The organism is Pseudomonas sp. GLN_2 (genome assembly GCF_043106005.1).
Taxonomy (GTDB): domain Bacteria; phylum Pseudomonadota; class Gammaproteobacteria; order Pseudomonadales; family Pseudomonadaceae; genus Aquipseudomonas; species Aquipseudomonas alloputida.
This window is the reverse complement of record NZ_JBICMC010000002.1, coordinates 56,882-114,552: the sequence shown is the minus strand read 5'-3', so window position 1 is coordinate 114,552 and position 57,671 is coordinate 56,882. Positions and strand designations below refer to the sequence as shown.

At 63.8% G+C, this 57,671-nt stretch carries 47 protein-coding genes (2 of these 47 running past the window's edge); 37 read left to right on the top strand and 10 right to left on the bottom strand.

The window, feature by feature from the left end; genetic code table 11:
* The 19 genes from mnxG to ACF8Q6_RS00490 form a co-directional block, all read left to right on the top strand.
* Positions 1-5,692: the 3' portion of a manganese-oxidizing multicopper oxidase MnxG gene (gene mnxG / locus ACF8Q6_RS00580; protein ID WP_392492697.1), read on the top strand. It extends 152 nt beyond the left edge of the window; 5,692 of the gene's 5,844 nt are visible here — the last part of the coding sequence; its start codon lies off the left edge, out of view; its stop codon occupies positions 5,690-5,692.
* Positions 5,693-5,710: 18 nt separating this feature from the next.
* Complete coding sequence (locus ACF8Q6_RS00575) at positions 5,711-7,687, top strand: cytochrome D1 domain-containing protein (protein WP_392492695.1); 1,977 nt, start codon at positions 5,711-5,713, stop codon at positions 7,685-7,687.
* Positions 7,684-8,340 (top strand): SCO family protein, encoded by a 657-nt coding sequence (locus ACF8Q6_RS00570; protein WP_003247943.1) that lies wholly within the window; start codon positions 7,684-7,686, stop codon positions 8,338-8,340. Before ACF8Q6_RS00575 ends, ACF8Q6_RS00570 begins: the two co-directional genes overlap by 4 nt.
* Positions 8,337-9,002, top strand: a complete 666-nt coding sequence (locus tag ACF8Q6_RS00565; RefSeq protein ID WP_392492693.1) for an SCO family protein — start codon at positions 8,337-8,339, stop codon at positions 9,000-9,002. The genes ACF8Q6_RS00570 and ACF8Q6_RS00565 overlap by 4 nt, the downstream gene beginning before the upstream one ends.
* Positions 9,003-9,196: 194 nt before the next feature.
* A complete protein-coding gene (locus ACF8Q6_RS00560) occupies positions 9,197-10,687 on the top strand; it encodes an ABC transporter substrate-binding protein (protein WP_392489653.1) in 1,491 nt (496 codons plus the stop codon).
* A gap of 12 nt (positions 10,688-10,699) precedes the next feature.
* Positions 10,700-11,341, top strand: coding sequence for a SurA N-terminal domain-containing protein (locus tag ACF8Q6_RS00555; RefSeq protein ID WP_012052147.1), 642 nt, complete (start codon positions 10,700-10,702; stop codon positions 11,339-11,341).
* A gap of 249 nt (positions 11,342-11,590) precedes the next feature.
* Positions 11,591-12,124: a response regulator gene (locus ACF8Q6_RS00550; RefSeq protein ID WP_017148304.1), complete on the top strand. Its 534-nt coding sequence runs from the start codon at positions 11,591-11,593 to the stop codon at positions 12,122-12,124.
* Between the two features lie 60 nt (positions 12,125-12,184).
* Positions 12,185-13,981 carry a GspE/PulE family protein gene (locus tag ACF8Q6_RS00545; protein WP_392489652.1) on the top strand — a complete coding sequence of 599 codons (1,797 nt, stop codon included), beginning with the start codon at positions 12,185-12,187 and terminating at the stop codon, positions 13,979-13,981.
* Positions 13,965-14,744 carry a hypothetical protein gene (locus ACF8Q6_RS00540; protein ID WP_143493749.1) on the top strand — a complete coding sequence of 260 codons (780 nt, stop codon included), beginning with the start codon at positions 13,965-13,967 and terminating at the stop codon, positions 14,742-14,744. Before ACF8Q6_RS00545 ends, ACF8Q6_RS00540 begins: the two co-directional genes overlap by 17 nt.
* A gap of 1 nt (position 14,745) precedes the next feature.
* Entirely contained in the window at positions 14,746-15,288 is a 543-nt protein-coding gene (locus ACF8Q6_RS00535; RefSeq protein WP_014859950.1) for a pilus protein, read from the top strand.
* Positions 15,275-15,838 (top strand): type 4a pilus biogenesis protein PilO, encoded by a 564-nt coding sequence (gene pilO / locus ACF8Q6_RS00530; protein ID WP_392489651.1) that lies wholly within the window; start codon positions 15,275-15,277, stop codon positions 15,836-15,838. The genes ACF8Q6_RS00535 and pilO overlap by 14 nt, the downstream gene beginning before the upstream one ends.
* Positions 15,838-16,344, top strand: coding sequence for a hypothetical protein (locus tag ACF8Q6_RS00525; protein WP_392489650.1), 507 nt, complete (start codon positions 15,838-15,840; stop codon positions 16,342-16,344). Before pilO ends, ACF8Q6_RS00525 begins: the two co-directional genes overlap by 1 nt.
* Positions 16,341-18,206: a secretin N-terminal domain-containing protein gene (locus tag ACF8Q6_RS00520; protein ID WP_161774035.1), complete on the top strand. Its 1,866-nt coding sequence runs from the start codon at positions 16,341-16,343 to the stop codon at positions 18,204-18,206. The genes ACF8Q6_RS00525 and ACF8Q6_RS00520 overlap by 4 nt, the downstream gene beginning before the upstream one ends.
* Positions 18,203-18,682, top strand: coding sequence for a prepilin-type N-terminal cleavage/methylation domain-containing protein (locus ACF8Q6_RS00515; RefSeq protein WP_019751811.1), 480 nt, complete (start codon positions 18,203-18,205; stop codon positions 18,680-18,682). Before ACF8Q6_RS00520 ends, ACF8Q6_RS00515 begins: the two co-directional genes overlap by 4 nt.
* A 5-nt stretch (positions 18,683-18,687) precedes the next feature.
* Positions 18,688-19,062, top strand: coding sequence for a type II secretion system protein (locus tag ACF8Q6_RS00510; protein WP_014859946.1), 375 nt, complete (start codon positions 18,688-18,690; stop codon positions 19,060-19,062).
* Positions 19,037-19,564, top strand: a complete 528-nt coding sequence (locus tag ACF8Q6_RS00505) for a type II secretion system protein (RefSeq protein WP_003247967.1) — start codon at positions 19,037-19,039, stop codon at positions 19,562-19,564. Before ACF8Q6_RS00510 ends, ACF8Q6_RS00505 begins: the two co-directional genes overlap by 26 nt.
* Positions 19,561-19,962 carry a curli production assembly/transport protein CsgE gene (gene csgE, locus ACF8Q6_RS00500; protein WP_003247969.1) on the top strand — a complete coding sequence of 134 codons (402 nt, stop codon included), beginning with the start codon at positions 19,561-19,563 and terminating at the stop codon, positions 19,960-19,962. The genes ACF8Q6_RS00505 and csgE overlap by 4 nt, the downstream gene beginning before the upstream one ends.
* Positions 19,959-20,372: a curli assembly protein CsgF gene (locus tag ACF8Q6_RS00495; RefSeq protein WP_003247970.1), complete on the top strand. Its 414-nt coding sequence runs from the start codon at positions 19,959-19,961 to the stop codon at positions 20,370-20,372. Before csgE ends, ACF8Q6_RS00495 begins: the two co-directional genes overlap by 4 nt.
* Positions 20,373-20,406: 34 nt before the next feature.
* Entirely contained in the window at positions 20,407-21,258 is an 852-nt protein-coding gene (locus ACF8Q6_RS00490; RefSeq protein WP_185280267.1) for a CsgG/HfaB family protein, read from the top strand.
* 181 nt (positions 21,259-21,439) lie between these two features.
* Here the strand turns inward: ACF8Q6_RS00490 and ACF8Q6_RS00485 are convergent, their stop codons facing one another.
* Positions 21,440-22,237 (bottom strand): RHS repeat-associated core domain-containing protein, encoded by a 798-nt coding sequence (locus ACF8Q6_RS00485; protein WP_392489649.1) that lies wholly within the window; start codon positions 22,235-22,237, stop codon positions 21,440-21,442.
* A 747-nt stretch (positions 22,238-22,984) separates the two neighbouring features.
* On the opposite strand from ACF8Q6_RS00485, the gene ACF8Q6_RS00480 reads away from it, so the two are divergent.
* The 5 genes from ACF8Q6_RS00480 (at position 22,985) to ACF8Q6_RS00460 (ending at position 29,162) form a co-directional block, all read left to right on the top strand.
* On the top strand, positions 22,985-23,221 hold the full coding sequence (locus tag ACF8Q6_RS00480) for a hypothetical protein (protein WP_392489654.1): 237 nt from the start codon (positions 22,985-22,987) through the stop codon (positions 23,219-23,221).
* A 343-nt stretch (positions 23,222-23,564) separates the two neighbouring features.
* Positions 23,565-25,475, top strand: coding sequence for a sigma-54-dependent Fis family transcriptional regulator (locus ACF8Q6_RS00475; protein ID WP_392489648.1), 1,911 nt, complete (start codon positions 23,565-23,567; stop codon positions 25,473-25,475).
* A 1-nt stretch (position 25,476) separates the two neighbouring features.
* The gene (locus ACF8Q6_RS00470) at positions 25,477-27,210 is read left to right on the top strand and encodes an ABC transporter ATP-binding protein (RefSeq protein ID WP_392489647.1); all 1,734 of its coding nucleotides are present in this window, start codon (positions 25,477-25,479) and stop codon (positions 27,208-27,210) included.
* Positions 27,200-27,877: a peptidase S8 and S53 subtilisin kexin sedolisin gene (locus tag ACF8Q6_RS00465; protein WP_392489646.1), complete on the top strand. Its 678-nt coding sequence runs from the start codon at positions 27,200-27,202 to the stop codon at positions 27,875-27,877. Before ACF8Q6_RS00470 ends, ACF8Q6_RS00465 begins: the two co-directional genes overlap by 11 nt.
* Complete coding sequence (locus tag ACF8Q6_RS00460; protein WP_392489645.1) at positions 27,870-29,162, top strand: NAD(P)/FAD-dependent oxidoreductase; 1,293 nt, start codon at positions 27,870-27,872, stop codon at positions 29,160-29,162. Before ACF8Q6_RS00465 ends, ACF8Q6_RS00460 begins: the two co-directional genes overlap by 8 nt.
* A 163-nt stretch (positions 29,163-29,325) precedes the next feature.
* Here the strand turns inward: ACF8Q6_RS00460 and ACF8Q6_RS00455 are convergent, their stop codons facing one another.
* Both ACF8Q6_RS00455 and ACF8Q6_RS00450 read right to left on the bottom strand, forming a co-directional pair.
* Positions 29,326-30,639, bottom strand: coding sequence for a hypothetical protein (locus ACF8Q6_RS00455; RefSeq protein WP_392489430.1), 1,314 nt, complete (start codon positions 30,637-30,639; stop codon positions 29,326-29,328).
* A gap of 139 nt (positions 30,640-30,778) precedes the next feature.
* Entirely contained in the window at positions 30,779-32,272 is a 1,494-nt protein-coding gene (locus ACF8Q6_RS00450) for an aldehyde dehydrogenase (protein ID WP_003248002.1), read from the bottom strand.
* A gap of 403 nt (positions 32,273-32,675) precedes the next feature.
* Here ACF8Q6_RS00450 and peaA point away from each other — a divergent pair, with 403 nt between their 5' ends.
* From peaA to ACF8Q6_RS00425, 5 genes are all read left to right on the top strand, one after another.
* The gene (peaA, locus tag ACF8Q6_RS00445) at positions 32,676-34,241 is read left to right on the top strand and encodes a quinohemoprotein amine dehydrogenase subunit alpha (RefSeq protein ID WP_392494495.1); all 1,566 of its coding nucleotides are present in this window, start codon (positions 32,676-32,678) and stop codon (positions 34,239-34,241) included.
* 48 nt (positions 34,242-34,289) lie between these two features.
* The gene (gene peaB, locus ACF8Q6_RS00440) at positions 34,290-35,720 is read left to right on the top strand and encodes a quinohemoprotein amine dehydrogenase maturation protein (protein WP_121783617.1); all 1,431 of its coding nucleotides are present in this window, start codon (positions 34,290-34,292) and stop codon (positions 35,718-35,720) included.
* A 1-nt stretch (position 35,721) separates the two neighbouring features.
* Complete coding sequence (qhpC, locus tag ACF8Q6_RS00435; protein ID WP_392494494.1) at positions 35,722-36,045, top strand: quinohemoprotein amine dehydrogenase subunit gamma; 324 nt, start codon at positions 35,722-35,724, stop codon at positions 36,043-36,045.
* Positions 36,046-36,076: 31 nt separating this feature from the next.
* Positions 36,077-37,198 (top strand): quinohemoprotein amine dehydrogenase subunit beta, encoded by a 1,122-nt coding sequence (peaD, locus tag ACF8Q6_RS00430; RefSeq protein ID WP_221100453.1) that lies wholly within the window; start codon positions 36,077-36,079, stop codon positions 37,196-37,198.
* 134 nt (positions 37,199-37,332) lie between these two features.
* Positions 37,333-39,006, top strand: a complete 1,674-nt coding sequence (locus ACF8Q6_RS00425) for a fatty acid CoA ligase family protein (RefSeq protein WP_392494492.1) — start codon at positions 37,333-37,335, stop codon at positions 39,004-39,006.
* 183 nt (positions 39,007-39,189) lie between these two features.
* Here ACF8Q6_RS00425 and mobA read toward each other — a convergent pair whose 3' ends face one another.
* The 3 genes from mobA to ACF8Q6_RS00410 all read right to left on the bottom strand — a co-directional run bounded on the left by mobA (position 39,190) and on the right by ACF8Q6_RS00410 (position 44,142).
* Positions 39,190-39,765, bottom strand: coding sequence for a molybdenum cofactor guanylyltransferase MobA (mobA, locus tag ACF8Q6_RS00420; protein ID WP_392494490.1), 576 nt, complete (start codon positions 39,763-39,765; stop codon positions 39,190-39,192).
* A 61-nt stretch (positions 39,766-39,826) separates the two neighbouring features.
* A complete protein-coding gene (locus ACF8Q6_RS00415; RefSeq protein ID WP_392494488.1) occupies positions 39,827-42,955 on the bottom strand; it encodes a multidrug efflux RND transporter permease subunit in 3,129 nt (1,042 codons plus the stop codon).
* 11 nt (positions 42,956-42,966) lie between these two features.
* Positions 42,967-44,142, bottom strand: coding sequence for an efflux RND transporter periplasmic adaptor subunit (locus ACF8Q6_RS00410; RefSeq protein ID WP_392494486.1), 1,176 nt, complete (start codon positions 44,140-44,142; stop codon positions 42,967-42,969).
* Between the two features lie 245 nt (positions 44,143-44,387).
* On the opposite strand from ACF8Q6_RS00410, the gene ACF8Q6_RS00405 reads away from it, so the two are divergent.
* The 4 genes from ACF8Q6_RS00405 (at position 44,388) to ilvA (ending at position 48,809) form a co-directional block, all read left to right on the top strand.
* Positions 44,388-45,089 (top strand): response regulator transcription factor, encoded by a 702-nt coding sequence (locus tag ACF8Q6_RS00405; RefSeq protein WP_019437505.1) that lies wholly within the window; start codon positions 44,388-44,390, stop codon positions 45,087-45,089.
* Positions 45,090-45,095: 6 nt separating this feature from the next.
* Positions 45,096-46,394 (top strand): ATP-binding protein, encoded by a 1,299-nt coding sequence (locus ACF8Q6_RS00400; protein ID WP_392494484.1) that lies wholly within the window; start codon positions 45,096-45,098, stop codon positions 46,392-46,394.
* 243 nt (positions 46,395-46,637) lie between these two features.
* Positions 46,638-47,069 carry a PACE efflux transporter gene (locus ACF8Q6_RS00395; RefSeq protein WP_003253887.1) on the top strand — a complete coding sequence of 144 codons (432 nt, stop codon included), beginning with the start codon at positions 46,638-46,640 and terminating at the stop codon, positions 47,067-47,069.
* A gap of 180 nt (positions 47,070-47,249) precedes the next feature.
* Positions 47,250-48,809, top strand: a complete 1,560-nt coding sequence (gene ilvA / locus ACF8Q6_RS00390) for a threonine ammonia-lyase, biosynthetic (RefSeq protein ID WP_003253886.1) — start codon at positions 47,250-47,252, stop codon at positions 48,807-48,809.
* A gap of 126 nt (positions 48,810-48,935) precedes the next feature.
* Here the strand turns inward: ilvA and ACF8Q6_RS00385 are convergent, their stop codons facing one another.
* From ACF8Q6_RS00385 to ACF8Q6_RS00375, 3 genes are all read right to left on the bottom strand, one after another.
* On the bottom strand, positions 48,936-50,117 hold the full coding sequence (locus tag ACF8Q6_RS00385; protein WP_392494482.1) for a hypothetical protein: 1,182 nt from the start codon (positions 50,115-50,117) through the stop codon (positions 48,936-48,938).
* A 51-nt stretch (positions 50,118-50,168) separates the two neighbouring features.
* Entirely contained in the window at positions 50,169-50,648 is a 480-nt protein-coding gene (locus ACF8Q6_RS00380) for a VOC family protein (RefSeq protein WP_003253883.1), read from the bottom strand.
* A gap of 110 nt (positions 50,649-50,758) precedes the next feature.
* A complete protein-coding gene (locus tag ACF8Q6_RS00375; RefSeq protein ID WP_392494479.1) occupies positions 50,759-52,378 on the bottom strand; it encodes an NADP-dependent glyceraldehyde-3-phosphate dehydrogenase in 1,620 nt (539 codons plus the stop codon).
* A gap of 452 nt (positions 52,379-52,830) precedes the next feature.
* Here ACF8Q6_RS00375 and ACF8Q6_RS00370 point away from each other — a divergent pair, with 452 nt between their 5' ends.
* The 3 genes from ACF8Q6_RS00370 to ACF8Q6_RS00360 all read left to right on the top strand — a co-directional run bounded on the left by ACF8Q6_RS00370 (position 52,831) and on the right by ACF8Q6_RS00360 (position 56,229).
* Complete coding sequence (locus ACF8Q6_RS00370; RefSeq protein WP_392494477.1) at positions 52,831-53,985, top strand: hypothetical protein; 1,155 nt, start codon at positions 52,831-52,833, stop codon at positions 53,983-53,985.
* A 229-nt stretch (positions 53,986-54,214) separates the two neighbouring features.
* Positions 54,215-55,333, top strand: a complete 1,119-nt coding sequence (locus tag ACF8Q6_RS00365) for a glycosyltransferase 61 family protein (protein WP_392494475.1) — start codon at positions 54,215-54,217, stop codon at positions 55,331-55,333.
* 47 nt (positions 55,334-55,380) lie between these two features.
* Positions 55,381-56,229 carry an AraC family transcriptional regulator gene (locus ACF8Q6_RS00360; RefSeq protein ID WP_392494473.1) on the top strand — a complete coding sequence of 283 codons (849 nt, stop codon included), beginning with the start codon at positions 55,381-55,383 and terminating at the stop codon, positions 56,227-56,229.
* Here the strand turns inward: ACF8Q6_RS00360 and ACF8Q6_RS00355 are convergent.
* On the bottom strand, positions 56,194-56,775 hold the full coding sequence (locus ACF8Q6_RS00355) for a LysE family translocator (RefSeq protein ID WP_392494471.1): 582 nt from the start codon (positions 56,773-56,775) through the stop codon (positions 56,194-56,196). The genes ACF8Q6_RS00360 and ACF8Q6_RS00355 overlap by 36 nt on opposite strands.
* A 291-nt stretch (positions 56,776-57,066) precedes the next feature.
* Between ACF8Q6_RS00355 and ACF8Q6_RS00350 the strand changes: the two genes are divergently transcribed.
* On the top strand, positions 57,067-57,671 hold the 5' end (the start) of the coding sequence (locus ACF8Q6_RS00350; RefSeq protein ID WP_392494469.1) for a TerC family protein. 967 nt of this gene lie beyond the right edge of the window; the window shows 605 of its 1,572 coding nt (coding positions 1-605); the start codon lies at positions 57,067-57,069; its stop codon lies beyond the right edge, outside the window.

Sequence of the window (57,671 nt, the reverse complement as noted above, 5' to 3'; positions counted from 1 at the left end):
CGCGCAAAACGCCAACGGCATGATGTTTGCCCTCCGTGAGGACGTGGTGGACGACAAGCAGGTCCCCCTCAGCAAGGGCGGGGCCGCGGTACCGGGCAAGGTCACGCTGCGCCCCGACAAGCGCCCGCGGCCTATCGTGCTGCGCGTGGCGGCCGGTGACTGCCTGACGGTCAACCTGACCAACCTGCTGGATTACAAGGCGAACCCCAACAAGCACGGTATCGAGGCTGAAGAGCCCGAGGGTGAGGAAGAGGGGCCGGAGGTTGAAAACGAAGGCGGCGAAGGCTTTGTTGCCGACGAACAGGTGGCCGAGCGTATGGTCGGCTTCCAGGTCAACGGGATGCAGGCGGTGAACAGCATTGCCGATATTTCCGCCTATACCGGGCGTAACGGCAACTTCTTCGTCAGCCCCGGCAGCACCCGCAGCTACACCCTGTATGCCGAGCGGGAAGGGGCCTTCGCCGCCACCAGCAAAGCCGCTACGTTCGGCGGCGAGGGCACGGCGGGCAACGTCTCCAACGGCCTGTTCGGCCAGGTGGTGGTCGTGCCCAAACTGGGCCGTACCTACCGCAACACCCTCACTGAAGAAGAAATGCGCCTGGCCACCACGGGGCGAACCGCCACCGGCCAGCCGGTGATCGACTACGAAGCCCGTTATCCGCAGGTCGAACCGTGGATCGCCGAAGGCAAGGCCGGCAAACCGATCATTGCCATGGTCAACGGCAACGAGATCATCAGCAGCGAAACCGATGCCATCGTCATGGGGCCCAACCCTGACGGTAGCTTCCCCAGTTCCACTTACCCGCTGGAAAGCGCGGGCAAACGCAACCCGGCGCTGCCCAACCGACTGGAAGCGTTCCGTGATTTCGCCTCGCAGTTCGCCGACGAGGTTGCCGGTACCCAGGCCTTCCCTGGCTACTGGGCCGACCCGGTGATGGGCCACGTGCTGGAGCCGGCGCGCGATTCGTTCATGATCAATTACGGCTCTGGTGGCATGGGTGCCGAAGTGGTGGCCAACCGCTTGGGGGTGGGCCCGATGCACGACTGCCTGTCGTGTGCCTATGAGGAGTTCTTCCTCAGCGCCCACACGGTCGGCGATATAGGCACCCTGGTGGATGTACCGGCCAACGTTGGCCTGGAACACATCCGTCCGGGCGAGGTGCCGCCGGCCAGCGCCGTCGGGGTCAAGGCCAGCATGGCCCTCTACCCCTCAGAGCCTGCCAACGTGCACCACAGCTATATCGGTGACTTCACCAAGTTCCGCAACACCCACAACGGGCACGAGCAGCACATCTTCCACTTGCACGGCCATCAGTGGCTGTTCAACCCCAATGACGACAACTCCGACTACATCGATGCCCAAGGCATCGGCGCCGGTGTCGGCTACACCTACGAAATCGCCAACGGTGGTTCGGGCAACCGCAACCGCGTTGCCGGCGATGCCATTTACCACTGTCACTTCTACCCGCACTTCGCCCAGGGCATGTGGGCCATGTGGCGGGTGCATGACGTGTTCGAGGAAGGCACGCGCCTGGAGGTGAGCGGGCAGGGCGAGAATGGCTTCCACAGTACCCCGTTCGCCTTGCGTAGCGGTAAGCCGGCCGTTGGCGCCCGGGCCCTGCCCGATGGCGAGATCGTTGCCGGTACGCCGATTCCGGCCATCGTGCCGTTGCCTGGCAAGGCCATGGCGCCCATGCCCGGCAAAGTCGTGGTCGTGCCCAAGCTCTCCGAAGCGTTGGTTGCCGCCAACGATGATGACCACGAAGACGAGGATGATGACGACCACGCCAGCGAGGCGCCCGTGCGCAAGGCCGTGGGCTCGCTGGCGCTGGTCGATCGCACCGAGGCCAACCGCAATGCCGACGGCACGCTGAAAAACCCAGGCTACCCGTTCTGGATCGGCGGCATGGAAAGCAGCGTGGGCAACCGCCCGCCAACCCCGCCCCTGGACATGCTCGACCCGGCCCTGGCCCGGCAACTGAAAGACAGTGGTAAAGCCCTGTGGGCCAACCTGGATGCGAACCAGGTCGATGGCTGGGACGGCGGCCTTGGCCGCCATGCACTGGACGGTGTGTCCGCCGGTGGCGTGGCGGAGACCACCACCACCAAACTGGACTTCACCAAGGTCGTGCACAAGGCCAAGCCCATCTACCTGCCGGAAGAGGGCACCGATGTCGAGCAGGCCGCCATGCAGTTCCACGCCATGGCTGAACACCCTAGCTATGCATTGATCCCCGGCAGCCAGCCAGTGGCCAGTGCGTTCCGCACCAACGGCGCCTTGCCGACTGCGGGTGCGCCGTTCTACGAGCCGTGCATGGATGACCGTGGAAAACGCCTGACCCAGTCTTCCGGGGTAGGGGAGTTCAACAGTGGAGAGAGCCTGACGGGCGTGAACTTCCGTGGCGCCTCGGCCTTCACTGCCGACCGCCCACGCATCTACAAAGGGGCCAACATCCAGTTCGACGCGGTGTACAACAAAGTGGGCTACCACTTCCCGCAGGCACGCATCATTGCCCTGTGGGAAGACGCTTGGCCGGTCATTACCAAGCAGCGCCCGCCAGAGCCGCTGGTGATGCGCATGAACACCTTCGACTGCGCGATGTACCAGCACACCAACCTGATCCCGAACATCTATGAGATGGACGATTACCAGGTGCGCACCCCGACCGACGTGATCGGCCAGCACATCCACCTGCCCAAGTGGGACCTGACCGCTGCCGACGGCTCGGCCAACGGCTGGAACTACGAAGACGGCATACTTTCGCCCGGTAGCGTGGTCGAGCGCGTGCATGCCATTCGTACTTACAACGGTTGCACTGATGGGGATAGCCGCGATGGCACCGCTGCCTGCCCGAAAGCCAGACAGCACCCGTACTTCGGCCGCTTTGGTCGCGCCGACTGGCTGGGCGCGCGTACAGCGATGCAGCGCTGGTTCGCTGACCCGCTGGTGAACGTGCATAACGTCGACCGTGGCCTGGGTACCATCTTCACCCATGACCACCTTGGCCCATCGACCCACCAGCAACTGGGCCTGTATGCCACCGTGCTGGCCGAACCGGCCGGCTCCACCTGGTACCACGCCGAAACCGGCGAGCAACTGTACAACCCGGCCACGCGCCAGGACGGCGGCCCGACCTCGTGGCAGGCGGTGATCAAGACCGGCGACCACGATGGCGACGGCAAGAACGACAGCTACCGCGAGTTCTTCCTGGAGTACAGTGACTTCCAGCATGCCTATGAAGCTGGGGTGTACGTAGGCGCAGGGCCGGACGGCATTCCCAATGCCCAGTCGTACCCGGCCACTGCCGACAGCTTCCGTTACGCCATCAACCCGCCCGTGCGCGGCAAGGCGTCGAACCTGCTCGAAGCCATCGTCGAGAAACGCGGCGGTCTCAACCCGGGCTGCCCAAGCCGGCCATGCCCGCAGGCGATCTCGGTGGATGACCCGGGGATGTTCGTCGTCAACTACCGCAACGAGCCGCTGGCCCTGCGCGTGTATGACCCGAACAAGGTCGGCCCGGACGGCAAGCGTGGCATGCAGGCCGACGGCCTGGCCGGCGACCTCAGCTATGCCCTGCAAACCCGTACCGACCGTGCCATCCCGGCGATGAACCTGTCGCCATCGGCGATTACCTCGGCAGTCGGCCCTACCGGCGGCACTACGCTGTTCCCGCCGCATATCAACACGGCTGGCGCCGAGCCGGGCGACCCGTTCACCCCGTTGCTGCGTACCTATTCCGGCGACAACGTGCGCCTGCGCATGCACGCCGGTGGCCATGAAGAGGAGCACAACGTCACCCTGCACGGCGTGAAATGGCTGCAGAACGGTTCTGGCTTCGGCAACAGCTCCAACTCGGGCTGGAAGTCGTCGCAAATGATCGGCATCTCCGAGCAGTTGGGCTTCATGGCGCCGGTGTCGATGATCTCCAGTTCGGCAGCCACCAACGGCGATTACCTGTACTCGCTGGACGCGGCCCTGGAGGGCTACTGGAACGGTATCTGGGGCATCATGCGCAACTACACCGCGCAGCGTGCCGACCTGTTCCCGCTGCCCAACAACCCGCAGCCGGTGGCCATGCGCAACACCGTGAACTTCAACGGCATCTGCCCGAAAACCACGGCCAACCCGAACGGCATCGGTACCCGCACCACGGTCAAGCGCAGCTACGAGATCGTCGCAGCGCTGGCCAACGACATCCTCGAAAACCGTAACGGCGTCAGCATCAACGACCCGGCGGGCGTCGGCCAGCATGTCGGTGGTGCGCTCAAGGCCAACGGCGGCACCCTGGTGTTCAACAGCCGTAGAACCGCCATCCCGCTGGTGGGTGGGGTAGACCCCGAAGATGGGGAGCCTTTCACCATCGGTGGCCACAGTGCGCCGCTGCATGACCCGACCGCGATCCTGTACGTGCGCAAGGCTGACCTCGATGCCACCACCGGCAAGCTCAAGGCGGGTGTCCCGGTAGAGCCGCTGGTATTGCGCGCCAATGCCGGCGACTGCATCAGCATCACCCTGGAGAACCGCTTGCCGCTGGTGATGCCAGACCTGCCGAGCACTGCAGTGATGCACAACGTGGTCAAGCGTGACCGCTTCGACAGCGAAGGCTCCACCGCCTTTGCCAACAACCTGATGCGGCCGTCCAGCCACGTGGGCCTGCATGCGCAACTGCTGGCCTACGACATCACCAAGTCAGACGGTGCCAACGTTGGCCTGAACCCGGTGCAGACCGTGCCACCACGTGCCGGCACCAGCGGCGCTTACCCGACCAAGGAGTACCAGTACTACGCCGGCCACCTGGAGCGTGAAGGCAAACCGGTGTCGCAGTTGGGCCGCACGGTGGACAACATAAACACCACGCCTATCGAGTTCGGCGGCCTCAACCTGACCCCGTCAGACTTCATCAAGCAGCCGCAAAAAGGCCTGGTGGGCGCCATGAGCATCCTGCCGCAAACCGCCACCTGGACCGAGGATACTGCTACCCGTACCCAGGCCACGGTGAAGGTCAGCGGCCAGCCGGACTACCGCGACTTCGTCACGGTGTGGCAGCGCGCACTGAACATGCGCTGGGCCGATGGTCGTCCGGTAGAAGGCATCAATACCGAAGGCAACGGTGCTGCCGGTGACCCGCAAGACAACGGCAACATGGCGGTCAACTACAAGACCGAACCGTTGTGGCTGCGCTTCGGCATGGCGCCCGACTCGCCATTCGGCCGCGCCAATGGCCTGGGCTTTGGTGATGTACCCAACGCCCACATGGCCTACGCCAACGCCCTGGTCGGTGGAGACCCGCAAACCCCGGTGCTGTACGCCAAGCCTGGCCAACCGGTGCGCAACCATATCGTGATGCCCAGTGGTGGCAGCCGCGGCATGGTCTACCAGCTGGACGGGCACGTATGGCCACTGCACAACTACCAGTCCGAGAAGAGCGATGCGGACGGTTACCCGATTAGCCTGCCTGGTATCGGTTCGGTGCGCTTTGGCTACAACCCGATGGCCATGTTCATCGGCGCCCAGGAAAGCGTACTGCCAGCGGCGCACTTCAGCTTCATGTTGCCAAGTGCCGGCGGTGCCAATGCGGTGGCGGGTGACTACCTGTTCCGCGACTACGCCGCCTACGGCAACCTCTCGGGGCTGTGGGGGATCTTGCGGGTGACCAATGAAGCGCCGCCGGCAACGGCCCCGGCGCAGTGACGGAAGGGGAACGCGAGCATGAACAAAAAGACTCGCCTTGCTTACCTGGGGGTAGTGCTGGGGGTAGCGCTGATCGGCCTGGGCGTGGCGTACGAAAAGCTATGGTGCGACCCGCGCGAGCTGTTGCAGGAACGGGGCGGCTCGCAGGCCTTGCACCGGCTCAGCCGGGACGGCGTGAACGTGGAGTTCGAGGCCCGGCCATTGGCCGGCGGCGAACTGAAGGAGGGCGGCTTCGCCAACATCCGCTTCAAGCTCAGCGACCAGACCAGTGGCCAACCGCTGTCGGGCATGGCCCCGGGGGCGTGGATCGACCCGGCGCAGTCGGCCCCGGCCGGGGACCGCGAGCAGAGCTGCAAGGCGCGGGTCGCGCTGTTTCTCAAGAGCAGCATCGGGGCCCGGCCGCTGCTCGACCTGAACAGCTACTTCTTGCTGATGTTGAACAATGACGCCAGCCTGACAGTGATCGACCCGACGGTGTCGGTGGGGGGCGTGACCAGCACCATGGCCCGCATCGAGCTGCCAGGGCGGCCCATGGACTGGGCGGCCACCAGCGACGACAAGCAGGTGTTCGTGTCGATACCCGAGCGGGGCGAGGTCTCGGTGATCGATACCGAAACCTTCACCCGCGTGGCCGACCTGGACGCCGGCGACCAGCCACTGCGCGTGGCCCTGCAGCCGGACCAGCATCGGCTGTGGGTTGGCAACAACAGCAGCGACCCGGGCAAAGGCGGGGTAACAGTGATCGACGTGCCGGGGCGCAGCGCCATGAAGCACTTCAACACCGGTACCGGGCACCACGAAATCGCCTTCAGCGCCGACTCCCGCTATGCCTATGTCAGCAATCGCGACAGCGGCACCCTGAGCGTCATCGACATCCCGGAAATGCGCCTGGCCAAGACCATCAAGGTAGGCCCGCACCCGCTGTCGGTCAGCTATTCGGCGCTGTCCCAGGCTGTGTACGTGGTCGATGGCGAGGAGGGCAGCGTACGGGTGTTCGATGCCCGCAGCCATCAGTTGCGCCACACGGTCCAGGCCGAACAGGGCCTGGGGCCGATGCGCTTCAGCCATGATGGCCGCTACGGCCTCGTGCTCAATACCCTGGAGAACCAGGCCCTGGTCATCGACGCCAGTACCGACAAGCTGATCCACCGCATCCCGGTGGCGGCCGAACCGTACCAGCTGACGTTCACCAAAGGCTATGCCTATGTGCGTGGCCTGGCCTCGCCGAAAGTGAGCATGATCAATCTGGCCAGCCTGGGCGAGGGGCGTGCGCCCATCGTGCAAGGCTTCGAGGCTGGCCCCGCAGCGCCGCGCCAGGCCGGCGACCTGCCACTGGCCCAGGGGCTGTCGGTATCGCGTGATGACAATTCGGTGTTCGTGGTCAACCCGGTGGACAACACCACCTACTTCTATGCCGAAGGCATGAATGCCCCGATGTCCGGCTACAACAACCGCGGCCACCAGGCCCGCGCCGCCATCGTCGTTGATCGCAGCCTGCGCGAAGTGGCCCCCGGGGTGTATGGCTCGACGGTGAAGCTGCCCGCCGCCGGCAAGTTCGACGTTGCCTTCCTGCTCAACCAGCCGCAAATCATTCATTGCTTCAGCACCGAGGTGGCTGCAGGGAGCGATGCCAGCAAACGCAAAGGTGCGCGTGCCGAGTTCATCGGCCTCGACCAGCCGCTGCCGCAGCACAGCGACTTCACCGCGCGGGTACGGATTGTCGGTGACGACGGGCAGCCACGCCTGGGCCTCAACGACTTGAGCCTGCGCTTCTTCCTGGCGCCATCGTCGATGCCGCGCAACCTGCAGCTGCAAGAGGTGGGCGAGGGCGTCTACCAGGCAGCGCTGAACTTGCCTGAGGCCGGTGCCTGGTACCTGCATGTGCAGTCGCCCTCGTTGGGGCGCAAGTTTGCCGAAGAAAACTACACCAGCCTGCGCGTTCTGCCGGCTGCTGCAACCAACGCCTCCCAGACTGACGTGAGGAATGTGCGATGAACGCCAAGCCTGCTTGCACACTGTTGGCCCTGAGCCTGGCATTCGCCAGCCACCTGGCCATGGCCCACGCCGGTCACGCGCATGACGGCCATGCCGGGCAGCCCCCGGCGGCGCATCAGGAAAAGGCCAGTGTGCGTTTTGCCGATGTGTCGCTGCTGAACCAGGAAGGCATGCCGGTACGCCTGGAGAAAGACCTGGTGGATGACCATCTGGTGGTCATGGGCTTCATTTACACCAGCTGCACCACGGTATGCCCGGTGGTGTCGTCGATCATGGGCAAGGTCCAGCAGCAGCTGGGCGGCCGGGTAGGCGAGGAGGTTCGCCTGGTGTCGATCAGTGTCGACCCTCAGCGTGACGACGCCAAGCGCCTGCAAAACTATGCCAAGGCATTCCAGAAAGGGCCGGGCTGGAGCTGGCTGACCGGTACCCCGTACGCCATCACCGAAACCCTGAAGGGGCTGGGCAGCTTCAACGCCGACCTCAGCCAGCACCCGCCGCTGATACTGGTGGGTGACGGGCGTAGCGGGCACTGGACGCGTTACTACGGCTTCACCGACCCGGGCGTATTGATCGAAGAAATCAACCGCCTCAGTGCGCGCCGGGTACATGCCAAGAGCACCGCCATTGCCGACCATCACGAGGTGCAACCATGAGCACTGCAACCTCCCACCGCGCTGGCATGCGCGCATTCGACTGGCTGGTACTGGGTGGCTGCTTGTGGATCCTCACCTCGGTGGCGTTCGCCCACGAAGGCCATGCGCCGCAACCCCCCGAGCCGCAGCCAGCACCGCAGGCGATGGCCAGTGGTGGCGGTACACGCGACGCCAAGACCTGGTTCACCGACACCGTGCTGAAGGACCAGAATGGCCGCGAGCTGCGCTTTTACAGTGACGTGCTCAAGGACAAGGTGGTGATGCTCAACGTGATCTTCACCCATTGCACCGATGCCTGCCCGTTGATCACCCGCAAGCTGCGCGAGGTGCGCGAGGCCATGGGGTCAGCGCTGGCCGGCCAGGTGACCTTCGTGTCGATCAGCAGTGACCCGCTGAACGACACCCCCGAGGTGCTGAAGGCGTTCGCCGCCAAGCAAGGGGTGGATGGGCCGAACTGGTTGTTCCTGACCGGTGACAAGGCCAATGTCGACCTGGTGCTTGGCCGTATTGGGCAGTTCCTGCCGAGTCCCGAACAGCATTCGACGCAGCTGATTGCCGGTGATGTTGCAGGTAAACGCTGGAGCAAGATTCGCCCGGATGCACCGCCAGCGGCGATTGCCCAGCGCATGCAGCTGTTGACCCAGCCGCTGGCCGGTCGGTGAGTATCATGGGCCGCCTGGGAAACTGGCCTCTGTGGCATCCGCTTTTGTGGGAGCGGCCTTGCGTCGCGAAAGGGCTGCGCAGCAGCCCCGGCAGTGGCAGCTCACGCGCAGAAAGAGGGGCGCGCTGCGCGCGCCTTTCGCGACGCAAGGCCGCGCCCACAGGGCTTGCGATATGGCTCACATGCGTGCTTGGCATGGCATCTTCGACCTCAGCCTTGGCCCTGGACTTGACCGACCACGAACAAGCCGGCAAACGCCTCTACCGCGAGGGCGTCTCCAGTAGCGACGCTCAATTGCAAGCCCGGGTCGGCGCCAGTGACATCACAGTCCCCGCCAGCGTGCTGCCCTGCGCCAGTTGCCATGGCAACGACGGCCGTGGCCGCGCCGAAGGCGGTGTTCGCCCCCCCGGCCTCGACTGGCAACGCCTGGCACTCGGCCAGGGCCCGCGCGAGGCCAACGGCCGCCGCTACCCGGCCTACACCGAGAGCAGCCTGGCGCGGGCCATCCAGCAGGGTATCGACCCGGCTGGCAATCGCCTCGACCCGGCCATGCCACGCTTCGAGTTGACCTTGGCCGACCAGCGCAACCTCACCGCCTATCTCAAACGCTTGGCCGAAGAACGTGACCCTGGTGTGGAAGAGGGCGTGCTGCGCCTTGGCACGCTGCTGCCTGCGAGCGGTCCGCTCGCCGACGCCGGGCAGGTGGTGCGTGCCGTGCTGGAAGACGGCGTGGGTCAACTCAATCAGCAAGGCGGCATTCACGGGCGGCGCCTGGAACTGGTGGTGCTTGACTCAGGTTCCGACCCAGTCAGTGCCGAACGCGCCTTGCAACAGTTGCTCGAGCAAAAGCGAGTGTTCGCCCTGATCGCGCCATTGGCGCCCATGCTCGACCAGCGCCTGACGACCTTGCTGGCGCCACAGAACGTGCCGATGATCGGCAGTACCCCGCGCAGCGGCGGCAGTGCACAGATCTTCGACCCGCTGCCCGGCTTGCCCGAGCAATTGCTGAGCCTGGCAGGCCATGCCCGTGTGGCGCTGGGCTTGGCGCCGGATGAGTTACGCGTGGTGTATGCCGGTAACGAACACGCCGCGTTGGCCGAGCAGGTGCGCGAGCGTTTACGACAGCAGGGCTGGGCGCCACCCGCTATCCAGGCGTTCGACGGCCAGGCGGTGGACGGGCAGGGCATCGTCTTCCTTGGCCGCGCCCAGGCCTTTGCCGAGTTGGCGGCGGCGTTGCAGGTGGCGGGCCGCGAGCCCTACCTGTTCGGCGCTTCCAGTCAGGTAGCCGGCGCTGTGGCGCGCTTGCCGGCGCAGTGGTCGCAGCGGCTGTTTCTGGCCTACCCCTACGTGCCAGAGGACTGGACCGAGCAAGGCCAGGCTACGCTCGCCGGGCTGCAGCAGCGCCAGGGCCTGGACCCGCGCCAGGTGTCGTTGCAGGTCAATACGCTGTGCGCGTTGCGCCTGCTGAGCGAAGCGCTGAAGCAGATTGGTCGGGATGCCAGCCGCGAGCAACTGATCGCTGCGCTCGAAGGCCTGCACGATGTGCCCACCGGCCTGACCCCGGCACTGGGCTTTGGCCCAGGTCGCCGCCAGGGCATGGCAGGTGCCCATGTGGTGGCGGTGGCCCTGCCCGGGCCACGCTTTACTGCGGTCACCCCCTACCGGCCAGTACCGGTCAGCCCTTGAGCGGAGGTTGTCATGCGGATCGTGTGGTTGTGCCTGTTGCTGGTGCTGACCAGCGTGAGCTGGGCCGATGTGCCAGCGGCGCGGGTCAATGGTGTCGAGATCGGGTTGATGCGCCTGGAACGCTACTTCAGCGAGTACCTGGACGCCCAGGGGCGAGCGGTGACCAGCATCCGCAACCCAGGCCTGTACAAACGCCTGCGTGACCAAGCGCTGGACGAGCTGATCGACAAGGAGTTGTTGTGGCAGGAAGCGCAACGCCAAGGCATTGCCGTCAGCGATGAACACGTGTCGGCACAGATTGGCGAGATAGAAGCGGCGTTTGGCAGCCCGGCGTTATTCGAAAGGCGACTGGCAGAGGCGGGCTTCGACAGGGCGCAGTACACTGAGTACACCCGGCATGAGATGGCGGCCCAGCAAGTGTACGCCCTGCTCAGCGCAGTCGACGCGCCGAGCCAGGGCGAAGTGGAGGCATTTTATGATGCCAACCAGCAGAGACTGCAAGGAGCGCAGAACCAAAGTGATAATCCATCGGTCATACGCGAACACGGCCTGGCCTTGGCCAGGGCAACGCTCATCGGGCAGCGGGAGGCGCAGGCGCGCCAATCCGTGCGCCAACGTTTGCGCGAGTCCGCTAAAGTGGAGATCGCTGACTGAGGCCGTTGATGGCGCTTGCCCCAATGCTGGGGAATTAGGGTTTGGCGATGTGCCATCATTTTCCCCGCTTGTGGGGAACAGGTTGGGTGCGCCTGCTCAGCGTAGGTGGGTTGCTGGCCGGCAGCCTATTAAAATCAGTGGCTTACAGTGGTGCAACATGACTATTCACGCCTGGCACGAAGCCTGCTCAAGTCTCTACAAGGGCGTACTTCGCAGACCGGGGAACCGGGCAGTATTGGGGAGTCGACCTTGGTGAACAGAGTATTGGTAGTCGATGACGAACAGACTCTTGCGCAGAACCTGCAAGCGTATCTGCAGGCGCAAGGCCTGGAAGTTCATGTTGCCCACGACGGTGCCAGTGGTATCGAACAGGCTGATAGCCTGGCACCGCAAGTAGTTGTGCTGGATTACCGCCTGCCCGACATGGAAGGTTTTCAGGTTCTGGAGGCTGTACGCAAGAACAGGCAATGCCACTTCGTGCTGATCACCGCCCACCCCACCGTCGAGGTGCGTGAGCGGGCCGCCGAACTCGGTGTGAGTCACGTCCTGTTCAAGCCGTTCCCACTGATGGAGCTGGCGCGTGCGATCTTTGACCTGCTGGGCATCGAGCGCCGGCGCAGGGCCACGGACAACCCGGCCGAAGGGTTCGTCGAACGACGCCAGAACAGGAACGAATCGTTCCCCCTGCAGTTGTACGATGGAAGCTGGGTGTTGGCCGACCGCCGCCGTAATGGCGCCAAGCCACCAGGGCCCGACGACGATCAACTGCTCACAGGGGAATAGCGGCGCCCGCACCCCTGGCCGAGCCAGCCTGCGACGCGCCCCTGAGCGGAGTCGCAGGCCATGCCAGAAGCATTCGATGCAACCCCGGAATCTGCAAAGCCTGCACCGACGTCTTCGCGCGCAGGCCCGCTCCCACAGGATGTATGCAGCCCACAGAGCTGTGATGTACCTGTGGAAGCGGGCACGCCCGTGAAGAACCCAGCAAAAATTTTCGCCTACCCCCGCGAACTGCTGGCCCAGGCCCGTCTGCAAGCCACCGACGAGCGCCTGCTCGACTGCCTGGAACGCCTGGCCTGCGACACCCCCGACACCTTCACCCAGCGCCTGGGCCTGACCCTGCATTACCCGGTACTCGACAGCCACAGCCTGCTGGCCAGCACCCCACGCTTCGACAAGCTGGCCTTGGCCCAGTGCCTCAAGCGCGAATGTGTGCTGATCGAGCAAGGCGGCCAACTGCTGGGCGTGTTCGCCGACCCCTTCGACCACGCCCGCCTGGCCTGGATCGACGACGTACTGCAAGGCGCGCCGCTTTACCTGGCCCACGCCGCCGACCTGGCCACCTTTCTGGCCCGTCATGAAGAAAGCTTCCACGCAGTCGATGCCCTTGACCACGACGCCGACGCCAGCAGCGAAAGCGACCCGCTGCAACGCCTGTCGCTGGCCAGTATCAGCGAAGACCAGAGCCGCGTGGTCAAGCTGGTCAACTCCACCCTGTACGACGCCCTCAAGCTGCACGCCAGCGACATCCACCTGGGCATGACCGGCCAGGGCCTGACCATCAAGTACCGCATCGACGGCGTGCTCAACGGTGCCGGCAAGGCCAGTGGCAGCGCCTTCGCCGACCAGGTGATCTCGCGCATCAAGGTCATGGCCGAGCTGGACATCGGCGAAAAACGCGTGCCCCAGGACGGCCGCTTCAAGGTGGCCGTGGGCGACCGGCAAATCGACTTCCGGGTGTCGATCATGCCTAGCATCTTCGGTGAAGATGCCGTGCTGCGGGTGCTCGACAAGCAGGACTTGTCCGACCGGGTCAGCGGCGTGCAACTGCAAGCCTTGGGCTTTGCCGACGAAACCTTGCGCGCCCTGCGCCGGTTGGCGGCAGAACCCTACGGCATGATCCTTGTCACCGGCCCTACAGGCAGCGGCAAGACCACCACCCTGTACGCCATGATCAGCGAGATCAACCATGGCGTGGACAAGATCATCACCATCGAGGACCCGGTCGAGTATCAACTGCCCGGCGTGCTGCAGATCCCGGTCAACGAGAAGAAGGGCCTGACCTTCGCCCGCGGCCTGCGCTCGATCCTGCGTCACGACCCGGACAAGATCCTGGTCGGCGAAATCCGTGACCCCGACACGGCCCAGATTGCCGTGCAATCGGCGCTCACCGGCCACCTGGTGTTCACCACCATCCACGCCAACAACGTGTTCGACGTGATTGGCCGCTTCAGCCAGATGCAGGTCGACCCCTACAGCTTCGTTTCTGCGCTCAACGCGGTGCTGGCCCAGCGCCTGATTCGCCTGGCCTGCCCGCACTGCGCCACGCCCTGCGAACACGATGACGACACCCTGTATGGCTCAGGCCTGACCCGCGAGGGGGTGGCCGGCTGGACGTTCGTCCGCGTCAAGGGCTGCGGCCACTGCCGTGGCAGTGGTTACCGCGGCCGCAGTGCCATTGCCGAACTGCTGCACCTGGATGACGACCTGCGGCAAATGATCGTGGAGCGCCGCCCGCTGGCGCAGATCAAGACGCTTGCCTGCCAGCGCGGCCTGCGCCTGCTGCGAGCCTCGGCCCTGGACCTGGTCCGCGATGGCCGTACCACCCTTGAGGAGATCAACCGTGTCACATTCATCTGACCGTTACTGCGCCGTATTGGGCGCCGAGGGTGTCGGCCTGGGTCGCTGGCACAACAATCACCACCAATGGCTGGGCAGCCGCGCGTTCAGCAGCGACGCCACCCAACCGGCCTGGGATGCCGCTGTCGACGGGCTGGCCGCACTGCTGGCCGAGCATGCGGTACGTGGCGCCCAGTTGCGGGTGTTGCTGTCGGCCCGCTACAGCCGCTTCTGCCTGGTGCCCTGGAGTGACGCCATCGGCCACCCTCGCGAGCTGGACGCCTATGCCCGCGCTTGCTTCGAAAACCTCTACGGGCAGCCGTTGGACGACTGGCGCATCGTGCTGTCACCGGAGCCTGCCGGTGCCGCCCGCATCGCCACGGCGCTGCCCGAAGCCTTGCTGCAGCGGCTGCAGGCACTGGGCCGGGAAAGCCGTCTGAGCCTGCGCTCGGTGCAGCCATACCTGATGGCTGCCTACAACCGTTGCTGGTCACAGCTGGAGCAGGGTGACTTCCTGTTCGTGCTGGCCGAGCCGCGCCGCAGTGTATTGCTGCTGGCCGCCGGCGGTGCCTGGCAGCAAGTGCTGGCGCAAGGCTGCGCTGACAGCGACCAGGCCCTGCAAGCACTGATCGAGCGTACCTGTGAGCTGTACGGCGAGCACCTGCCGCGGGTGTACCTGCATGCCCCGGGCCGCTGCGACGTGCCGCAACTGGCGGCCGTGCAACTGTGCCAGCCGGCCAGCGAAGCCGACCCGCTGTGCGCCATGTGGCGGGCGGTGGCCTGACATGCGCCGCCTCGACCTGGAATTCCAGCCACGGCGCAGCGGCCCGTTGGTTTGGTCGCTGCTCGTCCTTGCCAGCGCCATGGTCGCCGGCCTGGTGCTGCTGCAGCAACGCTTGCAGACCGAGCAAGTGGCGCTGGAAGCCAGCGTCCATAGCCTGGAACTGCAACTGGGCCGGCGCCCGGCCATTGCACAACCCAAGAACAGCGCTGCCAGCCGGGAGCAGGCTGAGCGCCTGGCACAAATGCGCAGTGTGTCGCAGCAACTGCAGCGCCCTTGGCAGCAACTGTTCGCCATGCTTGAAGCCATGCCGCAGGACGACGTCGCGCTGCTCGGTCTGACGCCGGATGCGCGCAAGGGCCAGGTGCGCATTGCCGCCGAGGCGCGCAACCTCGAAGCGATGCTGCAGTACCACCAGCGCCTGGAAGCCAGCGACGAGCTCAGCGACGTGTCGCTGCTCAACCACGAGGTACTCGCTGCGCGGCCCGAGCACCCGGTGCGCTTCACCCTCACCGCCACCTGGGAGATCGGCCATGCGCGCCCTTGAAACGTTCAGCAGCCTGATCCTCCAGGAGCGCCTGCGCGTTGTCGGCCCGGTAGGCCTGGCTGCCGTAGCCGTAGGCCTGCTCGCCATTGGCGTGGGGTGTGCCGGTGTGCTGCCGCAATGGCAAAGCGTACGCGAACTGCGCGCCAGCGAAGCGCAGGCCAGCGAACAGGTGGGGCGTGTCAAGCGGGGTGAGCTGAAGATTGCGGTCCAGCCCGAGCAGCAGGCCCTCGACAGCCTGCGCCAGCAACTTCCCGGTCAGCCCCAGGCCAGCGAGCTGATCGAGCGTCTGTACCGCCTGGCCAGCGCCGAGCGCATCAGCCTGGCCCGCGGTGAATACGCGCTGGGCATCGACCCCAAAACCCAGCTGGCCCGCTACCAGATCGTGCTGCCAGTGCGCGGCAGCTACCCGCAGATTCGCGGCTTTATCAAGGGCCTGCTCAAGCAACTGCCGACGCTGGTGCTGGAAGACCTTGAGCTGCAACGCAAACGCATCGGCGACAGCGAGCTCAATGCCCGCCTGCGCATGACCCTTTACCTGTCGAGGTCATGATGAACACACAACGTGCAGTCATCTGGGCCGGCTTCCTTGGCGTGAGCGCGGCGCTGGCCTGGGCACCGGACCATTGGTTTGGCCAGGGCGATGGCGTCGCGGCCTTCGCGGGTAAACCCGCGCCTACAACAGAAAGCGCTGCGTCCATGGTCGGCGCGGGCTTACCCGCGAAAGGGCCGGAACAGGCCTCCCGCGACCTGTTCCCAACCCAGCAATGGACCACACCCAAAACCCTGGCCACGGTCACCGAACAACCCGTCATGACGGCACCTGTCGTCGCCGCGGCCCCGACGGCCCCGGAACTGCCTTTCCAGTTCATCGGCCGCATGGGTGACCGCGACGACCTGCAGGTCTTCCTGCAGAGCGGCGAAAAACTCTACGTCGTGCGCCAAGGCGACGTGATCGAAGACACCTATCGCCTCGATCGGGTATCGGCCAGCGAGCTGAACCTGGTCTACCTGCCTTTGCACCAGTCGCAGACCTTGTCTGTCGGGAGCGCACCATGAAGTCGTCAAAGCTGTGCAAGCCTGCTCCGTTTCTGCTCGTGGCGCTGTGCGTGGCCATTGCCGGTTGCGGCTCCAGTGCGGTTCGCCAGGACAGCGACCAGTTGATGAAAGAGGGCCAGTACGAAGCCGGCATCGCCCGCCTGGAAGAGGCCCTGCGCGACGACCCGCGTGACACAGAGCTGAATATCGCCCTGGCCCACAGCCGCCAGGCGGCAGTCGAGGCCCTGATTAGCCAGGCCGACAGCGACCGCGTCCGCCACGACTTCGCCAATGCCCGGATGGGCTATGGCCGGGTGCTCACCCTGGAGCCGAACAACCGCCGCGCCCAGGATGGCATTCGCCAGCTGGAGCTGATCCGCACCCTGGACGAACGCGTAGCGCTTGGCCAGGCGGCGCTGCGCCAGGGCGACCTGTTCGGTGCCGAACGTTACATGCGCGAAGTCTTGCGTCTGGACCCGCAGAACCAGAAGGGCATAACCCTGCGCAGCGACATCGAAAACGTGCAGGCACGCACCGCGCAGCCGTACCCGCAATTGCGCAGCAAGCTTGAGCGGCCGGTCACACTGGAGTTTCGCGATGCCAACCTGAAGACCATCTTCGAAGTGCTGTCGCAGGTGGCCGGCATCAACTTCATCTTTGACAAGGACCTGCGCCCGGACATGAAAGCCACCATCTTCGTGCGTGAGGTGCGCATCGAGGACGCAATAGCGCTGCTGCTGGAACAAAACCAGCTGCGCCAGAAGATCGTCAACGACAACACCGTCATGGTCTACCCCGATTCGCCGCAGAAGACCAAGGACTACCAGGAACTGGTCATGCGTACGTTCTACCTGACCAGCATCGACGCCAACACCGCGTTGAACATGGTCAAGACCATGCTCAAGACCCGCGACGTGTTCGTTGACGAGCGCCTCAACACCCTGACCATGCGCGACACGTCGGACGCGGTGCGCATGGCCGAGAAGCTGCTGCAGTCGCAGGACCAGTCCAACCCCGAGGTGGTGCTGGAAGTGGAGGTGATGGAGGTGGCCACCTCGCGCATCCTCGACCTTGGCCTGCAATGGCCGAACACCTTCGGCGTGCTGAGCGACGATGGCAACCCGGTCAGCGTGCTCGACCAGCTCAAGGGCATCAGTTCCAGCCGCATCAGCATTGCGCCGGCACCGCAGGCCAAGATCAACGCCCAGGACAAAGACATCAACACCCTGGCCAGCCCGGTGATCCGCGTCAGCAACCGCGAGCAAGCGCGCATCCACATCGGCCAGCGGGTACCGATCATCAGCGCCACCTCGGTGCCGTCGACCCAAGGGCCGGTCATTACCGAGAGCGTCACCTACCTGGACGTCGGCCTGAAGCTTGAAGTGCAGCCCACCGTGCACCTGAACAACGAAGTGGCGATCAAGGTGGCGCTCGAGGTCAGTAACGCCACCCCGCTGGAGGCCACCCGCCAGGGCACCATCCCGGTCCAGGTCGACACCCGCAACGCGCAGACCAGCCTGCGCCTGCACGACGGCGAAACCCAGGTACTGGCCGGCCTGGTGCGCAACGACCACAACGCCAGTGGCAACAAGATTCCCGGCCTTGGCGATATCCCGGGCCTGGGCCGGCTGTTCGGCAGCAACAAGGACGACATGAGCAAGAGTGAGCTGGTGCTGGCGATCACCCCGCGCATCGTGCGCAACCTGCCGTACCAGAGCCCGTCGGACATGGAGTTTTCCACGGGCACCGAGTCGGCCATGCAGGTGCGCCAGATGGCGCCACTGCCGCCGATGGACGTACCCGGTAATGCGCCGACCACCGATGAACCGGTCGTGGACAGCCAGATGGCGGTCGCACCGGTCAACGGGAGCCCACGGCCATGAACGCGCGGCGTCGCATGCACGGCTTCAGCCTGATCGAGCTGGTGCTGACCCTGGCACTGCTCGGGTTGCTCGCCAGCATGGCCGCGCCGCTGACCGAAACGGTGGTACGCCGCGGCAAGGAGCAGCAACTGCGCGAGGCGCTGTACCAGATTCGCGACGCCATCGATGCCTACAAGCGGGCCTTCGACGCCGGCTACATCGAGAAGCGCGTGGACAGCAGTGGCTACCCGCCGAACCTGCAGGTGCTGGTAGAGGGCGTGCGCGATGTGCGCAGTGCCAAGGGCGCCAAGTTCTACTTCCTGCGGCGCATCCCGCACGACCCGCTGGTGGCGGCAAAGGATGAAGACGAAGGCGGCTGGGGCTTGCGCGCCTACGACAGCAGCCCCGACAACCCGCGCGACGGCGAAGACGTGTTCGACGTGTATTCCAGGGCCCGCGGCAAAGGCCTGAACAATATCCCTTACGGGCAATGGTGACAGCCATGAAACGCCGTAAAGGCTTCACCCTGATCGAACTGCTGGTGGTGATGGCGATCATCGCCACGCTGATGACCATCGCCATGCCGCGCTACTTCAACAGCCTGGAAAGCTCGCGCGAGGCCACCCTGCGTCAAAGCCTGGCAGTGCTGCGCGAAGCGCTGGACCACTACTACGGTGATACCGGTCACTACCCCGATTCGCTGGAACAACTGGTGGAGCAACGTTACCTGCGCAACACACCGGTCGACCCGATCACCGAGCGCAGCGATGCCTGGCAGCTGGTGCCGCCCCCCGAGGGCGTGGCGGGCGGCGTGGCCGATATCAAGAGCGGTGCCACAGGGAGGGCGCGTGATGGCAGCCTCTTCGCTGAATGGTAAGGCCAACGGCGGCTTCACCTACCTGGGTGTGCTGCTGCTGATAGCGGTCAGCAGCGTGGCCCTGGCTGCCACCGGCACGATCTGGGCGAGCGCCGCCCAGCGCGACCGCGAACGCCAGTTGCTGTGGGTAGGCAGCCAGTACGCCCAGGCCCTGCGCAGCTACTACCGCGCATCCCCCGGGCTGGCCCAGTACCCGCAAGACCTGGCCGACCTGCTGCAGGACAACCGTTTCCCGCAGGCCAAACGGCACATTCGCAGGCTTTACCCTGACCCGATCAGCAACAGCGACGAATGGGGCCTGCTGCGCTCGATCGACGGCCGTATCACTGGCGTCTACAGCCGTTCGGACGCCACCCCTTTCAAGCGCAGTGGCTTCAGCGCCGAATGGAGCGGGTTCGAGGGGATGGAGCACTACAGCGACTGGCAGTTCGTCGCCGAGCAAGCCTTTACCGAAAGTGCACGCGGTGTGCAGACGAATGCAGGCCCGGGAGACACGCCATGAAGCGCCTGACTGCGCTGTGCCTGAGCCTGCTGCTGATGGCTGGGGTGACCACCTGCGCCAAGGCGGGTGCTGAAGACGAGATGCAGGGTTTTATCGTCGACAACACCATCTCGCACATCGGCCACGACTTTTACTACTACTTCGCCGACCGCCTGCGTGCCACCAGCCGTCTGGACTTCAACCTGGTGGTACGCGAACGCCCCGATGCCCGCTGGGGCAGCCTGGTGACGGTGGAATTCGAGCGTGAAGTGGTGTACCGCCGCTTCCTGCCACCCAATACCACCGAGCTCAAGGACGAGGCCGTCGCCGCTGCCGACCTGGTCAAGCAGCAGATCATTCAACGCAAGCTGCAACGCCTGCTACAGGACACCACCGACTTGGAGAGGGACGAGCTATGAATCACCGCATACCCCGTTGCATTGCCGCCTGCCTGCTGGCCAGCGCCTGTGCTGCCCAGGCCACCGAGCTGGTGTACACCCCGGTCAACCCGGCCTTTGGCGGCAACCCGTTGAACGGCACCTGGCTGCTGAACAACGCCCAGGCGCAGAACGACTACGACGACCCGGACCTCAAGGACCGCGCCTCGGCCTTTACCGGCACCACGGCCCTTGAGCGCTTCAGCAACCAGCTGGAGTCGCGGATGTTGTCGCAGTTGCTGGACAACATCAGTAATGGCAACACCGGCAGCATGGCGACCGATGCGTTTCTCATCGACGTCATCGACGATTCCGGGGCCTTGAGCATCAAGGTCACCGATCGTGCCACAGGAGAAATTTCGATCATTGAGGTCAGCGGCCTGAACCCCTGAGAGGGAAGGGCTTTTATGTTGGGGAGAGAACACCATGAAACGTCTGCTGAGCGCGCTGCTGATCCTCACCGCCCTGGGCCTGCAAAGTGGTTGCAGCCTGCGCGAACCCATGTCGGCCGAACAGGACTCGGAAACCCCGACCCTGACCCCTCGGGCCTCGACCTATTACGACCTGATCAACATGCCACGGCCCAAAGGCCGGCTGATGGCCGTGGTGTACGGCTTCCGCGACCAGACCGGGCAATACAAGCCCACCCCGGCCAGCTCGTTCTCCACCAGCGTCACCCAAGGCGCGGCCAGCATGTTGATGGACGCCCTGAGTGCCAGCGGCTGGTTCGTGGTGCTGGAGCGTGAAGGGCTGCAGAACCTGCTGACCGAGCGCAAGATCATCCGCGCATCTCAGAAAAAGCCGGATGTGGCGGAAAACATCATGGGCGAGCTGCCACCGCTGCAGGCCGCCAACCTGATGTTGGAGGGCGGCATCATTGCCTACGACACCAACGTGCGCAGCGGCGGCGAAGGCGCCCGCTATTTGGGCATCGACATCTCCCGCGAATACCGCGTCGACCAGGTCACCGTCAACCTGCGCGCCGTGGACGTGCGCACCGGGCAGGTGCTGGCCAACGTGATGACCAGCAAGACCATCTACTCGGTAGGGCGCAGTGCCGGGGTGTTCAAGTTCATCGAGTTCAAGAAGCTGCTGGAAGCCGAGGTGGGGTATACCACCAATGAACCGGCGCAGCTGTGCGTGCTGTCGGCGATCGAAGCGGCGGTGGGGCACTTGCTGGCGCAGGGGATCGAGCGGCGGCTGTGGCAGGTGGCGGGGGATCCAGCTGATGGCAAGGCCACGGTGGACAAGTTCTTGAGCCAGAATCAGCAGCCTTGATTGACTGTTAGGGAAGCTCTGATCAATTCAGCACAGGCCGCCTGACCTGTGCTGATTTTGCTTGAAAACATTGCGAATTTCAGGTTTCGGGCAACTTGATTGGAGTTTCCCTAAAGCATTTCGAGACTTTAGCTTATTCGATGCAGGCAATAGTATAAGCTACCGGCTAGGCGATCAGCTTTCATTGAGTTAGTGAGAAGTTGAAATGGGATGAGTGCATTCTGTTTCTTATTATTTTTACCTGCTCCTGATAGTTGCGCCCGTGAAGCGCACTTGGCCCGCTGAGTAAAGTAGTAGAACCCACTGTAGGGGGCTCATATAGGTTACGGATCTCAAGCAGTCCACGGTATAGTGGTATGATTTCAGGGTCTGTCGGGGGTTTGCCAAGATATATCGCATCTCTAGCTTGGTCTCGTTGCTGTAGTGTAACTTCGTCGATGCCTGCTAATATTAAGCGGTCTCGGTGCTCCTTTATTACCAGGCGACTGAAATCTTTGCTTCTAACCGAAAAGTAAGCATCACGTGCCGACGCTTTGATCATGACATCTGTGTGTGGTCCCTTGAATATCTCGAGACTCTCCATGGTATAGAGGTTTGGCTTTTTTTTGTTTAATATTTTTATGTAATCATCATACATTAATTGAGATGACCGCAGGTTGGATGCTCTTAAATTTCCTGGCCTTGACGAAGGCGGTAATTTTTGCGCGGCCAGAATTTGTAGTGGCAGAACGCCGGAATGGCCACTTGGATCAACAAAGTTGATCGGATCTCCTTGGCAGTAGGCGTAGCTGTTGATGCCGCCTGATTGAAATGGACTTAAATTGTCCGGCGAACAGAAGCGCATCAAGCGCGGCTTGTATCCGCGCCGACCATTCCCGAGTAAATATCCATCGGATGTTTTATCGAACGGCTGATCGTTGAATGCGAGGGTTGAGTGGTTAGCCGCCATGTGCCAACCATAGGGGGTATAGCGTAGCATCGATCATTGCCCCTGGTTTATTCAATATTGTAGGTATATATAGATTAGTGAATAACGGGCCGCAATCGTTATTTTTAACAGTTGACATATGCTGTTGGGGTGTGCGGGCGCCCGGATTAATCCATGCCAGTTTTACAGTTTTACCTAATATCGCCTCCTGCGCTCAAAGAGGATCTGGTAAGTATGGCCCGCAAGGGGGGACGGTCCCCGAATGAGATGGTGCGGATTGATAGGGAATCGCTCCGGCGTTTTCGTCCAGGCCTCACCGATCACCTTGAAAGGAGTGCGCCATCGCAGCCCTATCGCGACACAAGGCTCCCACATCGGCCGCAGCAGCCGACCAGGAGTGCGATCAGGCAACAGAAGTGTTACTGCGCATGCCCTCAGCTTGAAACCCTTCCCTGACCTCGGTAGTCTTTGTCCGCTGCTGTCAATCCAGCAGTCGGGTTTGGTCACCCGCAATCATCAAGGCGCACAAGCGCCCGCTCTGCGATACAGTTGGCGCTTTTTTGTGCCCGGCTGTTTCGTTTTATGGCGGCTGTGCGTGGGGCGCCTCCGTGCGCGCCGGTTTCCTTGATTCCCGGTTGACCAACCCGCGTACAGTCGCCACCCATTCGTTTGGTCACGTTGTGTGGCGACTCCAGTGAATCAAGGAGCGACACAATGACAAAAGGCTTACCTGATCCTCCTGTACGCGCCACCACGGCGGCCTCCAGTTTCTCCACCTGCGAATGCAGCCATCCACCGTTGTTCGCCGTTCGTTCCGGCGTGGATTACGAAGATGCGCTAGTGCACCTGTCCACGCTGCTGAAAGGGGCGTTTGCGACCAACCTCAAGGCGCTGGAACTGGCCAAGGGCACCTGCCGTGATCTGTTGTTGAGCAATGACCATGGGTTGGATTCGGCCAAGGCGGTGGTGGAGGCGTTGCTGGATGGGGTTGAGAGGCAGCAACTGTCTGGGCGGAAGGCGGCGTCGAGTGCCTGACGGGGCTTGGCTATTGGTGATAGCGATCGATATCCCTGATTGACCTCGAGGGCCTCTTCGCGGGCTCGCCCGCTCCCACAGGTACAGCGCAGTCCTCAGGCTTGGTGCGAACCCTGTGGGAGCGGGCAAGCCCGCGAAGCAGGCGACGCGGTGGATCGCACCGGCGAAGCCGATGATCGTCGGCAAGCCAGCTTCCACAGGGATTGCGCCAGTTTCAAGTAACCTGGCCAGCTACACCCCAATCCATCCACTACCAGATGACGCCCAGCCATTTCTCCCGCACACTGCGGAAAATTCCCAAGCCCGTACCCCGTCACATTGCGGGGCACAGCCGGAGTAGAAAATGGCGCGACAACTTATAACAAACGCCCACGACCCGCTGCACGAATCCCGCGAGGCCCGCCTGAAGCTGGCCAGCGAAGGCGAACTACCGCTGGGCATGCTGCGCGACGAGATCGACGCCTCCTGGCGCCGCAGCCTGGGCCACGGCCTGGACTGCCTGCAGGGCGAACAGGTCGGCCTGGGCCTGGAACAGGGCCATGACCTGCGCCTGCTGCTGGAGCGCAACCGCCTGTTGATCGATGCCGTTACCCCCGAACTCGACTACCTGGTCGCGCGCCAGGGCAAGGCTGGCATCGTCATCCTCGGCGATGCCCAGGCCAACGTGCTGGCCATCGAAGGCCAGAAGCACGTGCTGCAACGCGAAGGCCTGCGCGATCTGCACCCGGGCAGTTGCTGGAGCGAATCGCTGCGCGGCACCAATGCCATCGGCACGGCCGTGGTCGAAGGCCGGCCGACGCTGATCAACTGCGGCGAACATTACCTAGACCGCCTGAGCCCGTTCTCCTGTACTTCCGTGCCACTGCGCGACCCGAGCGGCGAGGTGATCGGCGTGCTCGACATCACCCGCGAAGGGGTGATGGCGCAACCGCAGGACAGCCTGTCGACCCTGATGCTGGCGGCCGGCAACATTGAAAGCCGCCTGTTTGGCCTGTGCCACCCGGACCAGTTGGTGCTGGCCTTCCACAGCCGCCCGCAGTACCTCAACAGTGCCTGGCACGGCCTGCTGGCCCTGAGCCTGGACGGCGAAGTGCTGGCTGCCAACGACAGTGCCTGCCAGCTGTTGCAGGTGCCGCGTCACGAACTGATTGGTCGGCGCAGCACCGACCTGCTGGGCGAACGTTCCCCGGCCTTTATCGCTCGCCTGTGGCAGGGTGGGGTCAGCAGCGTGCAGACCGCCAAGGGCGAGTTCTATTTCCGTGCCCTACAGCTGCCGCGCCATGGCCGGGTAACCTCCAGCACACCATCCAGCAAGCCGGCCTTGAGCAAACAGTCACCTGCACTCGATGCTCTGGCCGGAGGTGATCAACGCCTGGCGCGCAACCTGCGCATGGCTCGCCAGGGGCTGGGCAATGGTTTGCCAGTGCTGCTGCTGGGCGAAACCGGTACCGGCAAGGAAGTGGTCGCTCGCGCCTTGCACCAGGCCAGCCCGCGTGCCGACAAACCGTTTGTGGCAGTCAACTGCGCGGCCATTCCCGAAGGGCTGATCGAGTCCGAGCTGTTCGGCTACCGTGAGGGCGCCTTCACCGGTTCGCGCCGGGGCGGCATGGTCGGGCGGCTGATGCAGGCCCATGGTGGCACGCTGTTCCTCGACGAAATCGGCGACATGCCGCTGGCCCTGCAAGCACGCCTGCTGCGGGTACTGCAGGAGCGCCGCGTAGCACCCTTGGGGGCGGGTGACGAGCAGGACATCGACGTGGCGCTGATCTGCGCCACCCACCGCGACCTCAAGCGCCTGGTGCAGGAGCAGCACTTCCGTGAAGACCTGTTCTACCGGGTCAACGGTGTGTCGCTGCGCCTGCCGGCCCTGCGCGAACGTGAGGACCTGGCGGCGATCATCCAGGGCCTGCTGGACAAGGCCGATGCGCGTGGCGTAACCCTCGACCCGGCGTTGACCGCGTTGCTCGAAGGCTTCGACTGGCCAGGCAACATCCGCCAGCTGGAAATGGTGGTGCGCACCGCCCTCGCCATGCGCGAGGATGGCGAGCAGGTGCTGACCCTCGATCACCTTACCGACTGCCTGCTGGACGAACTCGCCAGCAGCGCAGCGCCCTCCGGCAGCCTCAAGGACAGTGAACTGGAACAGATTCGCGGTGCTCTGGCGCGCCACCAGGGCAACGTCTCGGCCGCCGCCGCGGCACTGGGTATCAGCCGGGCGACGCTGTACCGCAAGCTCAAGCAGTTGCGCGGCTGACGTGGGCGGCCTGTTCGCAAGGCTGGTGGATTCCAGCGACCCTGTACTCATGCGCCAGGCGTTGGCCTGGCTGTATGGTTTCGTGCGCCCACACCGACGTGCCATCGGCCTGTTGCTCGGCTTGTCGCTGGGTGCATCGCTGCTGGCGCTGGCGCAACCCTGGCTGGTCAAGACCCTGATCGATGAGGGGCTGCTGGCCAAGGATTACCAGACGCTTTGGCACATGGCGGCAATCATGATCGGCGCGGGCCTGCTGGGCACGGTGCTGGCCGGCGTCAACCGCTACCTGCATACGCGCCTGTCGGGGCGCATCCTGTTCGCCTTGCGCGATGACCTTTACCGCCATCTGCAGCAGTTGTCACCGACCTTCTACGGGCGGCGGCGTATCGGCGACATCCTTTCGCGGCTGGATGGCGATGTGGCAGAGATCCAGCGCTTTGCCGTGGACTCGCTGTTCTCGGCGGTGTCGGCGGTGATCGGCCTGGTGGGTGCGGTGACGTTGATGCTGATGCTGTCGTGGCAGTTGTCCCTGTTGCTGGCGGTGCTGGTGCCGATCGAGGTGCTGTGGCTGCGCTGGATGCGGCGCAAGGTGGAGCGCGAAGTGCGCAACTTGCGTGAGCGCTCGGCGGATGTGTCGTCGTTCCTGGTCGAGACCCTGCCGGCGATGAAGTTCATTCAGGCGGCCGGCCAGCAAGGCCGGGAAGCAGGGCGCCTGGACCAGCTTGGGCAAGGTTACCTGCGCCAGTTGCTGAAGGTGCAGGTGACCGAATTCTTCACCCAGGCCATCCCCGGCACGCTCACCTCGTGGTGCCGTGCCTGTGCGTTCCTGGTCGGTGGCTGGTGGGTGATCCAGGGTACCTGGCAACTGGGCGCGTTGATCGCTTTTTCTACTTACATGGGCATGGCGGTTGGGCCGGTGCAGAGCCTGTTGGGCTTGTACGTGGCGGTGCAGCGCATGGCTGTCAGCCTGGGAAGGGTGATGGAATTGAAGCAGGAAGCGGTAGCGGTACATCAGACCGCCAACTCGCAGCCCATCCCCGATGGCCCGGGCGAGTTGCGCCTGGAGGCGCTGAGCTTTGCCCATGAGGGGCGCCAGGGTGCGGTTCTGAACAACGTGCGGGTGAGCATCCCGGGTGGCCTGAAAGTCGCCATCAGCGGTGCCTCCGGGGTGGGCAAGTCAACCCTGATCGACCTGCTGCAGCGCTTCTACGACCCGGACGCCGGGCGCATCCTGCTGGACGGCGTCGACCTGCGCGACCTTGACCTGGCTGCGCTGCGCAGGCGAATCGCCGTGGTCAGCCAGGACATCGTGCTGTTCCGTGGCACCCTGGCGCAGAACCTGGCTTATGGCGTGCCCGAGGCCAGCCGTGATGAACTGGAACGGGTGGTGCGCCTGGCGCGGCTGGACAGCCTGGTCGACAGCCTGCCGCTGGGCCTGGATGGCTTGCTGGGCGAGCGCGGCCAGCAGTTGTCCGGGGGGCAGAAACAACGCATCGCCATTGCTCGTGCAGTGTTGCAGGCCCCGGCAATTCTGGTGCTGGACGAGGCCACTTCGGCGGTGGATGAGGCCACCGAACGTGAAGTGATCGCGGCCATCGACCAGCTGTTCGCCGGCCGCACACGCATCCTGATCAGCCACCGGGCTTCGACCCTGGCCGATGCCGACCTGCATCTGCAACTGCATGACGGCCAGTTGCAGGTACTGGCGCAGGAGGTGATCAAACATGGGCACTGACGTGCGCGTTGGCATCATCGACAGCGGCTGCTCGCCGGAGCAGGCCAACGGCTTGCGGGACGCCCGCCGTTTCTGGCTGGAAGACGGCCAGTTGCGCGAAGGTGAAATGCTCCCCGACCAGCTTGGGCACGGCAGTGCGGTGCTCGCCAGCTTGCAACAGCAGGCTGGTCCTGTGTCGGTGCTGGTGGCTCAGGTGTTCAGTGCCCAGGCCAGCACCAGTGCGTTGCAGGTGGCAGCCGCATTGCTGTGGCTGGTGGAGTCGGGGGCCGCGCTGGTCAACCTGAGCCTGGGTTTGCAGCAGGACCGGCCCGTGCTGCACCAGGCCTGTGCCGAGGCGTTGGCCGCAGGTGTGCTGTTGTGTGCATCGAGCCCGGCGCAGGGGGGGCCGGTGTTCCCGGCCAGCTACCCGGGTGTCATTCGGGTCACTGGCGATGCCCGCTGTGCACCGGGCCAGTGGTCGTGGCTGGGTACTCGACAGGCGGATTTTGGCGCTTACGTGGGGGCGGGTGAGCGGGCGGGTGCGAGCCTGGGTTGTGCGGCGTTGAGCGGGAAGATTGCCGCCTTGCTGCGTGATGCCCAGGGAATGGACCGCCAGCAAGTGCATGACTGGTTGCGTGAACATGCGGCCTTCAAAGGGCCCGAGCGGCGAGGTGGCCGCCATGGCTGAGTTGCGCATTGTGGTGCTGGGTGCCGGCCCTGCGGGTGCCGCCACGGCCATTGGCTTGCGGCGGCTGGGTTACACCGTGACAGTGGTATCGGAGTGGCGCCGTTTCGCGGCAGTTGAAGGCGTTTCGCAGCGGGTGCTGGAGGGCTTGCGTCACGCAGGCCTTGGCGGGGCCTTGAGCCAGGCGGCCATGCCGGCCACTCGCCAGGTGCTCTGGAACGGCCAGCACCTTCACATGAACCAGGAGTTTTTGCTCGACCGGCAACGCTTTGACCAGGCGCTGCGCGAAGACCTTCAGCGCGCAGGCGTGAGTGTGGTCGAGGGGCGGGTGCGTGAGGTCGTGCAGGGGGGCGGTCATCATGTGCGCCTGGACGATGGGCAGGTGCTGACTGCTGATTTCCTGGTCGAGGCCCGAGGCCGTCAGGCACCCCTGGCCGCAGACCGCTTGCGTGGGCCGGAAACGGTCAGCCTGCTCAATGTCTGGCAGGGTAGCCCGGGTGCGCCTGCGTCGGCGGTGGAGAGCCTGGAGGATGGCTGGGCGTGGATGGCACGGCTGGAGGATGGCCGCTGTTACTGGCAAGTCACCCAGGACGCGGCCGGGCTGCCGGGAAAGGCTGGGCTGGCAGCGTACTGCGTGGCGTTGCGGGGCCGCAGCGCGCTGGTCGCTGAACTGTTCGACGATCAGGCATTGATACCGGCACAGGTGCATGCACGCAGCAGTACCGCCATTCTGGCGGGTGAATGTGTCGGGCAGGACTGGATCCGGGTGGGGGATGCCGCCATGGCCATTGACCCGCTGTCGGGCAACGGGATTTTTCAGTCGCTCTCTTCGGCATTGCAGGCGCCGGTGGTGATCAATACGTTGCTGCGCAGGCCTGAGCGGGCCGAGCTGGCGCGGCAGTTTCACCAGCAGCGGGTCGAGCAGCTGTTCTTGCGTTTTGCCCGCATTGGCCGGGATTTCTATGCCCAGGAACAAAGCCGGGTGGGGCAACCGTTCTGGGCCCGGCGCCAGGGTTGGCCGGATGCGCAACCCCTGCATCAGGCGGCTGATTGGCAAGCGGTCCGGGTTGAGCGGCGGCCGGTGCTGCGTGACGGGCTGGTGGATGAAGCCGAGGTCGTGGTGACGGCGGATCAGCCGCTGGGGGTTTGGCATTTGCAGGGGGTGGAACTGGCGCCTGTGGTGCGACAAATACGCAGTGGGCGGCCTTTTGAGGCAGTGTTGTCGGGGCTTGCGAGTGAACAGCAGAGAATAGTGCGGCGGTGGCTAGGGGAGCAGGGGTTGGTTTGAGATTGTCGGGGCCGCTTTGCGGCCCATCGCGACGCAAGGCCGCTCCCACAGGGATGGACTGCCCCCAAGAAGTTGGACACCAATCCAACCCTTGGGAGCCGGTCCACCCTGTGGGAGCGGCCTTGCGTCGCGATGGGCTGCGAAGCAGCCCCAGGATGTCGGATCAGAAAAAGGTCCCGACAATCAACTGCAGGTAAGTCCCGGTATCCCGCCCGCCCAACTGCGTACCGCCATTGGCCGCACTGCGCTCCGGTTTGTAGAACCCCACCACCGGGCTGATCAGCAGGTGGTCGTTGACCATCCATTCCACATACAGGTCCAACTCGCGCCCGCCAAGGTTGCCCTGGTCGGTGTCCAGCGTGTCGAAGTCGAAGTACAGCGCGCCGACGGTCAGGTTGTCCCGTGGCTTGCCCTTCAGCGCTACATGGTGCACTTGGCTGTTCTTGTTGAACGGACCGGCATAGTTGGCTGCCACTTCACCCTGGAACCAGGTGCCGTAACCCCGGCTGAGGCCATAGAACAGCGGGTCGAAGCCTTCGGAGAAGCGGCTGTAGCGGTAGGTGGCGGTGGGTGACCAGGGCAGTTGGGAGAAGGTCCAGTTGCCCTCCAGGTACCAGGCATTCTCGCGCCCGCCGGTCTTGTCCTGGGTCACGTACTCGGCGGCCAGCTCCAGGTCTTTGACGCCCAGGTTGCCGCGCCCGCGCAGGCTGGCGGTGTCCATGCCGTCACGGTGTTCCAGGCCCATGATCTGCGCGTAGCGCGGGTCCACGTCGAGGCCGCGGATCCAGCTCAGGCCGACGGTACCGGTATCGGCGACGTGCTCCAGGTTGGCGACCGCCAGGGAAGTGTCGGCCTGGTAATGGTTGTCGGACTTCAACCACATCAGGTTACCGCGCCAGCCCTGGTTGCCGCCCAGGCGCAGCACGGCGGTGCGGTCGAAGGCCTTGCGCGCGGCCAGGTAGTAGGCACCGCCGCGGTCGAAGTTGGCCCCCAGGTCGACCTTGCCCAGGTTGACCGGGTCACCCTGGATCAGGAAACCATCACCCAGGGTGACGACCTGGCGGCCACCGGAAATGTCCACGCCATCTTCGCCCAGCGCCGGAAACAGGTTGGCCGAGCGCCAGCCCAAATACAGGTCTTCGATGGCGGTGCGACGTTCGTCACCCAGGGTCAGGCCGGCGGCGTCGCCATCGCCCCAGGTGGCGGAACTGAGCAGGCTGAAGGCGCCGTAGAGGGTGCCGCTATCGGCCAGGGTCTGGCTGCCGCTGAGGCCGTATTTGACGTAGCCTTCCTGCCAGGCGGTGCTGCCGGGTTGGCGGTTGCCGGCCTGGTTGAAGCTTTCGTCGCTGTGGAAGACGCCGAACAGGGCTTCGAGGTTGGCGTTGAGGGTGGTGCCATCGTGGTTGTACAGCTCGTAGGCTTGGCTGGCGGGGGCGGTTAACAGCAGGGCCAATGTGCAGGCGAGTGTGTGCCTCATGGGTTTGCTCCATGGTTTTTATTGTTGTTTTTTTGTTGCCTGTGCCGGCCTCTTCGCGGGTGACCCCGCGCCTACAAGGCACGTGATACCGGGTGTAGGAGCGGGTTCACCCGCGAAGAGGCCGGCACAGGAAAAAGGATCAGAGCTTGATCAACACCGATTTCAGCTCGGTGTAGTGCTCGATGGCCGCTGAGCCCATCTCACGACCAACGCCAGACATCTTGTAGCCACCAAACGGCAGCGCCGGGTCCAGCGCGCTGTGGCAGTTGACCCACACCGAGCCGGACTTGATGCGCGGAATCATGCGGTGCACGGCGGCCAGGTCGTTGGACCAGATACTTGCACCCAGGCCGTAGGGATTGTCGTTGGCCATGCCGATCACTTCGTCGATGTCATCGAATGGCATCGCCACCAGCACCGGCCCGAAGATTTCTTCCTGCACCAGGCGGTGACGCTGGTCCACATCGACAATCACCGTCGGCTTGACGAAGTAACCAGGCCCGAAACCTTCACCCCCGCAGGCGATGGTGGCGCCCAGTTCGCGGCCGAGCTCGATGTAGCCGGTGACGCGGTCCTGCTGCTTGGCTGAAATCAGCGGGCCCATCTGCACCGCCGGGTCCAGCCCGTTGCCCAGCTTCATGGCATTGGCAATTGCGGCGATGTCGGCCACCACATTGTCGAAGTGCTTGCGGTGCACATACAGCCGCGAGCCTGCGCAGCACACCTGGCCCTGGTTGAAGAAGATGGCCGTGGCCGCACCGGCTGCGGCTTCCTGCAGGTTGGCGTCGGGCATGACGATGGTCGGCGACTTGCCGCCCAGTTCCAGGGTGACGCGGGTCATGTTGTCCATGGCCGCCTTGCCGATCAGCTTGCCGACCTCGGTGGAGCCGGTGAAGGTCAGTTTGTCTACGCCGGGATGGCGGCTGAGCGCGGCGCCGGCGTTCAGGCCGGTACCGGTAACCACGTTGAACACACCGGCCGGGTAGCCGGCCTCGTCGACCAGCTCGGCCAGCTTGAGCACGCTCAGTGGGGTTTCATCGGCAGGCTTGAGCACCACGGTGCAGCCGGTGGCCAGTGCCGGGCCGAGCTTCCAGCAGGCCAGCAGCAGTGGGAAGTTCCAGGCGACGATGGCGCCAACCACGCCCACTGCCTCACGGCGCACGAAGCCGTGGAACTGGTCGTTGGGCATCAACGGCATGGACGCTTCGACGGTGCTACCCTCGATCTTGGTGGCCCAGCCTGCCATATAGCGCAGGAAGTCGATAGCCAGTTGCACGTCCATCACCTGGGCCACGGCGGCGCTCTTGCCATTGTTCAGGCATTCCAGTTCGGCCAGCTGACGTGCATCGCGCTCCATCAGGTCGGCCAGGCGCCACAGCAGGTTCTGCCGCTCGCGTGGGCGCATGCGGCTCCAGGGCGAGTCGTCGAAGGCCTGGCGCGCAGCGCGCACGGCGCGGTCGACATCTTCGGCCTCGGCGGCCGGCACTTCACCCAGCACTTCGCCGGTGGCCGGGTTGCGAAACGACAGGGTGCGACCGCTGGCGGCGTCCTGCCAGTCGGCACCGATGCGCATCTTCAGCTTGCGTTCGAGAAAGGCGCGGGTGGCGGGCAGGATGGGCAGTTCGGAAAGCATGGGGCTGTGCCTCTTGTCATTGGATGTGACGGGCACTGGCGCAATGGCCGTGCCAACCTGGGCCGATGGCCGCAAAGCGTTGTGGGCGTTGGGTTTTGCCTGAGCGCAAGGCTGCGATTGCCAGGTTGCGCTGTTGCACATTGAGACGGTGTGAGACGGTGGTGAAACAGTGGCTGTTCGGCCTCTTTGCGGGCCCTGTCTCAACATGAAACACCCTGTCGCGAAATGGCACGCTGCAAATGGCCATCCCGGCTCCTGGCCAAGCCCCGAAAACCGCTTAAAGGGTTGAAAGGAAACGCTTTTACCCTAACTGGCACAGTTCCTGTATCACAACCGTCACATGCACACCTGCTGTACCAAAGCGTGCGAAAACGATAAGAACAACAACCGTGGAGGTCTGACCTTGAAGACGACTCGACTCCGGCGGCATGCGGGCAAACTGGCGCTGGTCGCCGCCGCGCTGCTGAGCACCCAGGCCATGGCGGCCGAGCAGGGCCCGAGCCTGTTGCAGAACAAGTGCATGGGGTGCCATATCCCCGAAGGCAACGACACCTATAGCCGCATCAGCCACCAGCGCAAGACGCCGGAAGGCTGGCTGATGAGCATCGCCCGCATGCAGGTGATGCATGGCCTTCAGATCAGCGACGACGACCGTCGCACGCTGGTCAAATACCTGGCCGACAAACAGGGCCTGGCGCCCAGCGAAACCGATGGCGTGCGTTACGCCATGGAGCGTCGCCTCAATACCGTCGAGCACTTCGACACCCAGCTCAGCGAGACCTGTGGCCGTTGCCACTCGGGTGCCCGTGTCGCCTTGCAACGGCGCCCGGCCAAGGAGTGGGAACACTTGGTCCACTTTCACCTTGGCCAATGGCCGTCCCTTGAATACCAGGCCCAGGCGCGTGACCGCGACTGGCTGCCGATCGCCCTGCAGCAAGTGGTGCCGGACCTTGCCAAGCGCTTCCCAATGGACAGCGCGGCCTGGGACGAATGGCAGAAGGCCAAACCCAAGGCGGACGTACTGCCGGGGCAGTGGGCATTCAGCGGTCATATGTTGGCCAAGGGCGATGTACGTGGGGTGATGAGCGTCACGGCCGGAGAGGGCGATACCTTCAAGGTCGAGGTCAAGGGCGCTTACGCCGACGGGACACCGTTCAACGGCAGCGGCTCGGCCATCCTGTACAACGGTTATGAATGGCGGGGCAATGTGAAGGTGGGCGATGCCAACCTGCGCCAGGTGTTCGCCGCACTGGATGGCGAAATGAAAGGCCGTATGTTCGAAGCCGATCACGATGAGCGCGGCCTGGACTTCAGCGCCGTAAAAGAAGGCAAGGCGCAGTTGCTGGCGGTACAACCGGCGTTCATCAAAGCCGGAGGCGAAAGCGAAATCACCCTGGTTGGCAGCGGCCTGACTGGCAAGCCGGACCTGGGCGCCGGGGTGGAAGTGACCCAAGTGCTGGAGCAGACCCCGACCCTGGTAAGGGTCAAGGCCCGTGCCGCGGCCGATGCCAGGCCAGGGCTGCGCGAGGTGGCGGTAGGTGCGCTCAAGGGCGTGAACCTGGCGGTTTACGACAAGGTCGACGAAGTGAAGGTCGTGCCGGCGTTCTCCATCGCACGCATTGGCGAGAACGGCGCCTCCGTGCCAAAGGTGCAGGGGCGTTTCGAGGCCGAAGCCTGGGGCAAGGATGCCAATGGCCAGCCGCTGCGTATCGGCTACCTGCCGGCCAGCTGGAAAGTCGAGCCGTTCAACGAGCGTGCTGTCGAGGATGAAGACGTCAAGTTCGCCGGGCAGATGCAGGCCGACGGTGTGTTCGTGCCAGGCGGTGCCGGGCCCAACCCTGAGCGCAAGATGATGACCAACAACGCCGGTAACCTGAAGGTCATCGCCACTCTGGCCGACGGTGGCCAGACCGGCGAAGGGCACATGATCGTCACCGTACAGCGCTGGAACAACCCGCCGCTGCCGTAACGGCAGGCTGCAACGGTTTTCCAACGGATCGATTATCGGGAGGTCGCCATGGGCGTACTACTGAACCTGGTCGAACGCAACCTGCACGAAGTACAGGTTGATGCCGACCGCATGCTGTTCCATATCCCCAGCAGTTCGCTGTTCACCGCTGACGCGGTGACCGGCGGCATCATCGACACCTTGCGCCAGCAAGGCTGCTCGGCCGAGGAGCTGATGCAGCGCCTTGGCCAGCAGTTTGCCGGCGAGGATATCCAGGACACCCTGCGCGAGCTGATCGCGCTGGAGCTGGTCAGCGACGGCTCGCCGCTGACCCCGGAAATCGCCCTCAGGCAAGTCGAGCGCACCGCACTTAACACCGTGGTGCTCAACGTCAACACCGGTTGCAACCTCAGCTGCACCTATTGCTACAAGGAAGACCTGGACAAGCCTTCCGCCGGCAAGAAGATGAGTACCGCCACCGCCGAAGCCTCGGTGGAGATGCTGCTCAAGGAATCACCCAACGAGCAGCGCTACAGCGTGGTGTTCTTCGGCGGCGAACCGCTGTCCAACCGGCCGTTGATCGAGCACATGGTGGCTTACTGCGAGCGGCGGTTCGCCGAGGCGGGCAAGCAGGTGGAGTTCATCATGACCACCAATGCTACCTTGCTGACCGAAGAAATCATCGATTGGCTCAACGCCCACCGCTTTGGCCTGTCGATCAGCATCGATGGCCCCAAGACCGTGCACGACCGCAACCGTATCACCGTGGGCGGGCAGGGCACCTATGACGTGGTGCGGCGCAAGGCCGACCTGCTGCTGTCGCGCTACACCAGCCGGCCAGTGGGGGCGCGGGTTACGCTGACCCGTGGCATTACCGACGTTGAAACCATTTGGAACCACCTGTTCAACGAAATGGGTTTCGCCGAGGTCGGCTTTGCCCCGGTTACCTCTGGCGACATGGCCGACTTCAACCTCACTGGCGACGAGCTGGTGCAAGTCTTCGCCAACATGAAGGCACTCGGCCGGCGCTACCTGGAGGCGGCACTGGAGCACCGCAACATCGGGTTCTCCAACCTGCATCAGTTGATCACCGACATCCACGAAGGCCACAAGAAGGCCCTGCCGTGTGGCGCCGGGTTGAAGATGCTGGCAGTGGACCACGAAGGTGAGTTGAACCTGTGCCACCGCTTCACCGGCTCCAGCCTGCCCACCTTCGGTAACGTGCACCAGGGCGTGAAGCAGGCGCAGCTCAACGACTTCCTGTCGCAGCGCCTGGACCGCAGCAACACCGGCTGTGAAAGCTGTCGCATCCGCAACCTGTGCTCCGGCGGCTGCTATCACGAAAGCTATGCGCGCTACGGCGACCCGCAGCACCCGACGTATCACTACTGCGAGCTGATGCGCGACTGGGTGGACTTCGGCATTGAAGTCTACAGCCGCATCATGGCCGCCAACCCGGCCTTCATCGATCGCTACATCACCCCGCGGAAGGCGCACTGACATGAAGCACTTGAAGCCCCTGAACAACAAGGCGCGCATCCTGGAGCAGGCCGCCGCCGAAGACCGTGTCGAAGAAGTGATGGCAATGAGCGCGGTGGCCGGCTGCACGGCCACTACCGACCCCGGTTGGGAGGTGGACGCCTTTGGCGGCGTGAGCTCGCTGTGCCAGCCGATGGAGGCCGACCTTTATGGTTGTTCCGACCCTTGCTGGTGGCCGGCCCAGGTGCCGGACATGATGGGCACCTACCAGGACTGGAACGCCCAGGCGACCAACTCGGCAGAGGACTGGCGCAACCTCGGCACCGTGTTCCCGAAAGACAAGTGACGGCCCAACAAGAATGACAAGGGGAAACCGCATGAAAGCTGGACGCTGCGCGCCATTGGCGCTCACCATCGCCGCCATGGCTTGCGCCGGGCTGGCACAGGCCGACGACACTGGCCCGGCACTGAAGGCTGGCCACGAATACATGATCGTGACCAACTACCCGAACAACCTGCATGTGGTCGATGTGGCCAGTGATACGGTCTACAAGAGCTGCCGGATGCCGGACAAGTTCGGCCCTGGCACCGCAATGATGGCGCCGGACAACCGCACCGCCTACGTGCTCAACAACCATTACGGCGACATCTACGGCATCGACCTGGACACTTGCAAGAACACCTTCCACGCCAACCTGTCCAGCGTAGCCGGTGAAGTCGGCCGGTCGATCTATTCGTTCGCCATCAGCCCAGACGGCAAAGAGGTGTATGCCACGGTCAACCCGACCCAGAGGCTGAACGACCATTACGTGGTCAAGCCACCCCGGCTGGAGGTGTTCAGCACCGCCGATGGCCTTCAGGCCAAGCCCGTACGCAGCTTCCCGATGCCGCGCCAGGTGTACCTGATGCGCGCCTCCGACGATGGCAGCCTGTACGTTGCCGGGCCGGACATTTACAAGATGGACGTGAAGACCGGCAAATACTCGGTAGCCCTGCCGCTGCGCAACTGGAACCGCAAAGGCTACAGCGCCCCGGATGTGCTGTACTTCTGGCCGCACCAGAGCCCGCGCCATGAGTTCACCATGCTGTACACCATTGCCAAGTTCAAGGATGACAAGCAGGACCCGGCCACCGCCGAACCGCTGTATGGCTACCTGAGCATCGACCTGAAGACCGGCAAGACCCACACCCAGGAGTTCGCCGACCTGACCGAGCTGTACTTCACCGGCCTGCGCTCGCCCAAAGACCCGAACCAGATCTACGGCGTGCTCAACCGCCTGGCCAAGTACGACATCAAACAGCGCAAACTGATCAAGGCGGCTAATCTGGAGCACACCTACTACTGCGTGACGTTCGACAAGAAGGGCGACAAGCTTTACCTGGGCGGCACCTTCAATGACCTGGCGGTGTTCAACCCGGATACGCTGGAAAAGGTAAAGAACATCAAGTTGCCGGGTGGTGACATGTCTACCACGACGCCGCAGGTGTTCGTTCGCTAAACCGGTGTGTGCTTCTTCGCGGGTAAACCTACAAAGGGCGGCGCCACATTTGAGGCCGGTGGAGGATTTTGTAGGAGCGGGTTCACCCGCGAAGAAGCCAGCACAGAAAACACAAGAACAACAAGAGAACGCCCATGCCCCAGCCAAGCTACACCCAGGGCAACCAGGACAAGCTCCTGCTGACCCAATGCATCGGCGACGCCTTCGACGCCACCGTGGCCCGCTTCCCCGAGCGTGAGGCGCTGGTGGTTCACCATCAGGCCCTGCGCTACACGTGGCGGCAACTGGCCGACGCCGTCGACCAGCACGCCCGCGCGCTGATGGCCCTGGGCGTGCAGCCCGGTGACCGTCTTGGCATCTGGGCACCCAACTGCGCCGAGTGGTGCATTACCCAGTTCGCCAGCGCCAAGGTGGGCGCGATCCTGGTCAACATCAACCCGGCGTACCGTTCCAGCGAACTGGACTACGCCCTTGGCCAGTCCGGCTGCCGCTGGGTGATCTGTGCCGATGCGTTCAAGACCTCCGATTACCACGCCATGCTGCAGGGCCTGGTCCCGGGCCTGGCCAACGGCCAACCGGGTGCGTTGATCTGCGAGCGGTTCCCAGAACTGCGTGGCGTGGTCAGCCTGGCGCTGTCGCCACCGCCGGGGTTTCTGGCCTGGCACGCATTGCAGGCCCGTGCCGAGGCCGTCAGCGGCAAGGCCCTGGCCGCGCGCCAGGCACAACTGCGTTGCGACGACCCGATCAACATCCAGTACACCTCAGGCACCACCGGTTTCCCCAAGGGAGCCACCCTTAGCCACAGCAATATCCTCAACAACGGGTACATGGTCGGTGAAAGCCTGGGCCTTACCGAGCACGATCGGCTGGTGGTGCCGGTGCCGCTGTATCACTGCTTCGGCATGGTCATGGCCAACCTTGGCTGCATGACCCACGGCAGCGCACTGATTTACCCCAGCGATGCCTTCGACCCGCTGGCCACGCTGCGCGCAGTGGCGCAGGAAAAAGCCACTGCGTTGTATGGCGTGCCGACCATGTTCATTGCTGAACTGGACCATCCGCAGCGTGGTGAATTCGACCTGTCGAGCCTGCGCACCGGGATCATGGCCGGCGCGACCTGCCCGATCGAGGTGATGCGCCGGGTGATTGGCGAGATGCACATGGCCGAAGTGCAGATTGCCTATGGCATGACCGAGACCAGCCCGGTGTCCTTGCAGACCGGTGCCGCTGACGACCTGGAGCGTCGCGTGACCAGCGTCGGTCGCACCCAGCCCCGGCTGGAGAGCAAGGTGGTGGACGCCGAAGGCAACACGGTCCCGCGTGGCGAGATCGGCGAACTGTGCACCCGCGGCTACAGCGTGATGCTGGGTTACTGGAACAACCCCAAAGCCACCGCCGAGAGCATCGACGCAGAGGGCTGGATGCACACCGGCGACCTGGCGGTGATGGACGAGCAGGGCTATGTGCGTATTGTCGGACGTAGCAAGGACATGATCATTCGCGGCGGCGAGAACATTTATCCGCGCGAGCTGGAGGAGTTCTTCTTCACCCATCCGGCGGTGGCCGATGTGCAGGTGATTGGCGTGCCGTGCAGCAAGTACGGTGAAGAGATCGTGGCCTGGGTGCGGCTGCACCCGGGGCATGCTGTCAGTGAGGAAGCGTTGCGTGAGTGGGCGAGGGCGAGGATTGCGCACTTCAAGGTGCCCAGGTACTTCCGTTTTGTCGACGCGTTTCCGATGACGGTTACGGGCAAGGTGCAGAAGTTCCGGATGCGCGAGATCAGTATCGAAGAGCTGTCTGCCAGATGACCTTATCCCTGGCCATTCACCGTCGCAGTCGCCACCGTATTCGCGGGTAAACCCGCTCCTACGCAGCTCGGTGGTGGACACACATCGGGGGTTGGACACAGGCCGTCGTGTAGGAGCCGGTTCACCCGCGAAAGGGCCGGCCCTGCTGGCCAGTGAACTACCTGTGTTAATGGTGTCATGCCCTCAGTCCTGCAGCCGTTCCGGGCTGTTGAAGTTGCTTAGCCGGCGATCACTCTCGGCGCACTCCAGCCCTTGCACCGCCTCGCGCAGCAAGGCCTTCTGCAAACTTCGCTCACCCGCTGCCCAGGCCTGTTCCAGCACCGGCAACACCCGCTTGGGCAGTACGCTGAACATCGGCTGCCAAAAACCACCCTGACGCACCATTGCCGCGCTGTTACCGGCCACTGCCAGCCGCAGCAGGCCCTCGATCAATTCGCGATCAACCAGCGGCGCATCGCAAGCCAGCACCACCACCCACCCATGACGTGCCACCCTGAGCCCGGCAATCACCCCCGCCAGCGGCCCGGGGAAGTCGGCTTCTGCATCGCCCACCAACCGGTCGGCGTATGCCCGGTAAGCCGCCTGGTTGCGATTGCAGGAAATGACCAGGTCATCGCTCAGTGACCGCACCGCTCGATGAACATGTGCAATCAACGGCTCGCCTTGCCAGTCCACCAGGCCCTTGTCACGGCCGCCCATGCGCTGGCCGCGGCCACCGGCGAGAATGAGTATGGAGCAGGGGGGGCGTGCGTCAGGCATGAAAAAGGGTTCCGGGCAGTCATTGCCGGGAACCCTCCCATTTCACGCGGGGCTTGTCCAGTCAGCTTTCGCGGGGCACGGGGTGCCCGTCGCTGTCATGCGCCTGGCGTGGCCCGGACAGGCGCATCACCACCACGAAGAACACCGGCACGAATACCACCGCCAGGGTGGCGCTGAGCATGCCGCCGATCACCCCGGTGCCAATCGCCTGCTGGCTGGCAGAGCTTGCGCCGCTGGCGATGGCCAGGGGCACCACGCCGAGGATGAACGCCAGCGACGTCATCACGATCGGCCGCAGGCGCAGGCGGGCCGCTTGCACGGCGGCGTCGACGGCGTCCACGCCCTGGTCTACCAGATGCTTGGCGAACTCGATGATCAGGATGGCGTTCTTCGCCGACAGGCCGATCAGCGTGATCAGGCCAACCTTGAAGAACACGTCGTTGGGCATGCCGCGCAAGGTCACCGCCAGCACCGCACCGAGCACGCCGAGCGGAACGACCAGCAGCACCGCAGTCGGGATCGACCAGCTTTCGTACAGCGCAGCCAGGCACAGGAACACCACCAGCAGCGACAGCGCCATCAGCAGGGGGGCCTGGCTACCGGACAGCCGCTCCTGCAATGACAGGCCGGTCCATTCCAGGCCGGTACCGGCCGGTAGCTGCGCCACCAGCCGCTCGACTTCGGCCATGGCTTCGCCCGAGCTGTAGCCGGCGGCTGGCTCGCCAGAGATCGACACCGCCGGGTAACCGTTGTAGCGGGTCAGTTGCACCGGGCCGCTGACCCACCTGGCTTGAACGAATGCAGCCAGTGGCACCATCTTGCCGCTGTCGTTGCGCACGTGAATGTTCAGCAAGTCCTCGACCTGGCTGCGCTGGTCACCTTCGGCCTGCACCACCACCCGCTGCATACGGCCCTGGTTGGGGAAATCGTTGACGTAGCTGGAGCCCACTGCCACGTCCAGCACCGTGCCGATATCGGCAAACGACACGCCCAGTGCATTAGCCTGGCGGCGGTCGATTTCCAGTTGCACCTGCGGGCTTTCCGCCAGCGAGGCTTCGCGCACGTTGGTCAGCACCTTGCTTTTGCTGGCGCTTTCGAGCAACTGGTCACGGGCTGCCATCAGCTCGGCGTGGCCCATGGCGCCGCGGTCCTGAAGGCGAAATTCGAAACCGGTCGACTCACCGAGGCCGTCGATGGGCGGCGGCAGTACCGAATAGGCAATCGCGTCCTTGAGCTGGGTGAAGGCCATGGTCGCGCGGTCGGCGATCGACTGGGCGCTGTCGTCGGCGCCGCGCTCGGACCAGTCCTTGAGGGTGGTGAAGGCCAGCGCCGCGTTCTGCCCGCTACCGGAGAAGCTGAAGCCGAGGATCAAGGTGGTGTTGCCCACGCCCGGTTCTTCGGCGTTGTGCGCCTCGATCTGCGCGGCTACCTGTTCGGTGCGCATGCGGCTGGCGCCCGGCGGCAGCTGAATGTCGGTGATGGTGTAGCCTTGGTCTTCGGTAGGCAGGAACGCCGTAGGCAGCTGGCTGAAACCGTAGCCCAGCACCGCCAGCAGCACCGCGTACACCAGCAGGTAGCGGCCGCTGCGCTTGAGCGCCTGCACCACCCAGCGCTGGTAGCCGTTGCTCATGCGTTCGAAGCGGCGATTGAACCAGCCGAAAAAGCCTTTGCGTTCATGGTGCTCGCCCTTGGCCACGGGCTTGAGCAGGGTGGCGCACAATGCCGGGGTCAGGCTGAGGGCGAGAAACGCCGAGAACAGGATCGACACCGCCATCGACAGCGAGAACTGCTGGTAGATCACCCCCACCGAGCCTTGCATGAAGGCCATGGGCAGGAATACCGCCACCAGCACCAGCGTGATGCCGACGATTGCACCGCTGATCTGGCCCATGGCCTTGCGCGTGGCTTGCTTGGGCGGCAAGCCTTCTTCGGCCATGATGCGTTCGACGTTCTCCACCACCACAATGGCATCGTCGACCAGAATGCCGATGGCCAGTACCATGCCGAACAGTGTCAGCACATTGACCGAGAAGCCCATGGCCAGCATCACGGCGAAGGTGCCCATCAATGCCACTGGCACGACCAAGGTCGGGATCAGCGTGTAGCGCAGGTTCTGCAGGAACAGGAACATGACTGCGAACACCAGCAGCATGGCCTCGAACAGGGTGTTGATGACCTGCTCGATCGACACCTTGACGAACGGCGAGGTGTCGTAGGGGATGTCGTACTTGACGCCTTCCGGGAAGTAGCGCGCCAGGTCCTGCATCTTCGCCCGTACCAGGGTAGCGGTTTCCATGGCGTTGGCGCCGGGTGACAACTGCACGCTGAAGGCCGTGGCCGGTTTGCCGTTCAGGCGCGTGCCGTACTGGTATTCCTGGGCGCCGATTTCAACCCGGGCGACATCCCCGATGGTGACCGTGGAGCCGTCCGGGTTGGCACGCAGGACAATGGCAGCAAACGCTTCGGGGCTGCTCAACTGGCCTTTGACCACCACGTTGGCAGTGATTTCCTGGGTGCTGCGGCTGGGCAGATCGCCGATGCTGCCAGGGGCGACCTGGGCGTTCTGCGCGGCGATGGCTTCGGCCACATCGTTGGGCGTGAGGTTGAAGCCGATGAGCTTGCGCGGGTCGATCCAGATGCGCATGGCCCGTTCGGAGCCATACAACTGGGCCTTGCCGACGCCCTTGAGGCGGCGGATTTCGTCCATCACGTTACGTGCAAGGATGTCCGACAGCGCGGTTTCATCGAGTTTGCCGTCTTCGGAGGTGAGGGTCGCCAACAGCAGGAAGCCGGTGGACACTTTCTCCACCTGCAGGCCCTGCTGGGTGACCGGGCGCGGCAGGCGCGACTCGACCACTTTCAGGCGGTTCTGCACGTCGACCTGGGCCAGGTCCGGGTGGGTGCCCGGGGCGAAGGTGGCGGTGATGGTGGCGCTGCCCAGGCTGCTCTGCGATTCGAAGTACAACAAGTTGTCGGCGCCATTGAGCTCTTGCTCGATCAGGCTGACCACGCTTTCGTCCATGGTCGCCGCCGAGGCGCCCGGGTACACGGCGTAGATTTCCACCTGCGGCGGTGCCACGTTGGGGTACTGGGCGACCGGCAGCTGCGGGATGGCCAGCGCGCCGGCCAGCAGGATGAACAGTGCGACCACCCAGGCGAATACCGGGCGATCGATGAAGAATTGCGGCATGAATCAGGCCCTCACTGGCCGGTATGCTGTGCGATGGGTGGGGCAGCGGGCGTGTTGTCGACCTGCACCTGGTCACCGGCCTTGACGTGCTGCAGGCCCTCGACCACCACCCGCTCACCGGCCGCCAGGCCCTCGCTGACGATCCAGCGGTCACCCTGGGCGCTGCCCAGTACAACCTGGCGGTCGCTGACCCGGGCGTGCTGGTCTACCACCAGCACCTTGGGCACACCGGCGCTGTCGCGCAGGATGGCGCGTTGCGGCACGCTCAGGCCCTTGGGTTGCACCGCTTGCTCCAGGCGTACCCGCACGTAGCTGCCTGGCAGCAGGTCGAGGTCCGGGTTGGGGAACTCGCTGCGCAGGGTGATCTGGTTGGTGCTGGGGTCGACGCTGATGTCGGAGAACAGCAGCTTGCCCGGCAGCGGGTAGGCGCTGCCGTCATCCTGAATCAGCGTGGCGCGTGCCTGGCCGTCGCCCACCTGCTGCAATTCGCCAGCGCGCAGGGCGCGGCGCAGCGCGTTGAGCTCACGGGTAGACTGGGTGACATCGGCATGGATCGGGTCCAGCTGCTGGATGGTCGCCAGCGGGGTGGTTTCGTTTTGCCCGACCAGCGCGCCTTCGGTGACCTGGGCGCGGCCGATACGACCGGAGATCGGCGCGGTCACGGTGGCATAGCCGAGGTTCAGCCGGGCGCGCTCCAGCGCGGCCCTGGCTTCGGCCACTTCGGCATCGGCCTGCAGGAAACTGGCCTTGGCGTTGTCGTATTCCTGGCGGCTGACGGCTCTGTCGTCGACCAGCTCGCGGTAGCGCTGCTCTTGCAGGCGCGCCTGGTACCGGGTGGCCTCGGCCTTGGCCAGCGTGGCGCGGGCGCTGTCGTGGTCGGCCTTGAACGGTGCCGGGTCGATCAGGAACAGGACATCACCCTGCTTGACGTCGCTGCCTTCGCGGTACACCCGCTTGAGCACCACGCCTGCGACTCGCGCACGCACTTCGGCGGTGCGTGGCGCGAGGATACGGCCGCTGAGTTCGCTGCTGATGGCCAGTGGCTGCAGTTGCAGGGTTTCCACGCGCACTTGCGCAGTGGGGGCCTGGTCGTCTGGCTCGGCGCTGTCGCTGCAGCCGGCCAGGGACAGGCTCAGCAATGCCATGAGCGCCAACGGGCGCAGGCACGGGGAGAGGGTAGTAGGCATGCGGATCTTCCGATGATGACCGTGTATATGCTAAGGCAGACGCTGCCTGGGCGGCTGTTAATACCTGTAGGGCGAGTGTGAAAAAGTGTGAAGAATGATCCTGTCGAGTGGTTGGGTTCTATATTCTGCATGGGCCTGTGCTGGCCTCTTCGCGGGTGAACCCGCTCCTGCGGGGACCTGCAGGAGCGGGTTTACCCGCAAAGTGCTCGCCACAGGCTTACTTCAACCCAGACGCCCAAGCACCTATGCCGAATATTTTCCTGGTCGAAGACGACAGCGCCCTGTCCGAGCTGATCGCCAGCTACCTGCAACGCAACGACTTCCATGTCCAGGTGATCGCCCGGGGCGATCATGTACTGGACGAGTACCGTCGGCAAAGGCCTGACCTGGTCATCCTTGACCTGATGCTGCCGGGCATCGATGGCCTGCAGCTGTGCCGGCTGCTGCGCCAGGAGTCGCAGACCCTGCCAATCCTCATGCTGACGGCCCGCGACGACAGCCATGACCAGGTGCTTGGCCTGGAAATGGGGGCCGACGACTACGTGACCAAACCCTGTGAGCCACGCGTGCTGCTGGCCCGCGTGCGCACGCTGCTGCGCCGCAGCAGTGTCAACGAACCGCGCCTGGACAACGACCTGATCCTGATTGGTGGCCTGCGCATCGACCTGGCCGAGCGCACGGTGAGTTGGCGCGGCGAGGAGGTGGAACTGTCCAGCGGCGAGTACAACCTGCTGGTGGTGCTGGCGCGCAATGCCGGTGAGGTGATGAACCGCGACCGTATCCTGCAACAGCTGCGTGGCATCGAGTTCAATGGCACCGATCGCTCCGTTGACGTGGCCATTTCCAAACTGCGGCGCAAGTTCGACGACAACGCCGGCGAAGCGCGCAAGATCAAGACCGTGTGGGGCAAGGGCTACCTGTTCAGCCGTGTCGAGTGGGAGTGCTGACGGGCCATGCTCAAGATCCTGGTGCGGTTGTACCTGGTGATCATCGTCGCCTACGCCGGCGCATTGCTGTTCATCCCTGACACCATCGTCGGCCTGTTTCGCGACCGGTTCATGGCCTACAACCTGGACCAGGCCAAGGGTGTTCAAGCGTTGATCGTGCGCCAGTTCCGCCAGGCCCCGCGCGAGCAGTGGCCAGCGGTGGAGCAGGAACTGGCCAGTGATTTCGCGCCGCTGGAACTGCAGCTGCTGCGCAGGGATCAGGCCGGTCTGAGCGATGAGGAGCAGGCGCGCCTGGCGCAGGGGCTGTACGCAGTGCGCATTGCCGAGTGGGGCTATTACGAGACGGTGCTGGCGCCGCTGGACAAGGAGTGGCTGGTACGCCTGCATTCCCCGCCAGACCCGCTGGACATCAACGTGCTGTCGTGGGGCGTGACCGTATTGATTGGTGCAGCCATGCTGGGCTGCCTGCTGCTGTGGGTATGGCCGCACTGGCGTGATCTGGAGCGCCTAAAGGAGACCGCTCGGCGCCTGGGCCAGGGGCAGATGGCTGAGCGTACGCACATTTCGCCTCACTCCAACATTGGTGAGTTGGCCGGGGTATTCGACACCATGGCCAGTGACCTGGAACGCCATGTCAACCAGCAGCGTGAACTGCTCAATGCGGTATCGCACGAGTTACGCACGCCACTGACTCGGCTGGACTTCGGCCTGGTGCTGCTGTTCGACGAAGTGCCGCCAGCCAGCCGCAAGCGCCTGCTGGAGCTGGTCGGGCATGTGCGTGAGCTGGATGAACTGGTGCTGGAGCTGCTGTCCTACAGCCGGTTGTACAATGCCGATCAGGCGCGAGAGCGGGTGGAGGTATCGCTGCTGGAGCTGGTCGACAGTGTGCTTGGCGGCTTTGCCGAGGAGCTCGATGGCCGGGGTATCCAATGGAAAGTGCGGGCCGAGGGTGAGTTGCCGCGCTTTGTACTGGACCCGCGACTGACGGCGCGCGCGGTGCAGAACCTGGTGCGCAATGCCATGCGCTATTGCGATGAAAGCCTGTTGCTGCGCTTGCGCCTGGAAGCCGATGGCGCTTGCCTGCTGACGGTTGAGGATGACGGGATTGGCGTCCCTGTGGAGGAGCGCGAGCGGGTGTTCCAGCCGTTCTACCGTCTGGACCGCAGTCGCGATCGCAACACCGGTGGTTTTGGCCTGGGGTTGGCCATCAGCCGCCGGGCGATCGAGGGGCAGGGTGGTACCTTGACCCTGGCGCAGTCGGCGCTGGGTGGGGCGCAGTTCAGGATTCGTTTGCCCGCCGGATGATGTTTCACCTGGTCTGCCAACTGGCTTGATCCCAACGCAAAGCGGTCTTGGCTTCATGCAACACCTGGGCAGGAACGGCGCAGCCACGCGTTGTTCGGCCCCAGCGGGTCCAGCCCTTCAACGCCTATCGCGAACGCTTTACCTCACAGCTGGGCGGCCACGCGCGAAGTTGTCCAGCGTTCGGGCTTTTTCTTGGGGGCTACATCTTGTAGCTTTACAGGTCGTTCATTCAGGGAGCTGAACATGCAAGGCAAGGCCCGCAAGATCGTCCAGGCCATTCTCTATGAGGCCATCGCCGTCGCCTGTGTGGCGCCCGCGCTGGAGCTGGCGTTCGGCGCCGGCATGGCGCAGTCGACCGTGCTCTCGGTGCTGATGTCGGGTATCGCGATGAGCTGGAACATGGGCTACAACTGGGTGTTCGAACGTTGGGAAGCGCGCCAGCACAAGCGTGAGCGCACCTTCTTGCGGCGCCTGCTGCACGCGCTGGGTTTCGAGGGTGGGCTGGTGGTGATTCTGCTGCCGCTGGTGGCGTACTGGCTGGACGTGAGCCTGTGGGCGGCACTGCTGACCAACCTGGCGCTGTTCGTGTTCTTCTTCGTTTACGCCTTTGTCTTCCAGTGGGGCTTCGACAAGGTGTTCGATGTGCCGCTTTCGGCGCAGCAGGCCAAGTGTTGACTTCTGGCTGCGAGGCAGGCTAAGTTCCTACCCATGAACACATTCCCGCACGTGAACGCCATTATTATTACCGCCATTATCAGTTTGGCGGGCTAGCGCGTACGTGCACCGAACCCGCCCTGGAGGCGGGTTTTTTCTCTCTGACTCCTGGGCAACGTAAGAATAGCCAAGGAGTCATCGATGACCAGCTTCAGTGTCCCTCGTACTACCGTCACCCCCCAGCAACTGCTGTCGGAGCAGGTGCGGCGCATTCTTGCCGCGCCGGTGTACGACCTGGCCATCGAAACGCCCCTGCAAGCGGCCCCGGCCTTGTCTGCCGCCCTGGGCAACCAGGTGTTGCTCAAGCGCGAAGACCTGCAGCCTACGTTTTCGTTCAAGATCCGCGGTGCCTACACCCGTCTGTCGCGTCTGACCGATGTGCAGCGTGAGCGCGGGGTGATCACCGCTTCGGCGGGCAACCATGCCCAGGGCGTGGCCTTGGCGGCATCGCATCTGGGTATCAAAGCAACGATCGTCATGCCCACCACCACGCCATCGTTGAAAGTGGAAGGCGTGCGTTCGCGCGGCGGGCATGTGGTGCTGCATGGCGAGAGCTTCCCGCATGCGCTGGCCCATGCACTGAAGCTGGCCGACAGCGAAGGCGCCACCTTCGTGCCACCGTTCGATGACCCGGATGTGATCGCCGGGCAGGGTACCGTGGCCATGGAAATCCTCCGTCAGCGCCCGGGGGCGCTGGACGCGATCTTTGTGCCCGTGGGCGGTGGCGGCTTGATCGCCGGTATCGCCGCCTACGTGAAGTACCTGCGCCCTGACGTGAAGGTGATCGGTGTCGAGCCGGTGGATTCCAACTGCCTGCAGGCTGCCATGGCCGTCGGCGAACGCGTGATCCTGCCGCAGGTCGGCACCTTTGCCGATGGCGTGGCGGTGGCGCAGATCGGCGCCCATTGCTTCGAGCTGTGCCGCCACTTCGTCGACGAGGTGGTGACGGTGAGCAGTGACGAGCTGTGCGCGGCTATCAAGGATATCTACGACGACACCCGTTCGATCACCGAGCCGTCCGGGGCCTTGGCCGTGGCCGGGATCAAGAAGTACGTGGCGCGTGAAGGTGTGCAGGGGCAGACCCTGGTGGCCATCGACTCCGGGGCCAACGTCAATTTCGACCGCTTGCGCCACGTGGCCGAGCGAGCCGAGCTGGGCGAGCAGCGCGAGGCGATCATCGCCGTGACAATTCCGGAACAGCCGGGCAGCTTCCGGGCCTTTTGCCAGGCACTGGGCAAGCGGCAGATCACCGAATTCAACTACCGCTTCTACCCTGGCAAGGAGGCGCGCCTGTTCGTGGGCGTGCAGACCCACCCGGTGCACGACCCGCGTGAGCAGTTGCTGGCCAGCTTGCGGGAGCAGGGGTACAGCGTGCTGGACCTGACCGACAACGAGCTGGCAAAGCTGCATGTGCGCCATACCGTGGGCGGGCATGCCGCGTCGGGGGCTGATGAGCGGGTACTGCGCTTCGAGTTTCCCGAACGGCCAGGGGCGTTGCTGGGGTTTCTGGAGCGGTTGGGCAAACGTTGGAACATCAGCCTGTTCCATTACCGCAACCATGGTGCGGCGGAGGCGCGGGTGTTCGCTGCTTTGGAAGTGCCAGCGGACGAATTGGCGAGCTTGCCGTTGACGCTGGACGAGATGGGGTACCGGTATTGGGACGAGACTGACAACCCGGCGTACAAGCTGTTCCTGGGCTGAGGCACCTGTGTGGCCAATGCAGGCGTGTCTAGCCGCTTGCTTGCCGCCTTTGTTCGCAGCGTGATCGCCCGGTCCAAAGGGCAGGGCGATCTCCTGCAAGAAACTGCGCGAGCCAACGCGTGGGTTTCAACGCTCGCGCATGAAAAAGCCGGCAACGAACTTGCGGAATGTTTCCAGGCTCTTGAAGTCGGCGTAGCGCTTGAAGTTCTCGGTATCCGGCTCGGGGCCGATGGGCTGTTCCAGCAGCGACACTGACAACACCCGGTCCTGGTCCGAGGTCAGCACCAGTTCATCCATTACCTGCCCACCGATCACGGGGCGACGCATCTGCACTTTCACCCCTTTACTGGCCATCCAGTCGATCAGCGACACCAATGCCTTGAGCGGCTCGCGTTCTTCATCGCGGTACACCGGGAACAGGTGCGCGCGCGACAGCACGGGCACACTGGCCACATGGATCAGCTCATAGAAATGGCTGCCGGCGCTGGTCGGCGAGTAGATCATCAGCGCCAGCAACGGCCCGCTGGTGCGGCTCCCGCCCCAGTACAAGTGATGCCCCTGGAAGTCGAAGCCGTCCTCGCTGCGGTTGTTGAACAACTTGCGCCCTTTTAGCTGGTCGATGCAGTCCAGCAGCAGGCCGTGGCGGCGATGGTTGCCGAACACAGAGGCTTCGCGCAGGCGGGACTTGAGCATCATCATGTGCTTCATGTCCAGGCGGGTTTCCAGGTAGTTGCTGGCGGGCACCCGCTCCAGCAGCGGGTAGCGGCTGGCCACGCTGCGCAACTCGGCAAACTGTGTGGTCAGGTCTTTCTTCAGGTGGGTGGCGTAAAGGTTGAGCCCGCTGGTTTCAATCCAGGTCAGCAGCAGTGACAGCAGGCGCTGCTGTTCGCGTCTGTCGTTGCCATCACCGACGGCGCCGGCCGTGCCAGCACGGAAGTCGCTGATCAGGCGCAAGGGTGTATCGGGTGGCAGCCAGGCGGCGGGTGGGGCGGGGTCGTTTTCACGTTCGGCGGCTTCCCGCTCGTCCTTGGTGAACGGGCAGCCAGGCGCGTGCTCGGCGGTGCCCGGGTTGTTCTTGAGGAAAAGTGTGCCGGTGCTGCCGTTGAGGGTGACATTGAGCACCGGCAAGGCATCGTTGCGGCAGTCGCAAGCCAGCCACTGGTTGGCGTTGCGCACGGTCATCAGTAGCTGGTTGGCCTGTAGCAGGCGCGGGCCGGCGAGGCTGCCGGTGGCAAAGCCGACCAGCAGTTCCTCTTCAGCGGGGGTCAGGCTGCGCACCTGGGTGGCGGTTTTGTCGATGATTCGCATGAAGCAGCTCCAAGCTACGAGCCTCAAGCTTCAAGCAAAGTCGCGCGGCTTTCAACTCGTCGCTTGGCTACCGCCGAACATCTTCGCGGCACGGGCGCGAATCTCGTCGGGGGTCAGGTCCTCTTTGTGGGTGGACACGAACCAGATGTTGCCAAACGGATCTTTCAGGGTGCCGCTGCGGTCACCGTAAAACTGGTCGGTCAAGGGATGTAACTGGATGCCCCCGGCGGCCAGGGCCTGGGCGTAAACCTTGTCGCAGTCTTCAACATACAAGTGCAGGCCAACACCCGCACCGCTGAGCTTCTGGCTGGCGGTGAGGCCGCCTTCCATGTCGCAGGGGTCGCCCAGCATCAGCGACGAATCGCCGATTCTCAGTTCGGCATGGCCAACGCGACCGCCCGGGGCATCGAGGCGGAACATTTCCTTCGCACCAAAGGCTTGCTTGTAGAACTCGATGGCCTTGGCGGCGTCGTTGATGGCCAGGTAGGGCGTGATGCTGTGCTGGCCTTCGGGGATGGGTTTGACTGCCATGTTCGACTCTCCTGTGCAATGGGCGCCGAAAGGCGCCCTGTTGCTTAGAGTCGTTCGCCCAGATGGAAAATCGACAGTGACGCTAGATCGATTGTCTATAAGCGCGGCGGTCAGAAGATGTAGTCGGTCGTCAGGAAGCTCGACTGGCGGTTGCGAATGATCTCGCTGATCAGCGCTTTGTTGGCCTCCTGGAAGCGGGTGGCGACCAGCGTCCGGATGGAGAACACACGCAAAGCGTCATCCACCGAGAGCGTGCCCTCGGCGCTGTTCTTGCGGCCGTTGAACGGGTAGGTGTCAGGGCCGCGTTGGCACTGAGCATTGATGTTGATGCGCCCGACCTGGTTGGCGAAGATGTCGACGAGGCTGCCGATGGTGGCCGGGTCGTTGCCGAACAGGCTCAGTTGCTGGCCGTAGTCGGAGTCCAGCACATAGTCGATCACGGTCTGCAGGTCGCGGTAGGGCACCACCGGTACCAGCGGGCCGAACTGCTCCTCGTGGTACACGCGCATTTCCCGGCTGACCGGGTACAGCAAGGCCGGGTAGAAGAATGAGCCGCGGCTGTGCCCGCCATTTTCGTTGAGCACGCGCGCGCCCTTGGCCGTCGCATCGGCAACCAGGCCATCGAGGTAGTCGACCTTGCCAGGCTCGGGCAACGGTGTCAGCGCCACGCCAGGTTCCCACGGCATGCCGGGCTTGAGCGCCGCCAATTTGCGCTGAAACTTGTCGAGGAAGGCCTCGACCACATCCTCGTGCACGAACAGGATCTTCAGTGCCGTGCAGCGCTGGCCGTTGAACGACAACGCCCCGGTGACGGCCTCTTCGACAGCGTTGTCGAGGTCGACCTGGGGTAGCACGATGCCCGGATTCTTGGCGTCCAGGCCCAGTGCGGCGCGCAGACGATGCGGGCGTGGGTGCAGTTTCTTCAGGTCGCTGGCGGCCTTGTGGGTGCCGATGAAGGCGAATACATCGACCTTGCCGCTGGCCATCAGCGCGCTCACCGTTTCCCGGCCGCGTCCATAGATGACATTGATCACACCTGCCGGGAAGCTGTCGCGGAACGCTTCGAGCAAGGGGCGAATCAGCAGTACGCCGAACTTGGCCGGCTTGAACACCACGGTGTTGCCCATGATCAGCGCCGGGATCAGCGTGGTAAAGGTCTCGTTCAGCGGATAGTTGTAGGGCCCCATGCACAGGGCCACGCCCAGCGGGACGCGACGGATCTGGCCGAGGGTGCCTTGTTCCAGCTCGAAGCGGCTGGAGCGGCGGTCCAGGTCCTTGAGGGCGTTGATGGTGTCGACGATGTAGTCGCAGGTGCGGTCGAATTCCTTTTCCGAATCCTTCAGGTTCTTGCCGATCTCCCACATCAGCAGCTTGACCACGGCCTGGCGCTGTTCACGCATGCGGGCAAGGAAGGATTCGACATGCTGGATACGCTCGGCCACGCGCATGTTCGGCCAGGCGCCACGACCTTTGTCATAGGCCTGCACGGCGGCATCGAGGGCGGTCAACGCGGTATCGGCATCCAGCAGCGGGGCGCTGCCCAGTATGACCTGATGCTCTTCGTCGCCTTGCTTGAGCCACACCGGGCTGCGCACCGTGGCCAACGGGCCGTCCCAGCGCCTGAGTTCACCGTTGACCAGGTAGTCGCGTTGTTCCAGTGGGGCTCCCAGGCGCCAGGTTTCTGGGATGTTCTCGGCGCTGGGGAAGAGTGAATCGAGCAAACGGTCCATGGGTACTGCACCTCACATCAAAGGGCGGTTTTCAAGTCAGTTGAATCGTTTCAGCTGGGAGCATGCACTGGCTGTCGGAAAAACACCAGTCTGGCTCAACATGGCCGCCCATGCCTGCCCGGCAAGCAGACAGCGGCCTGAGAGGCGTTGATGCAAAGTCGTAAAAGGTTATTCATGGATAGCGAAGTGGCCAGCGGAGCTTGATGGGCACGGTTATAGCAAATGTTATGTTGAGCGTCGGTTTGATGCGGGGAATTTGACGCCATGAAACTTGATCTAAAGTCAGCCAGAAGCCGCTTGCCAAAGCGTTTGCAGGCATCTTAAATTGTTACTGAATGTGATAAGAAAGTTGCAAGCCACACTATAAAAATCAAAGTGTTAAGTGTTTTTGCTGGATTTTTCTCTTTTTCCGATTGGCCAATAGAGCACTTCAAAAGGACGTCGAAGAAGAAATGAAAAAGACCTTGACGACTGTGGTGCGCAAGCTCCTGTCGCCCTCCATGCGCTACGAAATCAGGCTGCTGGCCAGCAAGGTGCGAGAAATGATGGCGCGTGCCTGTCTCTGGCGCTGGGAAGTCGCCAGGTTTCGCCCGCAACAGGAGAGCCCGTACGAAATCCTCTACATCGGCCGCAAGCAGCAACGGGAAATGGCCAAGCTGCTGATTGGTGGCAAGGGCCAGGGCAGCGCATCGATGGTAGACGGTGCAAGTGCCACGGCGGCTGCCAGCCACGTCGTGGTCATCAGCGAAATGCCCACGTCGGGGGCGCTGTCAGTGCCGCACTACCTGAGCGCCGTGGTGCCGCTGGGGCGCCCGCTGGAGGACATCACTGCCCGCTATGACAGCGAACTGCGCCGCAGCATTCGCAAGAACCGGCCGCTCTATCACATGCGCCAAGCCCTTTTGGACGAAGAAATCGCCATGGCCGACCGGGATCTGCTGCGCCCTTATGCTTCGGCCCGGCAGGGCATTCATGCCGCGCAGTTTCCTACCGAAGAGGTGTTCCGTATTGCCAAGAGTGTCGGCCGGCTTGACTTGATCATGCTGGGCGATGAGGTGATCGGCTGCCACCTGGGGTGTGAAGTGGTACGCGGCGGCAAGCGTTACTGGAGCACGTTGCGCTTTGGCTATTGCGAGGCGGTGTTTTCCGATGCGAAGAAACTGCGCGAGGTGAATTCGATCACCACCTTCATGGCGCTTGAATGGGCACTGGAGCAGGGCTTCGATTATTACGACATCGGCCTGTGTCTGGCGCGCCCGGACGACGGCCTGCTGAAGTGGAAGCGCCGCCGCGGTGGTGATATCGACTCGCTGGGTAACCATGCGTACCTGTTTGTCCGCCTGCCCAAGACCGGTACGGCAAAGTTCCTGTGGGACACGCCGATGTTCGCGGTCGAAGGCGACAAGCTGACGTTGCATCTGGGGCTCCCGGATGGCCCAAGCGATGAGGAAGTCGCCAGTCGCTATCACGAAATGGTGTTTGGTGGCCTGCACAAGATTTATCTCTATGGCGGCAGCGGGGCAGGCGAACCGTTTGTGCAAACGTTGCGCAACCGTTACGCCAGCTTGCAGTCACCGCCCACCATGGAAAGAGTCACGAGCAATTGAGTAACTGCCAGGGATGCTTTGATCTGGCGCCTAGGCGCTGTATGAAAAGCCTTGATACTGGTTCATGCTGCGTTGAAAACCGCCTTGGAATGCTCATGTACTCCAGTACAGTCGGGCGTGACCCCGGCCGTTCCTCGGCTGTTTTCGCCTTGCCTGACCTGCGTCTCAAGACTTTTCGTACAGTGCCTAGCGCCGGGCTCCACACTTCGCCATCAAGGGAGGACGCTTCATGGGAAGCGACATCTCGCAGTTCAGTGCATCGCCCGCAGGCAGGCAACACAGCTGGACCTTGGCCGCCTACCGCCACATGGCGCGCAAACGGCTGGGTGGAAAAGCGGCGACCGATCTCAAGAGCGTCGCCACCAAGTGCTGGGACATCGCCCCGGGCGAAGCCACGGTTTCGCCGCCAGCCATTTTCCTGCCTGGCCAGCTGGAGCGGGTAACGGGCTGGGAAGGCAAGCGGTTTTACCCCTACGTGCACCCGGCGCAGACCATGCAGGGAGGCGTCAACACATTGCAAGGGGCAACCCGCGGCTACTTGATCAAGGATGTATGGCTGGTCGAGGGGGCGTTGTACAAGGGCAAGGCCAGCCATTGGCTGTCACAGAAGCCGAGTACCTTCCCGACCATCCTCATCGACAATGAAATCGACCGCGCTGCAATCTACTGCACACAAAACGGTAACGCCTGGTTCGGCACCTGGTTGATGGAAGACTGCCCGACCTATGCGCTGGCCTGCAACGAGGGCATCCCGGTGACCACCGCCCCCTCTGCCAGGTATCCGCTGTTCACCCAGGCACCGGCCTATGAAGACTGGCTGGACATGAAGCCTTTGCGCCTGCGCAGTGCGTTCTTCCGTGAGCTGGTGCTGTTCGATGACCAGAGCAACAACCGCAGCCGGCATGCTCGCTACCGGGCCATGGGTGACAAGCTGCTTTCGCATGTGTCGTACACGCAGCACCCGGGGGTTTTCCTGTTGCGGGGCGGTGATGGTGACCTGCGCCTGTTGCGCAACGAGCTGGAGCTTGCCGAACACTTGCGTACTACCCGCGGTTTTCGCATCGTCAACCCGCTGAAGTCCGATGTACCGAGCATTGTCGCGGCCTGCGCCGGGGCTAAAGTGGTCATCGGGGTGGAGGGTAGCCAGTTGGTGCATGGCGTGAATGTGCTGCAGGCTGGAGGCTGCCTGCTGACTTTGCAGCCGCCGAACCGTTTCGTCAGTTACTACAAATACCTGACGGATCGTGACCAGCAGCATTTTGGCTTTGTGGTGGGCCTGCCGGAAGGTGATGGTTTCAGGATCGATATTGACGAAGTGGAGCGCACGTTGGATCTGTTCCCACGATAAGTGTGTAGTATCGGTGCATGGATCCGCGGCGGGCAGGGCAGTAGAGGATGATCGAGGTATCACGGTTTTGGCGCGACCCTGCCTTGCCGTTCGTCGAAGCCCGACGGGTAGGGGACGGGCGCAAGGTGTGCTACGCCGCGCACTCTCACGAGAGCTTCTCCATCGGGGTGATCACGGGGGGGCGTAGCACTTACATCAACAGTGAGCAGTGCGTTGAGGTGGGGGCGGGTACCACGGTGTTGATGAACCCGGGCGTGGTGCATACCTGCAACCCTGTTGCCGGGGAACCCTGGTCTTACCTGATGCTGTTCGTCGATCAGCCTTGGTTGCAGGCAGTGGGTTTTACCCTGCCAACGCAGACCTGGAGCCGCTCACCTGTGTTGTACGGGCGGTTGTTGCAGGCCTTTGCCGACCTGTTCGACGCCAGGCTGTCTGATCGGGAAACCCGCCTGGCGGCCCTATTCCGCGAGTTGCCGGGCATGCTTGCCCGTAATGCCAGCGAGATTGACCAGGGCAATCCACGGCTGGATGCAGCGGCTGCTTTCATACGGGCCCACCGCAGTGACCCGCTCAGCCTCGAAGACATTTGCGGGGCTTGCGGCCTGTCCCGTTCCTACCTGATTCGTGCCTTTCGCCAACGCTTCGGCCTGACGCCGCATGGTTACCTGCTAGACCAGCGTGTACAACTGGCCCGGGCGCAGTTGCGCCAGGGCCGTTCAATTGCTGAAGTTGCACAGGAGGCCGGGTTCGCTGATCAGGCACACCTGCAGCGGGCATTCAAACAGCACCTGGCGGCGACACCGGGGCATTACAGAAATGCCGTCGCTAGCCTGGGCGCTCCTGCAGGAGCCGTGCATGCCTTAAAGGATCAGGTAGACCGCACTGGCGACCAGTAACACGGCCAGGCTCCGATTGAGCATGCGCAGGTGACATGGGTTGTCCAGGTACTGGCGAATCACGCTGCCGGCCCAGGCCCAGCAGGCCACCGAGATGAAACAGATCGGCCCGTAGATCCAGGTAAACAGCCACAGCAAGTGCTGTTCACCGCCGGTGTAGGCACCCACCCCGGCAACGGCGGCCAACCAGGCTTTGGGGTTCAGCCACTGCATCGCTGCGCCGTGCCAGGCTGAAGGGGCTGGGCTAGGCTGTGCGTTGTTCAGGTTACCGTCGTCACTGGCCAGCTTCCACGCCATGTACAGCAGAAACGCCACACCGCCCCAGTGCAACATCAGGCCCAGCAAAGGCCAGCGAAGCAGCAGTTGATGCAGGCCCAGCCCGACCAGCACCAGCAGCAGGCAGAAACCCAGCGTGGCACCGGCCACATGCGCCAGGCTGGCGCGCAGGCCATGGCGGGCACCGCTGCCAAGGGCGACGATGTTGACCGGGCCGGGGGAGATAGAGGCCGCAAGGGCGAAGGCGGCCATGGACAGGGATAGGCTCATGAGGAAGATCCGCGTGGTTGGGGAGGGGTTATCCTCGCGGGGCTGGCGTTCTGCTGTATTGAACAAAAGTACCTGCGCACGACTCGCGCCTGCAGGGCTAATGGCGATGCAGGGTTGTTACAGGTTTTGTAATAGTTTTGCGCTACTACAGAAACCTGCTGTGCTTGTAGCATCGTTCTCCCAATTTGTTATCAAGGTCTATATGAGCACCTTCGCGGAGCCCCCCAGTCTTCGGCCTTTCTGGCCATCCTTCTCCCGTCCTTGTGACGTGTCCCACGTGAGTACCCGCTAATGGAATGGCTAGCCGACCCCACGGCCTGGCTAGGCCTGTTGACGCTTATCGTCCTCGAGCTGGTGCTGGGTATCGACAACCTGGTGTTCATCGCCATCCTTGCCGACAAGTTGCCGCCCCATCAGCGCGACCGCGCGCGGGTCATTGGCCTGAGCCTGGCGCTCATCATGCGCCTGGGCCTGTTGGCCAGCATTTCGTGGATGGTCACCCTGACCGCACCGCTGTTCGAAGTGTTCGGCAAGAGCTTCTCTGGCCGTGACCTGATCATGCTGTTCGGTGGTGTGTTCCTGCTGTTCAAGGCCACCATGGAGCTGCACGAACGCCTGGAAGGTCACGTGACCCAGGCCAGTGGCACGCTGCGCCATGCCGCGTTCTGGCCGATCGTTGCCCAGATCGTGGTACTGGACGCGGTATTCTCGCTGGATGCCGTGATCACGGCGGTCGGCATGGTCGATGAGCTGTCCGTGATGATGATCGCGGTGATCTTCTCGATCGGTATCATGATCGTTGCCAGCAAGCCGCTGACCCGCTTCGTCAACGCCCACCCCACGGTGATCATGCTGTGCCTGGGCTTCCTGATGATGATCGGTTTCAGCCTCACCGC

Bases quoted from the DNA above. Each gene is read 5' to 3' on its own strand.
- ilvA (WP_003253886.1), top strand. From the start codon at position 47,250: ATGACCAGCTTCAGTGTCCCTCGTACTACCGTCACCCCCCAGCAACTG.
- ACF8Q6_RS00365 (WP_392494475.1), top strand. From the start codon at position 54,215: ATGGGAAGCGACATCTCGCAGTTCAGTGCATCGCCCGCAGGCAGGCAA.
- ACF8Q6_RS00510 (WP_014859946.1), top strand. From the start codon at position 18,688: ATGAAACGCCGTAAAGGCTTCACCCTGATCGAACTGCTGGTGGTGATG.
- ACF8Q6_RS00405 (WP_019437505.1), top strand. From the start codon at position 44,388: ATGCCGAATATTTTCCTGGTCGAAGACGACAGCGCCCTGTCCGAGCTG.
- ACF8Q6_RS00555 (WP_012052147.1), top strand. From the start codon at position 10,700: ATGCGGATCGTGTGGTTGTGCCTGTTGCTGGTGCTGACCAGCGTGAGC.
- ACF8Q6_RS00465 (WP_392489646.1), top strand. From the start codon at position 27,200: ATGGGCACTGACGTGCGCGTTGGCATCATCGACAGCGGCTGCTCGCCG.
- csgE (WP_003247969.1), top strand. From the start codon at position 19,561: ATGAAGCGCCTGACTGCGCTGTGCCTGAGCCTGCTGCTGATGGCTGGG.
- ACF8Q6_RS00495 (WP_003247970.1), top strand. From the start codon at position 19,959: ATGAATCACCGCATACCCCGTTGCATTGCCGCCTGCCTGCTGGCCAGC.
- ACF8Q6_RS00385 (WP_392494482.1), bottom strand. From the start codon at position 50,117: ATGCGAATCATCGACAAAACCGCCACCCAGGTGCGCAGCCTGACCCCC.
- ACF8Q6_RS00485 (WP_392489649.1), bottom strand. From the start codon at position 22,237: ATGCTACGCTATACCCCCTATGGTTGGCACATGGCGGCTAACCACTCA.
- ACF8Q6_RS00375 (WP_392494479.1), bottom strand. From the start codon at position 52,378: ATGGACCGTTTGCTCGATTCACTCTTCCCCAGCGCCGAGAACATCCCA.
- ACF8Q6_RS00525 (WP_392489650.1), top strand. From the start codon at position 15,838: ATGAACACACAACGTGCAGTCATCTGGGCCGGCTTCCTTGGCGTGAGC.
- ACF8Q6_RS00520 (WP_161774035.1), top strand. From the start codon at position 16,341: ATGAAGTCGTCAAAGCTGTGCAAGCCTGCTCCGTTTCTGCTCGTGGCG.
- peaD (WP_221100453.1), top strand. From the start codon at position 36,077: ATGAAAGCTGGACGCTGCGCGCCATTGGCGCTCACCATCGCCGCCATG.
- ACF8Q6_RS00515 (WP_019751811.1), top strand. From the start codon at position 18,203: ATGAACGCGCGGCGTCGCATGCACGGCTTCAGCCTGATCGAGCTGGTG.
- ACF8Q6_RS00380 (WP_003253883.1), bottom strand. From the start codon at position 50,648: ATGGCAGTCAAACCCATCCCCGAAGGCCAGCACAGCATCACGCCCTAC.
- ACF8Q6_RS00565 (WP_392492693.1), top strand. From the start codon at position 8,337: ATGAGCACTGCAACCTCCCACCGCGCTGGCATGCGCGCATTCGACTGG.
- ACF8Q6_RS00490 (WP_185280267.1), top strand. From the start codon at position 20,407: ATGAAACGTCTGCTGAGCGCGCTGCTGATCCTCACCGCCCTGGGCCTG.
- peaB (WP_121783617.1), top strand. From the start codon at position 34,290: ATGGGCGTACTACTGAACCTGGTCGAACGCAACCTGCACGAAGTACAG.
- ACF8Q6_RS00450 (WP_003248002.1), bottom strand. From the start codon at position 32,272: ATGCTTTCCGAACTGCCCATCCTGCCCGCCACCCGCGCCTTTCTCGAA.
- ACF8Q6_RS00570 (WP_003247943.1), top strand. From the start codon at position 7,684: ATGAACGCCAAGCCTGCTTGCACACTGTTGGCCCTGAGCCTGGCATTC.
- ACF8Q6_RS00355 (WP_392494471.1), bottom strand. From the start codon at position 56,775: ATGAGCCTATCCCTGTCCATGGCCGCCTTCGCCCTTGCGGCCTCTATC.
- ACF8Q6_RS00535 (WP_014859950.1), top strand. From the start codon at position 14,746: ATGCGCCGCCTCGACCTGGAATTCCAGCCACGGCGCAGCGGCCCGTTG.
- mobA (WP_392494490.1), bottom strand. From the start codon at position 39,765: ATGCCTGACGCACGCCCCCCCTGCTCCATACTCATTCTCGCCGGTGGC.
- qhpC (WP_392494494.1), top strand. From the start codon at position 35,722: ATGAAGCACTTGAAGCCCCTGAACAACAAGGCGCGCATCCTGGAGCAG.
- ACF8Q6_RS00360 (WP_392494473.1), top strand. From the start codon at position 55,381: ATGATCGAGGTATCACGGTTTTGGCGCGACCCTGCCTTGCCGTTCGTC.
- pilO (WP_392489651.1), top strand. From the start codon at position 15,275: ATGCGCGCCCTTGAAACGTTCAGCAGCCTGATCCTCCAGGAGCGCCTG.
- ACF8Q6_RS00370 (WP_392494477.1), top strand. From the start codon at position 52,831: ATGAAAAAGACCTTGACGACTGTGGTGCGCAAGCTCCTGTCGCCCTCC.
- ACF8Q6_RS00395 (WP_003253887.1), top strand. From the start codon at position 46,638: ATGCAAGGCAAGGCCCGCAAGATCGTCCAGGCCATTCTCTATGAGGCC.
- ACF8Q6_RS00575 (WP_392492695.1), top strand. From the start codon at position 5,711: ATGAACAAAAAGACTCGCCTTGCTTACCTGGGGGTAGTGCTGGGGGTA.
- ACF8Q6_RS00425 (WP_392494492.1), top strand. From the start codon at position 37,333: ATGCCCCAGCCAAGCTACACCCAGGGCAACCAGGACAAGCTCCTGCTG.
- ACF8Q6_RS00505 (WP_003247967.1), top strand. From the start codon at position 19,037: ATGGCAGCCTCTTCGCTGAATGGTAAGGCCAACGGCGGCTTCACCTAC.
- ACF8Q6_RS00400 (WP_392494484.1), top strand. From the start codon at position 45,096: ATGCTCAAGATCCTGGTGCGGTTGTACCTGGTGATCATCGTCGCCTAC.
- ACF8Q6_RS00415 (WP_392494488.1), bottom strand. From the start codon at position 42,955: ATGCCGCAATTCTTCATCGATCGCCCGGTATTCGCCTGGGTGGTCGCA.
- ACF8Q6_RS00475 (WP_392489648.1), top strand. From the start codon at position 23,565: ATGGCGCGACAACTTATAACAAACGCCCACGACCCGCTGCACGAATCC.
- ACF8Q6_RS00545 (WP_392489652.1), top strand. From the start codon at position 12,185: ATGCCAGAAGCATTCGATGCAACCCCGGAATCTGCAAAGCCTGCACCG.
- ACF8Q6_RS00410 (WP_392494486.1), bottom strand. From the start codon at position 44,142: ATGCCTACTACCCTCTCCCCGTGCCTGCGCCCGTTGGCGCTCATGGCA.
- ACF8Q6_RS00455 (WP_392489430.1), bottom strand. From the start codon at position 30,639: ATGAGGCACACACTCGCCTGCACATTGGCCCTGCTGTTAACCGCCCCC.
- ACF8Q6_RS00460 (WP_392489645.1), top strand. From the start codon at position 27,870: ATGGCTGAGTTGCGCATTGTGGTGCTGGGTGCCGGCCCTGCGGGTGCC.
- ACF8Q6_RS00560 (WP_392489653.1), top strand. From the start codon at position 9,197: ATGGCATCTTCGACCTCAGCCTTGGCCCTGGACTTGACCGACCACGAA.